The organism is Pseudoalteromonas lipolytica, assembly GCF_001306915.1.
In the GTDB taxonomy this organism is placed as follows: Bacteria; Pseudomonadota; Gammaproteobacteria; order Enterobacterales; family Alteromonadaceae; genus Pseudoalteromonas; species Pseudoalteromonas simplex.
The window spans coordinates 57,672-115,342 of the sequence record NZ_LJTC01000005.1 but is presented as its reverse complement, the minus strand read 5'-3'; the positions used below and the strand labels follow the sequence as shown (position 1 = coordinate 115,342).

General features: G+C 41.6%; 50 protein-coding genes and 1 tRNA gene (2 of these 51 cut by a window edge). 31 read left to right on the top strand and 20 right to left on the bottom strand.

Features of this window, described 5'->3' with window-relative positions; all coding sequences use genetic code 11:
* From AOG27_RS08775 to AOG27_RS08740, 8 genes are all read left to right on the top strand, one after another.
* A protein-coding gene (locus tag AOG27_RS08775) for a metallophosphoesterase (RefSeq protein ID WP_054552650.1) crosses the window boundary here: on the top strand, positions 1 to 696 show its 3' portion. The gene continues 87 nt to the left of window position 1, outside the view; the window shows 696 of its 783 coding nt (coding positions 88-783); its start codon lies off the left edge, out of view; the stop codon is at positions 694 to 696.
* On the top strand, positions 681 to 1,241 hold the full coding sequence (locus AOG27_RS08770) for a YqiA/YcfP family alpha/beta fold hydrolase (protein WP_054552649.1): 561 nt from the start codon (positions 681 to 683) through the stop codon (positions 1,239 to 1,241). Before AOG27_RS08775 ends, AOG27_RS08770 begins: the two co-directional genes overlap by 16 nt.
* 33 nt (positions 1,242 to 1,274) lie before the next feature.
* On the top strand, positions 1,275 to 3,164 hold the full coding sequence (gene parE, locus AOG27_RS08765; protein ID WP_054552648.1) for a DNA topoisomerase IV subunit B: 1,890 nt from the start codon (positions 1,275 to 1,277) through the stop codon (positions 3,162 to 3,164).
* Positions 3,165 to 3,215: 51 nt separating this feature from the next.
* Positions 3,216 to 4,316 carry a PQQ-dependent sugar dehydrogenase gene (locus AOG27_RS08760; protein WP_054552647.1) on the top strand — a complete coding sequence of 367 codons (1,101 nt, stop codon included), beginning with the start codon at positions 3,216 to 3,218 and terminating at the stop codon, positions 4,314 to 4,316.
* A 10-nt stretch (positions 4,317 to 4,326) separates the two neighbouring features.
* On the top strand, positions 4,327 to 6,624 hold the full coding sequence (parC, locus tag AOG27_RS08755) for a DNA topoisomerase IV subunit A (protein ID WP_054552646.1): 2,298 nt from the start codon (positions 4,327 to 4,329) through the stop codon (positions 6,622 to 6,624).
* A gap of 165 nt (positions 6,625 to 6,789) precedes the next feature.
* Positions 6,790 to 7,476 carry a 1-acylglycerol-3-phosphate O-acyltransferase gene (locus AOG27_RS08750; RefSeq protein WP_082389235.1) on the top strand — a complete coding sequence of 229 codons (687 nt, stop codon included), beginning with the start codon at positions 6,790 to 6,792 and terminating at the stop codon, positions 7,474 to 7,476.
* The gene (gene rraB / locus AOG27_RS08745) at positions 7,476 to 7,811 is read left to right on the top strand and encodes a ribonuclease E inhibitor RraB (protein WP_054552644.1); all 336 of its coding nucleotides are present in this window, start codon (positions 7,476 to 7,478) and stop codon (positions 7,809 to 7,811) included. Before AOG27_RS08750 ends, rraB begins: the two co-directional genes overlap by 1 nt.
* Positions 7,812 to 8,000: 189 nt before the next feature.
* Complete coding sequence (locus AOG27_RS08740; RefSeq protein ID WP_054552643.1) at positions 8,001 to 9,218, top strand: HD-GYP domain-containing protein; 1,218 nt, start codon at positions 8,001 to 8,003, stop codon at positions 9,216 to 9,218.
* Here the strand turns inward: AOG27_RS08740 and AOG27_RS21715 are convergent.
* Complete coding sequence (locus tag AOG27_RS21715; protein ID WP_054552642.1) at positions 9,178 to 9,501, bottom strand: hypothetical protein; 324 nt, start codon at positions 9,499 to 9,501, stop codon at positions 9,178 to 9,180. The two genes, AOG27_RS08740 and AOG27_RS21715, sit on opposite strands and share 41 nt — an antisense overlap.
* A 336-nt stretch (positions 9,502 to 9,837) precedes the next feature.
* Between AOG27_RS21715 and AOG27_RS08730 the strand changes: the two genes are divergently transcribed.
* Positions 9,838 to 11,115, top strand: coding sequence for an outer membrane protein transport protein (locus tag AOG27_RS08730; RefSeq protein WP_054552641.1), 1,278 nt, complete (start codon positions 9,838 to 9,840; stop codon positions 11,113 to 11,115).
* A 110-nt stretch (positions 11,116 to 11,225) separates the two neighbouring features.
* Here the strand turns inward: AOG27_RS08730 and AOG27_RS08725 are convergent, their stop codons facing one another.
* From AOG27_RS08725 to pepA, 3 genes are all read right to left on the bottom strand, one after another.
* On the bottom strand, positions 11,226 to 14,081 hold the full coding sequence (locus tag AOG27_RS08725; protein ID WP_054552640.1) for a valine--tRNA ligase: 2,856 nt from the start codon (positions 14,079 to 14,081) through the stop codon (positions 11,226 to 11,228).
* 23 nt (positions 14,082 to 14,104) lie between these two features.
* On the bottom strand, positions 14,105 to 14,551 hold the full coding sequence (locus AOG27_RS08720; RefSeq protein ID WP_054552639.1) for a DNA polymerase III subunit chi: 447 nt from the start codon (positions 14,549 to 14,551) through the stop codon (positions 14,105 to 14,107).
* Positions 14,552 to 14,677: 126 nt separating this feature from the next.
* On the bottom strand, positions 14,678 to 16,192 hold the full coding sequence (gene pepA / locus AOG27_RS08715; protein ID WP_054552638.1) for a leucyl aminopeptidase: 1,515 nt from the start codon (positions 16,190 to 16,192) through the stop codon (positions 14,678 to 14,680).
* Positions 16,193 to 16,514: 322 nt separating this feature from the next.
* Here pepA and lptF point away from each other — a divergent pair, with 322 nt between their 5' ends.
* Both lptF and lptG read left to right on the top strand, forming a co-directional pair.
* Entirely contained in the window at positions 16,515 to 17,627 is a 1,113-nt protein-coding gene (gene lptF, locus AOG27_RS08710) for an LPS export ABC transporter permease LptF (protein WP_054552637.1), read from the top strand.
* Complete coding sequence (gene lptG / locus AOG27_RS08705) at positions 17,624 to 18,691, top strand: LPS export ABC transporter permease LptG (RefSeq protein ID WP_054552636.1); 1,068 nt, start codon at positions 17,624 to 17,626, stop codon at positions 18,689 to 18,691. The genes lptF and lptG overlap by 4 nt, the downstream gene beginning before the upstream one ends.
* Positions 18,692 to 18,754: 63 nt before the next feature.
* On the opposite strand, the gene AOG27_RS08700 is transcribed toward lptG, so the two are convergent.
* Positions 18,755 to 19,255, bottom strand: a complete 501-nt coding sequence (locus AOG27_RS08700; protein WP_054552635.1) for an RDD family protein — start codon at positions 19,253 to 19,255, stop codon at positions 18,755 to 18,757.
* 421 nt (positions 19,256 to 19,676) lie between these two features.
* Between AOG27_RS08700 and AOG27_RS08695 the strand changes: the two genes are divergently transcribed.
* Positions 19,677 to 19,761: transfer RNA gene (locus AOG27_RS08695), tRNA-Leu, on the top strand.
* A 146-nt stretch (positions 19,762 to 19,907) separates the two neighbouring features.
* Positions 19,908 to 20,180, top strand: a complete 273-nt coding sequence (locus AOG27_RS08690) for a hypothetical protein (protein WP_054552634.1) — start codon at positions 19,908 to 19,910, stop codon at positions 20,178 to 20,180.
* A 357-nt stretch (positions 20,181 to 20,537) separates the two neighbouring features.
* Here the strand turns inward: AOG27_RS08690 and AOG27_RS08685 are convergent, their stop codons facing one another.
* The 5 genes from AOG27_RS08685 to AOG27_RS08665 form a co-directional block, all read right to left on the bottom strand.
* Complete coding sequence (locus AOG27_RS08685; RefSeq protein WP_152967131.1) at positions 20,538 to 21,143, bottom strand: hypothetical protein; 606 nt, start codon at positions 21,141 to 21,143, stop codon at positions 20,538 to 20,540.
* A 506-nt stretch (positions 21,144 to 21,649) separates the two neighbouring features.
* On the bottom strand, positions 21,650 to 22,951 hold the full coding sequence (locus tag AOG27_RS08680) for a S41 family peptidase (RefSeq protein ID WP_054552632.1): 1,302 nt from the start codon (positions 22,949 to 22,951) through the stop codon (positions 21,650 to 21,652).
* Positions 22,952 to 23,135: 184 nt separating this feature from the next.
* Positions 23,136 to 23,516, bottom strand: coding sequence for a hypothetical protein (locus AOG27_RS08675; RefSeq protein ID WP_054552631.1), 381 nt, complete (start codon positions 23,514 to 23,516; stop codon positions 23,136 to 23,138).
* An 80-nt stretch (positions 23,517 to 23,596) separates the two neighbouring features.
* Positions 23,597 to 24,436, bottom strand: coding sequence for an HNH endonuclease (locus AOG27_RS08670; RefSeq protein ID WP_054552630.1), 840 nt, complete (start codon positions 24,434 to 24,436; stop codon positions 23,597 to 23,599).
* Positions 24,433 to 25,965 (bottom strand): AAA family ATPase, encoded by a 1,533-nt coding sequence (locus AOG27_RS08665; protein WP_054552629.1) that lies wholly within the window; start codon positions 25,963 to 25,965, stop codon positions 24,433 to 24,435. The genes AOG27_RS08670 and AOG27_RS08665 overlap by 4 nt, the downstream gene beginning before the upstream one ends.
* Before the next feature lie 511 nt (positions 25,966 to 26,476).
* On the opposite strand from AOG27_RS08665, the gene AOG27_RS08660 reads away from it, so the two are divergent.
* The 4 genes from AOG27_RS08660 (at position 26,477) to AOG27_RS08645 (ending at position 31,346) form a co-directional block, all read left to right on the top strand.
* On the top strand, positions 26,477 to 26,725 hold the full coding sequence (locus AOG27_RS08660; RefSeq protein ID WP_054552628.1) for a DUF7668 domain-containing protein: 249 nt from the start codon (positions 26,477 to 26,479) through the stop codon (positions 26,723 to 26,725).
* Positions 26,726 to 27,701: 976 nt separating this feature from the next.
* A complete protein-coding gene (locus AOG27_RS08655; protein ID WP_054552627.1) occupies positions 27,702 to 29,873 on the top strand; it encodes a putative bifunctional diguanylate cyclase/phosphodiesterase in 2,172 nt (723 codons plus the stop codon).
* 47 nt (positions 29,874 to 29,920) lie between these two features.
* The gene (locus tag AOG27_RS08650; RefSeq protein ID WP_054552626.1) at positions 29,921 to 30,934 is read left to right on the top strand and encodes a fatty acid desaturase; all 1,014 of its coding nucleotides are present in this window, start codon (positions 29,921 to 29,923) and stop codon (positions 30,932 to 30,934) included.
* A 1-nt stretch (position 30,935) separates the two neighbouring features.
* Positions 30,936 to 31,346 carry a GFA family protein gene (locus tag AOG27_RS08645; RefSeq protein ID WP_054552625.1) on the top strand — a complete coding sequence of 137 codons (411 nt, stop codon included), beginning with the start codon at positions 30,936 to 30,938 and terminating at the stop codon, positions 31,344 to 31,346.
* A gap of 14 nt (positions 31,347 to 31,360) precedes the next feature.
* Here AOG27_RS08645 and AOG27_RS08640 read toward each other — a convergent pair whose 3' ends face one another.
* The 3 genes from AOG27_RS08640 to rhlP all read right to left on the bottom strand — a co-directional run bounded on the left by AOG27_RS08640 (position 31,361) and on the right by rhlP (position 35,600).
* Positions 31,361 to 32,575, bottom strand: a complete 1,215-nt coding sequence (locus AOG27_RS08640) for an MFS transporter (RefSeq protein WP_054552624.1) — start codon at positions 32,573 to 32,575, stop codon at positions 31,361 to 31,363.
* 66 nt (positions 32,576 to 32,641) lie between these two features.
* Complete coding sequence (locus tag AOG27_RS08635; RefSeq protein WP_054552623.1) at positions 32,642 to 34,699, bottom strand: TonB-dependent receptor; 2,058 nt, start codon at positions 34,697 to 34,699, stop codon at positions 32,642 to 32,644.
* Between the two features lie 88 nt (positions 34,700 to 34,787).
* The gene (gene rhlP / locus AOG27_RS08630) at positions 34,788 to 35,600 is read right to left on the bottom strand and encodes a rhombotarget lipoprotein (protein ID WP_054552622.1); all 813 of its coding nucleotides are present in this window, start codon (positions 35,598 to 35,600) and stop codon (positions 34,788 to 34,790) included.
* Positions 35,601 to 35,851: 251 nt separating this feature from the next.
* Between rhlP and AOG27_RS08625 the strand changes: the two genes are divergently transcribed.
* The 3 genes from AOG27_RS08625 (at position 35,852) to AOG27_RS08615 (ending at position 37,809) form a co-directional block, all read left to right on the top strand.
* Positions 35,852 to 36,289 (top strand): hypothetical protein, encoded by a 438-nt coding sequence (locus AOG27_RS08625; RefSeq protein WP_054552621.1) that lies wholly within the window; start codon positions 35,852 to 35,854, stop codon positions 36,287 to 36,289.
* 99 nt (positions 36,290 to 36,388) lie between these two features.
* Positions 36,389 to 36,709, top strand: a complete 321-nt coding sequence (locus tag AOG27_RS08620; protein ID WP_054552620.1) for a hypothetical protein — start codon at positions 36,389 to 36,391, stop codon at positions 36,707 to 36,709.
* 17 nt (positions 36,710 to 36,726) lie between these two features.
* On the top strand, positions 36,727 to 37,809 hold the full coding sequence (locus tag AOG27_RS08615; RefSeq protein WP_082389248.1) for an endonuclease/exonuclease/phosphatase family protein: 1,083 nt from the start codon (positions 36,727 to 36,729) through the stop codon (positions 37,807 to 37,809).
* A gap of 217 nt (positions 37,810 to 38,026) precedes the next feature.
* Here AOG27_RS08615 and AOG27_RS08610 read toward each other — a convergent pair whose 3' ends face one another.
* The gene (locus tag AOG27_RS08610; protein ID WP_054552618.1) at positions 38,027 to 39,403 is read right to left on the bottom strand and encodes an NAD-dependent succinate-semialdehyde dehydrogenase; all 1,377 of its coding nucleotides are present in this window, start codon (positions 39,401 to 39,403) and stop codon (positions 38,027 to 38,029) included.
* Between the two features lie 165 nt (positions 39,404 to 39,568).
* Here AOG27_RS08610 and AOG27_RS08605 point away from each other — a divergent pair, with 165 nt between their 5' ends.
* From AOG27_RS08605 to AOG27_RS08595, 3 genes are read left to right on the top strand one after another with little or no spacing between them, the layout of a single operon-like run.
* Complete coding sequence (locus AOG27_RS08605; RefSeq protein WP_054552617.1) at positions 39,569 to 40,606, top strand: NAD(P)H-dependent flavin oxidoreductase; 1,038 nt, start codon at positions 39,569 to 39,571, stop codon at positions 40,604 to 40,606.
* A complete protein-coding gene (locus AOG27_RS08600; RefSeq protein ID WP_054552616.1) occupies positions 40,603 to 41,169 on the top strand; it encodes a Crp/Fnr family transcriptional regulator in 567 nt (188 codons plus the stop codon). Before AOG27_RS08605 ends, AOG27_RS08600 begins: the two co-directional genes overlap by 4 nt.
* Before the next feature lie 49 nt (positions 41,170 to 41,218).
* The gene (locus AOG27_RS08595) at positions 41,219 to 41,713 is read left to right on the top strand and encodes a YgjV family protein (protein WP_054552615.1); all 495 of its coding nucleotides are present in this window, start codon (positions 41,219 to 41,221) and stop codon (positions 41,711 to 41,713) included.
* 7 nt (positions 41,714 to 41,720) lie between these two features.
* Here the strand turns inward: AOG27_RS08595 and AOG27_RS08590 are convergent, their stop codons facing one another.
* Complete coding sequence (locus tag AOG27_RS08590) at positions 41,721 to 42,254, bottom strand: cytochrome b (RefSeq protein WP_054552614.1); 534 nt, start codon at positions 42,252 to 42,254, stop codon at positions 41,721 to 41,723.
* A gap of 80 nt (positions 42,255 to 42,334) precedes the next feature.
* Complete coding sequence (locus tag AOG27_RS08585) at positions 42,335 to 42,847, bottom strand: NUDIX hydrolase (protein ID WP_054552613.1); 513 nt, start codon at positions 42,845 to 42,847, stop codon at positions 42,335 to 42,337.
* Between the two features lie 216 nt (positions 42,848 to 43,063).
* Between AOG27_RS08585 and AOG27_RS08580 the strand changes: the two genes are divergently transcribed.
* Genes AOG27_RS08580 through AOG27_RS08560 form a run of 5 tightly spaced genes read left to right on the top strand, consistent with a single transcriptional unit; the run spans position 43,064 to position 48,606 of the window.
* Positions 43,064 to 44,404, top strand: coding sequence for a sigma-54-dependent transcriptional regulator (locus tag AOG27_RS08580; RefSeq protein WP_054552612.1), 1,341 nt, complete (start codon positions 43,064 to 43,066; stop codon positions 44,402 to 44,404).
* A gap of 12 nt (positions 44,405 to 44,416) precedes the next feature.
* Entirely contained in the window at positions 44,417 to 44,626 is a 210-nt protein-coding gene (locus AOG27_RS08575) for a histidine kinase (protein ID WP_054552611.1), read from the top strand.
* Positions 44,627 to 44,648: 22 nt separating this feature from the next.
* Positions 44,649 to 46,127 (top strand): sensor histidine kinase, encoded by a 1,479-nt coding sequence (locus tag AOG27_RS08570; RefSeq protein ID WP_054552610.1) that lies wholly within the window; start codon positions 44,649 to 44,651, stop codon positions 46,125 to 46,127.
* Positions 46,127 to 46,588, top strand: a complete 462-nt coding sequence (locus AOG27_RS08565; protein WP_054552609.1) for a response regulator — start codon at positions 46,127 to 46,129, stop codon at positions 46,586 to 46,588. The genes AOG27_RS08570 and AOG27_RS08565 overlap by 1 nt, the downstream gene beginning before the upstream one ends.
* A 50-nt stretch (positions 46,589 to 46,638) precedes the next feature.
* Positions 46,639 to 48,606, top strand: a complete 1,968-nt coding sequence (locus tag AOG27_RS08560) for a response regulator (protein WP_054552608.1) — start codon at positions 46,639 to 46,641, stop codon at positions 48,604 to 48,606.
* Here the strand turns inward: AOG27_RS08560 and AOG27_RS08555 are convergent.
* From AOG27_RS08555 to AOG27_RS08545, 3 genes are read right to left on the bottom strand one after another with little or no spacing between them, the layout of a single operon-like run.
* Positions 48,593 to 49,591 carry a LacI family DNA-binding transcriptional regulator gene (locus AOG27_RS08555; RefSeq protein WP_054552607.1) on the bottom strand — a complete coding sequence of 333 codons (999 nt, stop codon included), beginning with the start codon at positions 49,589 to 49,591 and terminating at the stop codon, positions 48,593 to 48,595. The genes AOG27_RS08560 and AOG27_RS08555 overlap by 14 nt on opposite strands.
* 21 nt (positions 49,592 to 49,612) lie before the next feature.
* Positions 49,613 to 50,944, bottom strand: coding sequence for a glycoside-pentoside-hexuronide (GPH):cation symporter (locus AOG27_RS08550; RefSeq protein WP_054552606.1), 1,332 nt, complete (start codon positions 50,942 to 50,944; stop codon positions 49,613 to 49,615).
* A 24-nt stretch (positions 50,945 to 50,968) separates the two neighbouring features.
* The gene (locus AOG27_RS08545) at positions 50,969 to 52,297 is read right to left on the bottom strand and encodes a GH1 family beta-glucosidase (protein WP_054552605.1); all 1,329 of its coding nucleotides are present in this window, start codon (positions 52,295 to 52,297) and stop codon (positions 50,969 to 50,971) included.
* 231 nt (positions 52,298 to 52,528) lie between these two features.
* Here AOG27_RS08545 and AOG27_RS08540 point away from each other — a divergent pair, with 231 nt between their 5' ends.
* From AOG27_RS08540 to AOG27_RS08530, 3 genes are read left to right on the top strand one after another with little or no spacing between them, the layout of a single operon-like run.
* The gene (locus AOG27_RS08540) at positions 52,529 to 53,788 is read left to right on the top strand and encodes a sugar MFS transporter (RefSeq protein WP_054552604.1); all 1,260 of its coding nucleotides are present in this window, start codon (positions 52,529 to 52,531) and stop codon (positions 53,786 to 53,788) included.
* A 48-nt stretch (positions 53,789 to 53,836) separates the two neighbouring features.
* Positions 53,837 to 56,314: a glycoside hydrolase family 3 protein gene (locus AOG27_RS08535; protein WP_419177729.1), complete on the top strand. Its 2,478-nt coding sequence runs from the start codon at positions 53,837 to 53,839 to the stop codon at positions 56,312 to 56,314.
* Positions 56,305 to 57,342: a glycoside hydrolase family 16 protein gene (locus AOG27_RS08530; RefSeq protein ID WP_054552602.1), complete on the top strand. Its 1,038-nt coding sequence runs from the start codon at positions 56,305 to 56,307 to the stop codon at positions 57,340 to 57,342. Before AOG27_RS08535 ends, AOG27_RS08530 begins: the two co-directional genes overlap by 10 nt.
* Positions 57,343 to 57,436: 94 nt before the next feature.
* On the opposite strand, the gene AOG27_RS08525 is transcribed toward AOG27_RS08530, so the two are convergent.
* On the bottom strand, positions 57,437 to 57,671 hold the 3' end of the coding sequence (locus AOG27_RS08525) for a cupin-like domain-containing protein (protein WP_161804346.1). 776 nt of this gene lie beyond the right edge of the window; 235 of the gene's 1,011 nt are visible here — the last part of the coding sequence; its start codon lies beyond the right edge, outside the window; it ends in the stop codon at positions 57,437 to 57,439.

Here is a 57,671-nt window from a genome sequence, read left to right as displayed (position 1 = left end):
CATGGTGAATACTTTAGCGTGAATACGGCAGCGTATTTTTCACGCTGTTTAGAAGCGATTGCTGAATTAGATGTGGATTGTGTGGTATTTGGTGGAGATTTAACACAAGATCACAGCAACGATTCTTATCAGCTTTTTGCTAAATTAATAGCAGACTCAGCGCTCAGTTGTCCGGTGTTTTGGCTGCCGGGTAATCATGATGAACTTGCTGAATATGAAAAGCTTATAAGCCCGCAAATTTTAAACAATAAACGCATTACCTTTTTAGGTGGGCAGTTGCTGTTAGCTAACTCAAAAGGCCCGACGCCGGCCGGCTGGGTAACACAAACGCATTTAGATGAATTAAGCCAAGCGGTAGGGCAGGTTCAAAGTGTGGTGTTTTGTCATCATAACCCGCTGCCTATTCAAGCCTATCTAGATAAACATATGCTAGAAAATGGCCCGCAATTTTTAAATACCTGCGTCAATACTGAGCAGTGTGTGGGCGTGTTCCATGGTCATGTGCATCATGAGTACACGCAAAATTACCGTAACCTTAGTGTGTATGCGACACCGGCCTGCTCAATACAATTTAGCAAACACACGATGGCGTGGCAGCAAGAAGATTTGGGCCCCGCATTTCGACTCATCGACTTAATAATTGATGAGCAACAAAGCTTACTGCTAACCACGGATGTAGTATGGCTAAACGAGTAATTTATATTCATGGCTTTAATAGCTCTGAGCAATCTTACAAAGCTGTTCGTTTTGGTGAGCACATGGCGCAATTTGATGTCGATTATCAGGTGCCGCGATTAACTCATGAGCCATTACATGCAATTTTACAATTAGAACAACTGCTAAATGATGATACTGTATTACTAGGTAGTTCATTAGGTGGTTTTTATGCGACCTATTTGTCGCAACGTTATTCAATACCCGCGGTAGTCATTAACCCTGCGGTTCGCCCATTTGAGTTACTCGGTAACTATTTAGGGGAAAATTATAACCCGTATCAAGATAGTCATTATGAACTTGGTACTCGTCACATGGATGCATTGCGCAGTTTATATTTGCCGCAATTAGACACCCCTTCATTGATTTATTTGCTACAGCAAACGGGCGATGAAGTACTGCCATTTCAGCAGGCGGTTAAATATTATTCTCAGTGTAAGCAACACGTTGAATTTGGAGGCGATCATAGTTTTATCGGCTTCGAACAAACTTTTGCAAGTATTGTAGATTTTCTTAAAATCACGTAAAACATAGCTAAGCGCATAAAAGATATAAAAACTATGAGTCAGCAAAATTATAACGCCGAAGCAATTGAAGTCTTAAACGGATTAGAGCCCGTAAAACGCCGCCCAGGTATGTATACCGACACGGTTCGACCTAATCATTTAGGTCAAGAAGTTATCGATAACAGTGTCGATGAAGCAATGGCAGGCCATGCCACTAAAATAGATGTCATCCTTCATGAAGATAACTCCCTTGAGGTTATCGATGATGGCCGCGGTATGCCGATTGATATTCACCCTGAAGAAGGTATCCCGGGTGTGGAACTTATTTTTACCAAGCTGCACGCCGGTGGTAAGTTCTCTAATAAAAACTATCAGTTCTCAGGTGGTTTACACGGGGTAGGTATTTCGGTTGTAAATGCGCTATCGACTCGTGTTGAAGTCACTGTGCGCCGTGATGCGCAGCAATTTCGTATGGCCTTTGAAAACGGTGACAAGGTTGAAGACCTAAATGTCATTGGCACTGTAGGTAAACGTAACACAGGGACAACCGTGCGCTTTTGGCCTGATGCCAGCTATTTTGACTCAGCTAACTTTTCTATCACTAAGCTTAATCACTTATTAAAAGCCAAAGCGGTATTATGCCCAGGCCTGCGCATTAAGTTTACCAACAAGCAAACTAAAGAAAGCCAAGAATGGTATTACGAAACAGGTTTAAAAGATTACCTAGTTGAAGCAGTTAAAGGTTTTGAAGTATTACCAAAAGAGCCGTTTATTGGTGACTTTTCAAGTTCAACAGAAGGCGCTGACTGGGCGGTTGTTTGGCTACCTGAAGGCGGTGAATCAATCGCTGAAAGTTATGTAAACTTAATTCCTACTGCACAAGGCGGTACACACGTTAATGGTTTACGCCAAGGCTTGCTTGAAGCAATGCGTGAATTTTGTGAATTTAGAAACCTATTACCACGTGGTGTAAAGCTAACACCAGATGATATTTGGGAGCGTTGTAGCTACGTATTGTCGGTTAAAATGCAAGACCCACAGTTTGCTGGCCAAACAAAAGAAAAGCTGTCTTCTCGCTCATGCGCTGCGTTTGTATCAGGTGTGGTAAAAGACTCATTTAGTTTATGGTTAAACGAGCATACAGAAACGGCAGAATTATTAGCTGAGTTATGTATCTCAAATGCGCAGCGCCGTTTACGTGCTGCTAAAAAAGTTGTGCGTAAGCGTGTTACCTCAGGCCCTGCATTACCGGGTAAATTAACGGATTGCAGTGCCCAAGATAATGACCGTACTGAACTGTTTTTAGTAGAGGGTGACTCAGCGGGAGGCTCAGCAAAACAAGCGCGCGACCGTGAATTCCAAGCAATCATGCCGCTGCGCGGTAAGATTTTAAATACCTGGGAAGTTGAATCTGGGCAGATTTTAGCATCGCAAGAGGTGCATGATATTTCTGTCGCTTTGGGTATTGACCCTGATTCAAGTGATTTATCTGGTCTGCGTTATAACAAAATATGTATCTTGGCCGATGCTGACTCTGATGGATTACACATTGCTACCTTGCTTTGTGCGCTGTTTGTTCGTCACTTTCCATCGCTTATCAAACAAGGCCATGTGTATGTAGCTATGCCGCCGCTATTTCGTATCGACATTGGTAAAGAGGTTTACTACGCCCTTGATGAAGACGAAAAGAACGGTATTTTAGCGCGCATTGAAGCTGAGAAAAAACGCGGTAAGGTTAATGTTCAACGCTTTAAAGGGTTAGGTGAAATGAACCCGTTACAATTACGCGAAACCACGATGGATCCTAATACGCGTCGTTTAGTGCAATTAACCTTAGATGAAGAAGAGCAAACCATGGAAATGATGGATATGCTTCTTGCAAAGAAACGTTCGTCAGATCGTCGTCAGTGGTTAGAAGATCACGGAAACCGCGCAGAAGTTTAGTTAAAGGTGTAGCAACCTAGTTGCTAGCAACGAATTAAAGGGCAAGAAAAAATGAAAAAACTACTGACCTCATTATTGTCGCTGAGCTTGTTATCAGCGCCTGCAATGGCAAAAGATATTCTTGATAAGTTAACAGTTGCTGATGGGTTTTCTATTAGCCTGTTTGCTGATGATGTAGAAAATGCACGTCAAATTGCGGTATCAAAAAGAGGTATTGTTTACGCAGGCTCACGTAAAGCAGGCAATGTTTATGCGTTGATTGACCATAACAGTGATGGTGTGGCTGACAGAAAAATGGTTATTGCCACAGGTCTTGAAATGCCATCAGGTTTAGCGATTAAAGATGGTGATCTATATGTGGCTGAAGTGTCACGTATCATCCGTTTTAAAGACGTTGATAAAAATTTAAAAGATCCTAAATACGACGTGGTATACGATAAGTTTCCAACTGATCGTCACCATGGCTGGAAATTTATTAGTTTTGCGCCAACTGGTGAGTTAATTGTGCCAGTGGGTGTACCATGTAACATTTGTGCTGAAGACGAAAAATACGGCCGCATCTTCTCGTTAGATGTTGACACAAAAGAAATTAAAACAATTGCCAAAGGCGTTCGTAATTCAGTTGGTTTTGATTATCACCCTACAACGAATGCATTTTGGTTTAGTGATAACGGCCGTGACATGATGGGCGATGACATGCCACCTTGTGAAATTAACCGTGTTGGTGAAGGTGAAGAGGGTGCGCATTATGGTTTCCCTTATGTTCACGCTGGGGCGATTTTAGACCCTGAGTTTGGCAAAGGTAAAAGTATTGCTGATTACAAATCGCCAGCCCTTGCACTTGGTGCTCATGTTGCTCCTTTAGGTATTCATTTTTATAACGGTAAGCAGTTTCCAGCTAAATATAAAGAGCAGCTTTTTGTTGCTGAGCATGGTTCGTGGAACCGCAGTAAAAAGTCAGGCTACAAAGTGATGCTAGCGAATGTTGAACAAGGTCGTATTACTAAGTACACCCCGTTCATCACAGGCTTTATGCAAAACGAAGAAACATTTGGTCGCCCAGTTGCATTTGCAGAGCTTGCAGATGGCAGCTTATTGATCTCAGACGACTTTGCTAATGTGATCTATCGCGTTAGTGCTAAGAAAAAATAGGTAAGCGTTAATGAGTGATACAGATACCTTGCTGATGCAAGGCATAGAACAACAAACAATGGGGCGCTTTACTGAAGACGCCTACTTAAACTACTCAATGTACGTCATTATGGACCGTGCCTTACCTCATGTAGGTGACGGTCTAAAGCCTGTACAGCGTCGTATCATCTATGCAATGAGCGAACTGGGGTTATCGGCGCAAGCAAAATATAAAAAATCAGCCCGTACCGTGGGTGATGTACTGGGTAAATATCACCCTCATGGTGATAGTGCTTGTTACGAAGCCATGGTGTTAATGGCGCAGCCGTTTTCTTACCGCTACCCGCTGGTGGACGGTCAAGGTAACTGGGGTGCTGCCGATGATCCTAAGTCATTTGCTGCAATGCGTTACACCGAAGCGCGTTTATCTAAGTTCTCAGAAGTTTTACTAAAAGAGCTGGGTCAAGGCACTGTCGATTGGACCGCAAACTTTGACGGCACACTTGATGAGCCAATGGTGTTACCTGCGCGTTTACCGCACATCTTACTCAATGGTGTAACGGGTATTGCTGTAGGTATGGCAACCGATATTCCACCACACAATGTGCGTGAAGTTGCCAGTGCCTGTTGTTTATTACTTGATAAGCCAAAAACTGAAATCGAAGAGTTGCTTGAGTTAGTGCATGCGCCTGACTACCCAACAGAAGCTGAGATCATCACACCGAAAGACGATATTCGTAAGATTTATCAAACTGGACGTGGTTCTATCAAGATGCGTGCAATTTACACTGAAGAGCAAGGTGACATAGTGATCACCGCGCTGCCTCATCAGTGTTCAGGTGCTAAAGTGCTTGAACAAATTGCAGCGCAGATGAATGCTAAAAAGTTGCCGATGGTTGCTGATTTACGTGACGAATCTGATCACGAAAATCCAACCCGCATCGTGATTGTTCCGCGCTCTAACCGCATCAAGGCTGAGCCATTAATGGCGCACCTATTTGCAACCACAGATTTAGAAAAGAACTACCGCGTAAACTTAAACATGCTTGGCCTTGATGGTCGTCCGCAAGTGAAAGATTTACGTAGTATCTTAACTGAGTGGTTAACGTTTCGCCGTGAAACCGTTCGCCGTCGCTTACAGCACCGTTTAGACAAGGTATTAGCACGCTTACATATTTTAGAAGGTTTATTAACGGCCTTTTTAAATATTGATGAAGTCATCGAAATCATCCGTACTGAAGATAAACCAAAGCCTGTTTTAATGGAGCGTTTTGGTTTAACAGATATTCAAGCGGAGGCGATTTTAGAGTTAAAACTACGTCATTTAGCAAAACTTGAAGAGTTCAAGATTAAAGGTGAGCAAGATGAGCTTGCCCTTGAGCGTGACAAGTTAGAGCAAACGCTTGGTTCAGAGCGTCGTATGTCGACGTTGATGAAAAAAGAAATCCAAGAAGCGGCTGAAATGTATGGTGATGATCGTCGCTCACCAGTTGTTGAACGTTTAGAAGCAAAAGCACTAAGCGAAAAAGACCTTATTCCTTCAGAATCAGTGACCGTTGTGTTATCCGAAAAAGGTTGGGCACGTGTTGGTAAAGGTCATGATTTAGATGTTGAAGGGCTGAGTTATAAGTCAGGCGACAGCTATAAAGCCTCAGCGCGAGGTAAGAGTAACCAGCCTGCAGTGTTCTTAGACTCAAGTGGTCGTGCTTTTGCTACTGATGCACATAGTTTACCTTCAGCTCGAAGCCAAGGCGAACCAATGACAGGGCGCTTTAACTTAAGCTCTGGCGCCAACTTTGAGCATGTGGTGATGGCAGAAGACAACCAAGTGTTGTTAATGGCTTCCGATGCAGGCTATGGCTTTATAAGTGACTTTAAAGATCTGGTGAGTAAGAACAAAAACGGTAAAGCGCTGGTCAGTGTTCCTAAAGGCGGTGAATTACTCGCGCCAATTAGAGTAACTGACGTAGCAACAGATTACTGTATGGCAATTTCTAACGAAGGCCGCATGTTGTTATTCCCACTGCGAGATTTACCTAAGCTTAGTAAAGGTAAAGGAAATAAGATTATTTCTATCCCAAGTGCGAAAGTGCAAGCCCGTGAAGAGTTTGTAAAAGTGCTGGCTGTGGTGCCTGCGGGCAGTAGCGTAACCCTGCATGCAGGTAAACGAAAACTGACACTGAAACCGGCTGATCTTGAGCACTACCATGGTGAACGCGGTAGACGAGGTAATAAGTTACCACGTGGTCTGCAGCGAGTTGATGAAGCTGTAGTCGAAGTGACTCAAACTGATGATAGTGATGAGTCGCCAAGCGAAGTAACAGAGTAAAAACCAGAGGCCTGCAATTGCAGGCCTTTTTATTGTTAAAACGTTATGAAATTTTAAGCGTACACATGTGCGCTTAAAGCTATGGAAATGGTATTTTTCACGTTATAATGCGCGCTGATTAGTACGAGGAGAATTCGTTTGTTAGCTATTTTTCGCATAATTTTCATGGCGTTATTTATTGTTTTAAGCTGTGTTTTTGGGCTGCTTTTATGCATTGTGAAGCCGTTTCATACTAATAACGTGCATATTATTGCGGGTTGGTTTTGCAAGGTAGCTAAAATTTTAGGTGTCAAACTAGAGCTTAAATATCACGAGACTCCAAAAAATATTGGCCCTGCTGTCTATGTAGCAAATCATCAAAATAACTATGACCTATTCACTTTACCTGCCATGGTGCCGGAGAACTGCGTAAGCCTAGGTAAAAAAAGCCTTAAATGGATCCCGTTTTTTGGTCAGTTGTATTGGTTATCGGGAAATATCTTAATTGACCGCGCTAACCGTTCAAAAGCAGCAGGCACAATTTCTAAATCAGCTGAGAAAATAAAACAAAAAGGTTTATCGGTTTGGATGTTTCCTGAGGGGACGCGAAGCTATGGTCGTGGTTTATTACCCTTTAAAACTGGGGCATTTCACACAGCAATGAGTGCTGATGTGCCAGTAGTGCCAGTTTGTATGAGTACAACGCACAAAACTATTAAGCTAAATCGCTGGGATAATGGTACAATTTACCTCGAAATGTTAGCGCCGATTTATCTTGATAAAGACGTATCTGCTCGTGACCATGCTTCACATGTTCATCAGATTATGGCTGCTAAAATAACTGAATTAGATGCTCAAGTGAGAAACAAATAATGGAAAATTGGCGCGAAATTACTGAAGACATCGTTACTTCATTACTTGAAGATGGCTCAGATCCTGAAGTACTTTATGAAGTGGAACACCACTTTGTTAGCGAAAATTTTGAAAAGTTAGAGCAAGCCGCTTTAGCCGCTTTTAAACTAGGTTACGATGTTGAAGAACCTGCAGAACTTGAGCTAGAAGACGGCGAGAAAGTGTGGAGCTTTGACGTGGTTGTTGAGTGTGAGCTTGACGTAGAAGCGATTATGGAAGACGTAGACAAGTTAGAAGCACTTGCTCAGCAAACCGACGTTGAATACGACGGCTGGGGTACTTACTTTCAGGAATAAACAGCTAGAGAGCTGTCAGCTATCTGCCGTCAGCTCTTAGACTGAACTACCACAATCTAGCGAGTTGCTTGACTCGTTAGTTTACCCTTCTGACTAATACCTATTTCGTATTCGTTATTCAATCTATAGACATTTGTAATCAATTAGCGATAATAAAAAACTCGATGTTTATATGCGCTAAGCTTACCTATGCTTATTACTTTACCCATTGCCGAACTTGTTCCAGGGATGTTTGTTGACAGTGTCAGTAAGCAACAAGAGCATGTAAATAGTATTAAGATCAAAACACGTGGTTTAGTGCGTGATAAAACAATTATTCAGCGCCTGATCTCTGAGGGGGTTGAAGAGCTACTCATCGACTTTACACAAAGCGATGTTGCACTCCCTAAAAAATACCAACCAAAGCCTGAACCGGCTAAACCGAAGGTTGAACAAAAACCTGCTGCTAATGAAGAGCCGCAAGGGATCACGGTTCAACAAGAGTTTCTAAAAGCTAGTGTTCACTATGAGCAGCATAGTCGTAAGCTACAAAGTTTATATTCCGATATTACAGCTGGACTAAAAATGAATATGGCAGTGCTTGACGACATTGCTGTTGATATAGTCGGCTCCGTTTTTCGAAATCACAATGCATTAACTATTTTAACTCGTCTCAAAGATAAACATATTTATAACTGGCGTCACATGATCAACACTGCGATTTTGGTGAGTGTGTTTGCTAAGTATTTAGGCTATAAAGAAAAGACGATCAAAGAACTGGCGATGGGAGCTTTGCTGCATGATATTGGCCAAGCTAAAATGCCGCAAGGTGTTTTATCTAAGCCAAGCGCATTGAATGATAACGAAATGCAAGTCGTTAAAAAACATGTGGCGCAGAGTTTAGGTTTAGTGAAAGGCGAGAAGGGCATTACTCCACTAATGCTTGATATGATAGTAAATCATCATGAACGTTTAGATGGTACAGGTTATCCACGCGGTATTACTGCTGAAAAGCTTAGCCGCCCCGCAAGAATGATGGCAATTGTTGATGTTTATGATGCTATGACGGCAGATAGGCCTCATCAAATGGGAGAAGAACCTATTTCGGCTTTGCGTTATTTACTTGCGAACAAACAAATGTTTGATTCTGAATTAGTGCAGCGCTTTATTAAATGTCTAGGTGTACACCCTGTCGGTACTATTGTTAAGTTAAATAATGATCGTTTAGCGTTAGTAATGGAAGGGAATCACGAGAATCCAATCAAACCAAAAGTGAAAGTATTTTATAATGCTAAACATAAGCACCACGTGACGGCGAAAGATGTCGATTTGAACGTGGAAAAAGAACTAAAAATTATTGCCAGTATTAAACCCTTAGATTATCAGCTTAATTTGGCTCGTTTGTTAAAAGAGCATCTGCTTGTTTAGACTTAACACAGCGTTTTTTGGCGCTGCGTTTAGCTGAAATAAATGCCCCACTAAAACAACTTATCATTAAAACTAACCACAATAGCGTCCCTTTTTCGACATGTAAGGCTACGCAACACAATAAAAGAGACAAAACTGAGCTAAACATAGCGCCTAACCAATAGTGATTGACTGGGTTGTCGCAATCACCTGCTTTAGTACATGCACAATAATTTGCTTTACAAAAATAATGAACGCTCACACCGCATAACATTAGTGCCACAATAATAAAGGCGATTTCCATACTCAAACTCAACTGAGAAACTTTTATTTTTAGTCTAAAGCTACAAAGGCGATAAGTCAATGCAAATGATAATTAATATCGTTTGTTTGGTTTGTAATCAGAGATCTGATGAGTTTTAATAAGTTGTTATCTTGTTGTTAAAATGCGGGTTTTTTACCTATTTCTAACGAAAAATTACAGTTTTTTGATCTTAATTAAGGTAATGTTCGAAAGTTTATAATCATTAGAATAAAACATCTAATGCCAACATACAGCGCTAATCTTTTATGCTTAACTAATAGGTTGCCCTCATTGTTGGATTAGTTTTCGCACAAGTTTGCAAGAGGACACAGATTTATGAAGTTCACAAAAACACTAATTGCAGCATCACTTGCTGTTGTTTCTGCTGACAGCTTTGCTGCAGCTTTCCAATTAGCAGAGCAAAACGTTTCAGGTTTAGGCCGTGCATACGCTGGTGAAGCAGCCGTTGCTGACGATGCCTCAGTTGTTGCTCGTAACCCTGCACTTATGTCTTTATTTAAAGATAAGCAAATCTCAGTGGCAGGTATTGCTGTAATTCCAGATGTTAGCTTAGAAGGTGAAAGTGCTGCATACGGCTTAGATGAAAGCTCTATCGATGACGATAGCATCGCGCCATCAGCATTTATTCCTGCTGGTTACTTCACTATGCCATTAAACGACAAAGTATCTTTAGGCTTTGGTGCTTTTTCAAACTTTGGTCTTTCAACTGAATTTAAAGACGATTACGCAGCAGGCTCTATCGCAGGCGAAACTGAAATCGTGACTGTTAACATGAATGCAAGTGCTTCATACAAAATCAACGAACAGTTCAGCCTAGGCCTTGGTTTAAACTATGTTTATGCTGATGCGAAAGTGGTGCGTAATGCAGGTGCAAACCCATTAGGTTTACCAGCGAGCACGCAAATCGCTCACCTTGAAGGTGACGACTACGGCTTTGGTTGGAACATTGGTGCTATGTATCAGTTAGACGAAAACAACCGTTTTGGTTTTAACTACCGTAGTGAAACTGATATTGATTTTGAAGGTGAGTACTCAAACCAACTACCAGCTGCTGTTGGCGGTTTAGCGGGTACTAAAGTTCCGGGTGAGTTAAAATTAACCTTACCAGCCATTGCTGAGTTCTCTGGTTCACACCAAATCGATAAGAAGCTTGGCGTGCACTACAGCATTTTATGGACTGGCTGGGATAGCTTCCAAAAATTAGAAGCTTATACGCCTAGTCAAGAAGCACCTGTATTCTCTAAAGAAGAGAACTTCTCTGATTCAATGCGTTACTCTATCGGTACTGACTACCAGTACAGCGACGCTCTTTTACTTCGTGCAGGTATTGCATACGATGAGTCGCCAGCAGACCAATCTCACCTTTCAATCTCTATCCCTGATACAGATCGTTTCTGGTTCTCATTTGGTGGTAACTACGCATTCAGCGAAAACTCAAATATTGACCTAGGTGTAAGTATTCTTCGTGGTAAAACACAAAACTTCTCTGAAAAAGACAGCCTAGCTGCATCAGTTGGCCAAGATGTTTCATGGGACTATGAATCAAAAGGTCACGCAGTTCTAGTAGGTGCTCAGTACAACTACAAATTTTAATTGTAACGCGACGTAAAGTCGCTGCTACAGAGCATTAAAAAGCCGCGCTATAACATTGTTATAGCGTGGCTTTTTTGTAAGCGCGAATAAATCGCGCTTGATATATGCTGTTATAGACTTTCGATTTTCGCTTTTTGCGCTAATAGTTTGTCTTTCGCATCGGTAAACTCAGCCAGCTTAGCATGCTCTTTAGCAAGTACAGCCTCTGGCGCATTATTTACGAACTTCTCGTTAGCTAACTTGTTTTGAACCTGTGCTAAGCCTTTTTCTGCTTTTTCAAGCTGCTTCGCAATACGAGCTAATTCAGCTTCAACATCGATTAGGCCAGCCATTGGGATCATGATCTCAAGGTTACCAACATACGATGTTGCACACGCTGGTGCATCGTCTTTGTTATCAAGAAGCGTGAACTCTTCAAGCTTAGCAAGCGACGCTAAGAATGCTTCGTTATCCGTTAAGCGGCGCTTGTCTTCGTCAGACGCATTCGCAAGCAATACCGATAATGGTTTGCTTGGGCTGATATCCATTTCACCACGGATGTTACGAATAGCAAGAATGAATTGTTTAACCCACTCTAGGTCGTCCATCGCTTGGCTATCAACATTTGCTTCATTGTATACAGGGAACCCTTGAACCATGATGCTAGTGCCCGCAGTTTCGATACCTGCAAGTGGTGCAACACGTTGCCAAATCGTTTCTGTGATGTATGGCATTAACGGGTGCATTAAGCGAAGTAGGCTTTCTAATACCGTGATTAGGGTATGACGAGTACCACGTTGCTGTGCTTCGTTACCTTTAAACAATACTGGTTTAGTCAGTTCTAGGTACCAGTCACAGAATTGGTTCCAAGTGAACTCATAAATGGTGTTTGCTGCTAGGTCAAAACGATAGTTTTCTAGATGCTCAGTATAGGTTTTAACCGTTGCTTCAAATTGACCTAAAATCCAACGATCAGCAAGTGAGTACTGTTTCTCAGCATCTGTAGCGAAACCACAGTCTTGCTCTTCAGTGTTCATTAATACGTAACGGCTCGCATTCCATAGTTTGTTACAGAAGTTACGGTAACCTTCAAGGCGGTTCATATCCCAGTTGATGTCACGGCCCGTTGAAGCCATTGCCGCAAGGGTGAAACGCAGTGCGTCTGTACCGTGTGCTTCGATACCGTTTTCGAATGTTTTACGAGTGTTTTTCTCAATCTTCTTCGCTAGTTGTGGCTGCATCATGTTACCAGTGCGCTTTTCAACTAGGCTTTCAAGGTCGATACCGTCAATCATGTCGATAGGATCAAGTACGTTACCTTTCGACTTAGACATCTTATCGCCGTTTTCATCACGGATAAGGCCTGTTACGTAAACGGTTTTAAATGGTACTTGTGGCTTGCCGTCTTCATCTTTGATGAAGTGCATGGTCATCATGATCATACGCGCAACCCAGAAGAAGATGATGTCGAAACCTGTTACCAATACGTCAGACGGGTGGAACGTTTTTAAATCATCAGTGTTTGCAGGCCAGCCTTGCGTTGAGAAAGTCCAAAGCGCAGATGAGAACCAGGTATCTAAAACGTCTTCGTCTTGCTTAAGTGCAACATCATCAGCAAGGTTGTTGTCGCGGCGTACTTCAGCTTCGTCACGACCAACGTATACGTTGCCTTCGTTGTCGTACCAAGCAGGGATGCGGTGACCCCACCAAAGCTGACGTGAAATACACCAATCTTGTACGTCGTTCATCCACGAGAAGTACATGTTCTCGTATTGTTGAGGTACGAACTTAATATCGCCATTTTTAACTGCTTCTTTTGCAGGCTCTGCTAGAGGTGCTACGCGCACGTACCACTGATCAGTAAGAAGAGGCTCAATCACTACGCCAGAACGGTCACCGTAAGGTACAGTTAAGCTGTGATCTTCGATTTTTTCTAGTAGGCCAAGTTCTTCAAATTCGCTCACAATCGCTTTACGTGCATCAAAGCGGTCAAGGCCATGTAGGCGCTCAGGAATTGGCGCATCTAATTCAAGCTCTTTACCGTCGAATGTGTAGCTTTCGCCTTCGCTTAATACCGCTGCATCTTTATTGAAGATGTTGATCATTGGTAGTTGGTGACGTTTACCTACTTCGTTATCGTTAAAGTCGTGGGCAGGCGTGATTTTCACACAACCTGTGCCTTTTTCCATGTCTGCATGTTCATCGGCAACAATTGGAATACGGCGGTTTACGATAGGCAGTAAAATGTCTTTACCGATCAGATCTTGGTAGCGCTCATCATCAGGGTTAACAGCAACACCTGAATCACCTAGCATTGTTTCAGGACGTGTTGTCGCAACAATGATGTAGTCCTTACCATCTTTGGTTTTTACGCCATCAGCAAGAGGGTAACGTAGGTTCCACATGTGACCTTGTTTGTCTTTGTTTTCAACTTCAAGATCAGAAATAGCCGTGTGTAGTTTTGGATCCCAGTTAACTAGGCGCTTACCACGGTAAATTAAGTCTTCTTTGTGAAGACGTACAAATACTTCTTTAACCGCTTCAGAAAGGCCTTCGTCCATAGTGAAACGCTCACGGTCCCAATCTACAGACGCGCCTAAACGACGTAATTGTTTAGTGATCGTGCCGCCAGAGTGGTTTTTCCACTCCCAGATTTTATCGATAAATGCTTCACGGCCTAGGTCGTGACGTGTTTTACCTTCTTCAGCAGCAAGCTTACGCTCAACAAGCATTTGTGTTGCGATACCCGCGTGGTCAGTACCTACTTGCCATAATGTGTTGTTGCCTTGCATACGCTTTAAACGCGTTAGCGTATCCATGATGGTATCTTGGAACGCGTGGCCCATGTGTAAGCTACCCGTGACGTTTGGTGGCGGGATCATAATTGAGTATGCGTCACCTTGGCCAGACGGTTTAAAGTAGCCATTTTCTTCCCAGCCTTGGTATAAAGACTGTTCAATATCTTGCGGATTATAGGTTTTATCCATTACACAGAACCTTAAATAAATGCTTAAATGTCAATTTCTTGCGTTGCAATATGGGCGCCCAGTTGGCGAAGCTTTTTAAACCGCTCACGGGCGGCTTGCTTAGCATTTGGCTCAACGGGTACGAAATCATAAACCTGCTGAAAACGGCGAATAAAATCCGGTAGGTGCTCAGCTAGGTTGATTAATATTTTTCTGTTGCCGACAGGTGGAGTCATACCAATTTCAACCGGAGCGCCACCTTTAGGGCCTTCACCTTGTAAGTTGTGTGGTACAAAACTATCTGGTTCAAATGACCAAATGATGTCGTCGATTGTGTGGGCCGTGTCGGTGTTATCAGCGTAAATAAATACGCGATGACCTAGACGATACTGATCCGCAGCAATTTTAGCTGCCAGATCGAAAACAGCGCCAGCCGCTTGGTGGGCACTATCATCTTGTTTTAGAACGTAAAATTGTGCGTTCATATTCATAGTGACTTTCGTCCCCACAGATACACAGATCAAAGCAGGGATTTTGACATAGAACGCGAATTGCTTCAATTAATAAGGCGCCATTTGGCGCCTTATTTAGGGTTAGTTTTAAGCTTGCGGTAAGGCTTAATCGTGACTTGCTTCGCTCACGCCTGCGCGGTTTAGCAAATACTGAGTCAACATAGGTACCGGACGACCGGTTGCGCCTTTGTTTTTACCGCCGCTGCGCCATGCTGTACCTGCAATATCTAAATGCGCCCAGTTATATTTTTTGGTGAATTTAGATAAGAAGCATGCCGCTGTAATCGTACCTGCGGCACGGCCACCTAAGTTGGTGAAATCAGCGAATGGGCTTTCAAGTTGCTCTTGATAGTCATCCCATAAAGGTAACTGCCATGCGCGGTCGCCACTTTGCTCAGATGCTTTTAGTAGGTCATGGGCCAGTGGGTTGTGGTTTGATAGTAAACCTGTGGCATGCGAACCTAGCGCGATAATACACGCACCTGTCAGTGTTGCTACATCGACAACGGTATCAGGTTCAAAACGCTCAACATAAGTGAGTGCATCACACAGTACTAAACGGCCTTCAGCATCTGTGTTTAACACTTCAACTGTTTGACCCGACATGGTTGTTAAGATATCACCTGGGCGATAAGCGTTTGAGCCAGGCATGTTTTCACAACCCGCTAAAACACCGACAACGTTAATTGGTAATTGCATTTGCACAAGTGCGCGCATAGTACCAATAACACCTGCGGCGCCACCCATGTCGTATTTCATTTCATCCATGGCTTCGCCAGGCTTGATTGAAATACCGCCAGAGTCGAAAGTTAAGCCTTTACCGACTAACACGATTGGCGCTTGGTCTTTGTCGCCACCTTGATAGTTGATCACTGACATAACCGATTCATTAGCACTACCACGGCCAACCGCTAGGTATGAATTCATGCCCAGCTCTGCCATTTTTTCTTCGCCAATAATATCAACGCTTACATTATCGAAGTTATCAGCGATTTCTTGTGCTTGCTCACCTAAATAAGCAGGGTTACAGATATTTGGCGGCATGTTGGCAACGTCTTTACATAACTTGCTACCTGCAGCGATGGCTAAGCCATGCTCAATTGCACTTTCGCCAATAGTTAACTCGCGACGCGTTGGTACGTTGAAAACAATTTTACGTAGTGGGCGACGCGGGTCGCTCTTTTTGCTTTTCAGTTGATTGAAGGTATACAAGCAGTCTTGAGTTGTTTCAACTGCTTGGCGTACTTTCCAATAGGTGTCGCGGCTTTTAACGTGTTGCTCAGTTAAAAAGCATACCGCTTCCATCGAACCGGTTTCGTTTAGCGTGTTAATCGTTTTTGAGATGATTTGTTTATATTGTTTGTCATCAAGCTCACGCTCTTTACCACAACCTACTAGTAGTACACGCTCGCTCAGTACATTAGGTACATGATGCAATAGCAATACTTGGCCAGGTTTACCTTCAAGGTCACCACGGCGTAGTAAGTTTGAGATATAACCGTCACTGATTTTATCTAATTGTTCACCAATGGGGGATAAACGACGTGGCTCATAAACGCCTACTACAATACATGCGCTACGTTGCTTTTCTGGACTACCACTTTTTACGCTAAATTCCATTGTTACTCCTGATATTGAGTCGTATAACCTTAGTTTATAAGGGTAAGAAATTCTTTTTCGAGTCCTTTCTTACATTTTTTAGTTTAATAGCACTAATCTTAGTACATAAACTATGACTCTATTTATGTGTTTTTGAACTTTATCTTAATGTGAATATCAATATCACATAATAGACGCCATCTGCACCATTTATGCAAGATTATATGTTCTTGCTAGGTATGATATTTAACTTTGATGGCATATAATAAAGTGAGTAAAATAACTAGTTTACTCAAAATTCCTTACTATTCCAGTGAAACTCGATGTTTAACAGGGGCGAGCATTGCTAATTTTTCGTTATTTGACCACTGAAGTCTTCAAGTCGCAGGTCGCCGTATTTTTAACTTTGATGACTATTTTTGTGTCTCAAAAGTTTGTTGTTATTTTGGGAGACGCCTCTGAAGGGGGTCTTCCAGCTAAACTTGTGCTTTCGATGATTGCGCTAAAACTTCCTCAACTTGCTTCACTTATCCTGCCTTTGAGTATCTTCTTGGGTATTATTTTGGCGTACAGTCGCATTTATGCTGACAGCGAAATGACAGTTTTCAGAGCCTGCGGTGTCAGTGAGTGGTACGTAGTTCGGGTAACGCTTATCTCAAGTACTGCCATGGCTATTTTAGCTGGTGCCCTAACTCTTTATGTCGCACCATGGGCCAGTGAGCAAGAATATCAATTAAAAGAACAAGCAAAAGCCGATGCTGGCTTATCGGCATTACGTGCTGGGCGTTTCCAGCAAACAGGTAACGAAAAAGCGGTCGTTTTTATTCACAACATTGAAAACAGTGGTAAAGAGCTACACAAGGTATTTGTTGCGCAGTTACCTGATCGTGAAAAAGGTGACTTAGCCCGTTTAGTGTATGCAGAGCGTGGTGTGGTGATTGAACAAGATAACGGTGAACAGCAACTTGTTCTTAATGATGGTAAGCGTTACGAAACAGACGGCGAGTCTGCTGCTTTGAACTTAACTGAGTTCGATGGTTACAGTGTACAAATTCAAGATCAAGAAATAGAGCACCAGCGCCGTAAGTTAGAAGCAATTCCAACCCTTGATTTATTGAAAATGAAAACCTCTGAAGCCATTGCACAGTGGCAGTGGCGTTTAGCTATTCCACTTTCAATTCCATTATTAACTTTACTCGCGGTGCCTCTGAGTGTGGTGAATCCGCGCCAAGGTAAATTCGCTAAATTAGTGCCCGCAATTAGCTTGTATTTAGGGTATTTCATTTTGTTGAATGCCGCTAAGTTTGCTGTTGAAGATGGAAAAATACCGCCTTCAATTGGCTTATGGTGGATCCATTTATCAGCCTTGTTTATTGGTGGTTTCTTGATTATTAAAGGTCGTCCGCTCGGCGCATGGTTAAAGGCAGTTGTGACTAAGCGGGAGTTAAGCGCATGATGAAAACACTCGACTGGTATTTAGGTCGCAGCATAATTCAAACAACCGGTTTTGCTTTAATGGTGCTGGTAGGTATTAGTACCCTCATTAAGTTTATTGAGCAGTTAAAATCAGTTGGCCGTGGTAGCTACGATATTGCAACAGCGTTGATTTACACCCTGTATAGCATGCCAGGTGATTTAGTTATCTTCTTCCCAATGGCAGCATTGATTGGTGGCTTAACAGGTCTAGGCGCATTGGCATCAAATAGTGAGTTGGTTGTTATGCAAGCGGCGGGTATGTCACGTTTGCAAATTATTGTATCAGTCATGAAAACCGCGATGTTTATGGCTATTTGTATGATGGCGCTAGGTGAATGGGGCGCCCCAGAAGCACAGCTCAAAGCAAAAGAAATACGTAACCAAGCGATTTATGGTGGTGATGTATTTAATGCTAAGCAAGGTGTGTGGGCGAAAGATGGTAGTAACTTTATTAATATTGAAGATGTCGATCAGCAAGGTACTTTACGTGGCGTGCATATGTATCACTTTGATAAATCGTTGCAACTTACGCAAATTACCAAGGCAGAAGAAGCATTAAATCGTAAAGATGGCTGGTTACTTCGTGATGTAAATAAAGTCATGATCACGCCAGAGCAGATCACGACTGAGCAGTACAAAGAAGAGTTCTACGACTCGCAACTGACTGCTGAAAAATTAGGTGTTGTATCAGTTAAGCCCGAATCGTTGTCGTTTACTGGGCTTTGGTCTTATTTAGGTTATTTACAGCAAAATGAACAAGATACTAGCACCTATGAGTTGGCGCTATGGCGCAAAATCATGCAGCCAGTATCTATCGCCGTTATGCTATTAGTTGCTCTGTCGTTTATATTCGGACCACTTCGCACAGTAACCATGGGCGCACGTATCATCATGGGTGTTATAACCGGTATTACTTTCCACTTAACCAATGAGATATTTGGTCCTGTGGTAATGGTTTACCAAATTCCAGCTGTGGTTGGTGCTGTATTACCAAGTCTGTTGTTTATTGGGTTTGCAACATACCTGTTGAATAAACGGGTGTAAAATTCGTTTTAAATCATAAAAAAGCGTGGTTTGAACCACGCTTTTTTTATACTTGATTTGCCTTTAATCAAGTGAGCGATAAATACGTTTGTTTTCTTCTTTAGTTAAAGTGATCACTTCAGTTTTTGCGATGTAATCTTGTAAGGCACGCTTATTTTTAAAATCGACCAACACCACTAAGTTACCTAAACCTAATAGTGCAGTAATGGCTCTAAGTGCACCTTGATGCCAGCTAATTAAATGGCCATCGAGGGTTTGCACCTTCAAACGCCACGCGCGCATACCAATTGTTTGACCGCTTTTAGCCCAAAAGTAACTAAAGAAACTGATACTCACTATTACTAATAATGCGCTACGGATACCGTATAGTAAGGGTGAATTTTGAATGAAAGCAGAGACATCTTCGGCGTCACCAATGCTAAGTAACTCTAAAGAAATAAGCCCTTGAATAGCTAATAAATAGAGTACTGTTGTCAGCATCGCAAAGGCAATGATAACCAAGGTATCGTAAATTAAAGAGGCAAAGCGGCGCCAGAAACCGGCACGTGGAAACTCAGCTGACATAAACAATCTCATCCAATTAAATTGCGCAGTAGTTTAGCAAAGTCCTTCGCAAACAAGAAATACTTAACGGCTGTTTAGTATGCTGGGAACTGAACTGGCTTTGCTAACCTTAATTACATAATCAAAATGAGTATGCAAACATCACTATTTATTAAAGCGAAACCCACCATATCTTTAATCATCCAAGCTTTAAAAATTTCAATACCTATAAAACTAGTAGGGTAGTGGGCACTGACAAACTCTAAAGTTAACAACTTGTTTAATTATTGTGCGGTTGATCAGTGACGCCGCACAAAACGCTTGCTGCCTTACCCATTCTTTGTATAATGCTTGGCATAGAGACAAAAGCAGTAAAAAAAGCTTTCGCTCTAAAGTGGTTTTTCTTTATCTTCTCGTGTTTAGAAGGTTAAAGAAAAATGAAGCCAGTATGATGGAATTGGTAGACATGACGGATTCAAAATCCGTTGCCTTCGGGCGTGGCGGTTCAAGTCCGCCTACTGGTACCACTTTTTAACCCGTTGATTTTCAACGGGTTTTTTCTTTTCTGCAATATAGTTTTTCTTAGTCACATCCATTTTTTTATAAAATTAACCCAAACTGTGACGATTTTTTGCCACAGTTTTGTTTCTGCTTTTTACTTGTCACAATGGTCATGAGTTGTTTTTGTCACAGCTCACTTCTATTAGCTTGGATTCTTGTAAGCGATATTTCAGAGCCTCTCACAGAGCCTGTATCGTTAATAGATATTAATGACAACTTAGCTTTGTCAGATTCAATATCGAGCACTGATGAGTGTCATGTAAACCACACAGACCATAGCTTTATGTTATCATATGAAGATGGGATCATAACGTTTGATGACGACCACGGTGCGTCAGACTGGGGATTTGATGATGCAGGTATCAGTGATAATACAGATTTTTAGATTAAGCAAAGCTTAGTTTACGTAAGCAAAGAATTAAAAATTTTGTCCTAGTAGTTAGTCCTACCAAAGCCTACATTAGTGGGCTTTTATAGTTTTCAAACCCTATTATTGGTTCAGTATGTTTTGTTTAATATGTATTTACGACTTCGCCTGGTTTCAATCATAAGTGCTTACTCATTTTTTCTAAAAGTAGGGTAATGTAAAAGCGTTAAAGGTCTGTTTTTAACAAGGAAAAGGTGGTTGGACAAACTCATATTTGGACAAAAGCACGTTAGAGTATTTATTCGGTAACTCCTGAGTATGGTGCGCGACGAAATCGCGTAACAGTTGAGCTTGCTCAACGGCATAATTCTTTTGTTAGTTTTTATCATACCGCTCTTTCCAGCTAGAGTTATAATTCTGGTTTTTCATTTCGATCCACATTTCCGCATCACTGCCCATAAACATATATGCAATGTGATCTGGACTAAAAGTCAGCGTAGTTTGGTATGTAATCCCAGATTTCTCAATTTGTGAATATGGTGTGTTGTTTAAGCCTATCTTTTTTACGCTGCGCAAATTTTCAATTAGTAACTCTTTATCGTGCCATGATAATAAGAAACCCTCCCAAGCATTTAACGATGACTTTGCTAAAACGATAGAGTCAGAATTATTTTTACCATCATTAAACATAACAACCAGTTCAGCGCTTTTATCATCTTCATTTGCTTTAATGCCAACCGAAAATGATTTTGTCCCACCTTCGCTTCGCACCAATAAAAAAGCACCTGACTCTACATCTTCACTAAAATGCAGTTTGTTGACATTGATATACCCAGTAAAGCTACATTTGTTTCCGCAGGTTTTCTTGAATGTATTTAATTCAGCCATCCCCACAGGTACAGAATGTTCGCTTTTCACAAGTACATTGGAAAGGCTTTCGACGGAGAATAAAAGCAACAAAATAAGTAAATATAATCGCATAAATTCCCTTGCTAACTAACATTTTAGTATTTATGCAACACGCAGTTTGTGTTGCATAATCGGTTGTTGGACTGAGCTGTTACCTGCTCGGAGTGTCAGAGTTGGTATTGTCTATGCTATGGCTTTACTTATAAAAAGTAGGCTTTTTTGAGGCTCTCACTTTCCTAGCTAGTTTAATCAGCTTAGTTAGTGTTATGTAAGCTCGGCCTGCATTGCTCAGCGTTTATTATACTTTCATTACACCTAAGTTTGGCTAAATAAGCAACTATATATTTGCACGCGCAAAGCAGCCATTAGAGCATTTAACCTAACTTATTTTGGGGCAAAGGCGAGTTATATTTGTAACTCGATGATGGACAGAAACAATTTAGCGCCGAAGGATGACTCTGTGCCAAAAGCGGATCTTCACGCCGTTGTAACCAGCTAAAAATAGTTGGCTAGAATTTTGTTAGGTACAATCAAAGCCAACTATTTTTTGTCCGTGTTAACAGCCTTGTTAGCAATTTTTACATCGTTCTCTGAAACACTCTTTCATCCTCACCCAAAGAGAGCATTTTCAATGCAATGACTTGCTTATTTTTATATATTGCTTGCAGTCTTGCTTCAGTAAACGCTTTAAAAACAATGGTCTTTTTATCAAGTAACTCAATTTCAAACGCCGGATCATTTGAATATTGATAAAAGAGTTTACCACTTTTTTGGAATATCTTGCGCTCTCCAAACGTACCTACTATCTGATTGAAATCACTCTGACTTGGCTGGTATTGGCTCGATTTTGCTTTAACCAATGGATAGACCCATTGATGCAAACCAAGGTTTTTACTATTACTTTTGATTAAGGAATTAAGCACCTCTGCATAAGCAACATAAAATGCATTATCACTACTTGTTTCAATATTTGGTTTCACCCCCTTTCTTTCCCAGTTGTCATTTGTTCTTGGATCTACAGGTCGTGTGGATGGTAAAGTGAGAATATAATCATTATTTACTATTTCAGTACTTCTACCATGAGCGGCGCCAGCAGTTACCTCTCCAACAATGGTTGCTCTATTCAAACTTTGCATTGAATAGCTAAAGCCTTCTGCAGCGGATGCAGAATTACTGCTGGTGAGGATATAAAGTGGAGTCTCTTTAAACCTAGGACCAGGTACATATGGCGAAGTCCAATCTTGCGTTTGAGTTAACACACCGTTTTCACGGCTTTCAAAAGTTGATAAATGGACTGTATCTAGGTCAAAGAAGTAACTTGCTAAGGAAGTCACCATAAATGGACTACCGCCATAATTGTTCCTTAAATCAATAATGATACCATCGGCATGCTGTAAAAATTTCATCGCATTTTCAAGCGTCTCACCTCCTAAGTGACTGTCAGAGAAAGTTCTTATATCGAGGTAACCAATATTGCCATCAAGCAATTCAACCTTTTTAAAACCATAGTTGTCTATAGGAGTCTCCATGACACGACTATCAGCAAACGCCTCAGTTTGTGCTGACGAACGATAGTATTTCAATTCACTAACCCAATTTGGATCATAAACAACAGAAAGATGTTTATCATTTGCAATCTTGTTTAATTCCAAGGTCATAAATTCAGCAATATCTTCAGATGACTTTTGACGTTCACAACCAGATAAAAATACTTGCGAACGTATTAACTGAGCTAACCTTGTTGCTGTATTTTCAATGACGTAGTTATCTTCAAGTTGTTTGGCAATATTTTGTGACACATCATGACAATCTGCAGCGCTGACATAATTGCATAGAACGAGTGAGCTAACGATGAGGGGTTTAAATACTTTATTGTTCATATTTTCCTGAAATTTTAATTATTGTTTTTTAATAACGTTCGAACACACCAAAAGGGGTTAAAAGATTTTCTAAATGCTAAATTAAATTGCTAACACCCCGCTTAGGGGCTATAATATCGAGCGAAGCGAGGACAGCCCACGTGTTTTTGTCCCAGCACGCTCCACGTGCGTCTACAGCGGTTTGTTAGGTGTTTCTATAGTGCCATTCCATTGATAGTAGTTCCTTTTCACCTTCTAACTCTCCTATTTTCACGTAAACCCTTACCCCGTTGTGTGAGACTCTCTCATCTTTAACAACTGCTTTGAATGGCTCTTGCCAGAATTTTTCCTGATTTAGGCAAACATACATGTAGCCAGAAAACACAACTCTATTTGAATTTTCGACATTAGCGACCATGTTTGATACACCATCGTACCAAATCCCTTCTATGAGCTGTTCCGTTAATATTTCTGCAGCAATGTATTCAAATGATGAAGATACACTTTCACCGTAGAGATCTATTTGTTCTCCATTTAGCAGACGTTCAATACATCCAACGAATTGATTTATCGCCTCGACTCTCACGAAACACCTAACGCCTTGCTCACCGGAAAATTAGGAGCGCAGCGAGTAATTTTTCCGTGTGCAGCAACTTGTTAGCCTTTTTATTGAAATCTGTTTTGGCAAAACCAATCACTTTCATGCAAACAAGTATAAAAAGCCGACTGCCAAGAATTTAAACTCACCTGCTTTCTACTACTTGCCATATCTCCTAAATACGCCTTTAGTTCAATACTGCCGGAATCTTCGAAGATTTTTCTAGCTATAAACTCTATATTTGCAAGCTCTTCAGCTGCATGCGAAGAATAAAGGGCGGCTAAATCAAACGTCACAAAATGGTGCTTTAGCCTTTCAATTAATACATCATCACATTCAGCAGGAGGTTCTACATAAAATTCCACAACAACAGGGATGGATTCTGTTAATTTTGCTTTAACCCATGAAAACCCTTCCACATCATCGTAGTAAGGGTGTAGTGTTTCTTGTTCTGAATTTAACGGTATATCTTCACTTTTAATTTTATTGCAATCTTGACAAGCAGGAACAAGATTTAATGGGGATACGGCTAAAGACGGATAATGAGCTTTGGGCAAATGATGATCTAAAGTAGAAACAACACGTTGAGAACATAGGGGACATCTTCCATGCTCTGGCAATGACATTAATTTATCATAGTAAACTCTACCAGGAGCTAATTTTTTAGCCATTCGCCCTGTGTAGACCTTTTTCATCTCATCAACTGAAACCACATCCGCTACAATTTCTTTGGCTTCAATGGTATGTAATTCTGCCAAAGCAGCTTTCTCGTCAAATTCAACTGATGCTTCACCAATTTCTAATGAGCAAGATTGTAATCGGCGCTTGAGATCAGCATTACGAATACGATCTATACATGCCTCAAAGACAACTACTGCGTCATCATCTGGTCGGGTTAATTTTCTCATGTCTTGGATCTCTTCACACCATATAAAGCACGCAATATACCTTTTGCTTCTAAACCCAACTGGCTGTTAAAGCTATTTATTGCAGCCTCATAGCTTTCAAATTTATCAACAGCATCGTTTAGTAAATTGTGGAACCCTGAATCCGTATGCTCTAATCCAAAAACCTCTCTAGTCAATATTCCTACATTTTCTCCAAATGATTCAGTCTCAAGCCTTTCAACTTTTGACAAATGACCGCTTCTCCAAAGCTTCCACGTACAACTTCTAGGCACCTCCTGAAGAACCACTGGTGAATGCGTTGCTATTATTGAAACAGCATTCCTATTTATTAAAAGATCTGAAAGAGAACGAATAAAAGCAGATAAAAGGGGTGGGTGGAGATGAGCCTCCGGCTCATCTAGGAAAACTAAACTCCTTTCTTCGATTGTTTCTACAAGCCTTGTTATTGTAAGAAGTACAATTTTGTGACCAGAGCTTAAGTTTTTGAATATCCTTCCTGCAATATCCTTGAAATCATCTTCATTCTCATTATTAAGAATAGATGCTACATTAATATCGCCAAATACTGGATCAGTCTCTAGCTTTTCTATTGCTCTTTTCCAACGCTCTATCTTGTTTCCTGCCTTGCAGGCCAAAATACTTTTCACAAATTCATTTTTAAGAATTACAGGACTTTTTGGGGGAAGGTTTTTCTCACTTCCTTTTTTTACCCTTTTAAGACCAACATAAGAAAATTGAATTCCTGATGATTTATCCTTTTTCTCAGCTAATGGCTCAGTTTCATCAAATGCACTAAACGTAACTGATACAACATTAGAAAAGAGTTCTCCTTCAAACTCATCCGAAGATGAAAACTCACCCACTTTAGAGGCGGGTGATTCATCATCAATAAGAGAGCTGATCATATTATTAATTAAATGAGTTTTTCCGACACCATTTCGACCGATAAGGACATGTATATTTGTTGGGGGATTACTCTCCGGAGTCACTTCAAAAGCCAAGTTGAGTCTTGTACCTTCAGTGCCTCTCATTTTCGGCGATTTATATGAGAAAGAGTATTCAGATAATCGAGCCCCCCCTTTGGCAAGCCTTCTATATTGTCCTTTGATTGAAGTATGACTTACTGATCTTAGTAATGATGTACCTGTAACCCGCTCTTTAATTGCTTTCTCATAGAGGTTTTCGTCTAAAGCAATGTCATTAAGGGCGGAAAGTATTTGAGACCTTATTTCTTCGCCTAGCTTATTTAATTCGTCGTAAAAACTATCATCTTGACCGACCGAGAAAAAATCATTGCTTAATTCATTGAAGCTATCAGGTATTTTTGGCCTTCTTTGTTCTTTCTCCATATTAAATTGGCCGATTTTAGTCGAACCAATTCTATTTCTATTTAGATCGCCATCAACATAAATCAAAGTATACATCGTTGAAAATTCAAACCAATCATCCCAATTATCCGTCACTAAATAAGCACGATTGGGCTTGTCAATTGGACAGCTTTTTCCAGCAGCTAAAACTTTAAATTTCATGAATATTCCATTCGATTAATACATCTTTGCTCACACAAGAGGCTAACATGTTTATAACGAGCGAATTGCGCGTTTTTCTACCACAGCGTCGCTCGTTTTTCTGAATGACTCATTTGTAGCAAACTTCTTAACTAATTGCCATTACAACTAAAATGCAGTAGTTCTAGCTTTTGTGTCAGGACAAAAACGAGCGATTGGGTCGCTTTCCTGACTATGCAAGCAATATACTTTGACGAAATAGAAAAGCAATTTTGAATGACCGAAGTTCGCTCTTTTGAGTAATTCGCTCTATTGAGACCGTATCACTTACTCATTTTGGGTCATAAAGGAGTTATAGTTGAAGGTTCGCTATTGGCAATAAAGAGAAAATAAAAATAGATATAAGGAAACTTATGGTTACCAAGGACGAAGATAAAGAGCTACCAATACCTGTTGAGTGGCGACAAACATTACACGCCGCTGTAGAGTGCCTCGTTAAAAATACCACTACTCAATTGGCAAAATTCCATTAGTGTCGAAATTACCTGAGGCTACCTCAATCCAAATCAATTCCTACATTGAAGATTACGGTGAGGAGTTGATTAGCTTACCTGAAGACGCATGGGGTTTATCTGTCTATGTTTGGCAAAGAGTTTATTGGGATGTTTTAGTTGATTTATGGACGAGAAACGAAGGTCATAGCGACTTGGTTTTAAGTGTTAGGGTTTATGAAGAGCAAGAAAATTATCGGTTTGAGGTGCAGATGGTTTGTGTTTTTTAAACTTAACAGTAACGCCTAAAATGGCACAAAGGCCGTGATCTCAAGTGTTTATCTTCAAGTAAATAATATAAAAAACTGTGACGATTTTTTGCCATTGTGACAACATTTTGTCACAGTTATAAAAAATTAAATTTTTAATTATCAATGGGTTAGATTTTTCACGATGCTCTTACACAAATTCAAAATCCGTTGCCTTCGGGCGTGGCGGTTCAAGTCCGCCTACTGGTACCACTTTTGAACCCTAGCCAATTGGTTAGGGTTTTTTTATGCCTGAAAAAAGTAGTTAGCGGACTTGAGCGCCACGCGAGGCATGGCACTGAAGCAAGTAAAAGTCCGCCTACTGGTACCACTTTTTAACCCTAGCCAAATGGTTAGGGTTTTTTTATGTCTGAAAAAGTAGTCACCGGACTTGAGCGCCATGCGGGACGTGGCACTGAAGCAAGTAAAAGTCCGCCTACTGGTACCACTTTTGAACCCTAGCCAAATGGTTAGGTTTTTTTTATGCCTGAAAAAAGTAGTTAGCGGACTTGATCGCCACGCGAGGCATGGCACTAAAGCAAGTAATAGTCCGCCTACTGGTACCACTTTTGAACCCTAGCCAAATTTTTTTATGTCTGAAAAAGCTACCAGCCATCAGCTGTCAGTTTTTAGCCGAGCGGTGCGGTTGTTGGGTTTTGAAACCACCCTCAGCCCCAAGGGGGTATTTTGCCTAGCACCCAGAGCCTAACACCTATAACTCAAATCTAAGTACTAATTCACCCCAGATTAAAATAACTTTTGTTCTATTTATAACCTGTAAACTTCAAACTATGCTTACTTTTGAAATAACCATGAAAAATGTATGCTTATTTGTTTGAAAGTTAACCGCTTTCGACTAGAGTACCATGGTGTTTAAGTGCTTAATATAATAGAATTTACCGTCTTTAGTTCAGGTTAAGTCAGACTCTTAGCGGAAAAAACGGTTGGGTGGCATAACATGGGTACATACGATTTAAAGCGTATTGTTGAAAGTATTTCAAATCTTAAAAGTGAGAACTTTTATAATGCAATATGCCTATCTTTATCAGAAGTGCTGGGTGCTTCGCATGTTTTTTTGGCTCAAGTCGATGAGTCAACTTTATATGCGACAACCATTGCTTTAGTTGCGCATGACGAAATAGTTGAAAACATCAGCTACGATATTCGCTGTACACCATGCAATGATGTCAGCTGTGGCAGTGTTTCAAGTTACAATTCAGGTGTTCAGCAGCTATTCCCTAATGATCAATTGCTTGTTGATATGGATATTGAAGCTTATGTGGGTGTGCCATTACAAAGCATTTCTGGCAAGACAAATACCATTCTGGTAGCGCTTTTTCAGCATGAAATAAGTGATGCGTTATCAATCGAATCTTTCTTTTCGTTATTTACAGGTTTAATCCAGCGTGAAATTGAAAAAGACCGTTTCATTGCTAAGCTAGATTTTTCTAATCAGTTAATAGAACAAAGCCACGAAGCTATTTTTATCTGCGACCACAATGTAGAAATTACCTATGCAAATACTGCCTTCACTAAAATGACGGGCTATTCGCTGGACGAAGTCTTAGGGGAAAACCCTAAAATTTTAAGTTCAAACCAGTATGATCCACATTTTTATAAAGCTATGTGGCACCAGATTAATACTGAGGGCAAATGGTCTGGTGAAATTACCAATAAAACTAAGCAAGGTAAGTTATATACGCAATTTTTATCAATAACCAAAATGCAAAATAATGCTGAGGATTGCTATGTGGCGTTTATTTTAGATATTACCGAGAAAAAAGAAGCTGAGCGAAAAATTTATTTTCACGCTAACCACGACCAACTTACAGGGTTAACTAATCGTTTTTACTTTAAAGAGTACTTGTGTACTTTAATTTCGTCTCTTGCATATCAAGATGAAGTAGATACAAACTTGGCAGTAATTTATTTTGATGTTGATAAATTTCAGAATATTAATACGGTATATGGCCTAACATTTGGTGACAAAGTCTTATGTAAACTAGCTGAGCGACTTGAAAGCTGTTTTAAAGAATCAGCCTTTTCACGAATAGATGGTGATAGCTTTGCTATTTTACAAACCTATCAACATATTAGTGAGCTAGAACATGTTTGTAAGCAAATTACAGCATTGTTGGTTGAGCCTTTTTCAATTGGTGGTATTAGCCAGCAAGTATATGTAACTCTTGGGATCAGCTGTTTTGAGCAACGTTATATTTCTTCCTCTGAACATAAAATCGAAAAAATAGCACGCCGCTTGATAAGACAAGCTGAGCTTGCAACTCTCAATGCAAAGCAAGCTGGTACAGAGTATTTATTTTTCTGCACTGAAATGGATAACAAAATAAAAACACAAAACTTGCTTATAGATCAGCTAACTTTGGCAGTGAAAAACGACGAAATTGAAGTTTATTTTCAACCTATTATCGATATAGAAAATAACACGGTTGCTAAATTCGAAAGTTTAGTGCGTTGGAATAATCAAGGGCAATGGGTATCACCTGCGGAGTTTATTCCGTTAGCAGAAGAGTCTCGAGTGATTATTCCACTTGGAGAGCTGGTGTTGGTTAAAACTTGTCAGCAAATAAAAGCATTAGAGCTGCAAGGTTATAACGATGTTGTTTTTAACGTAAATCGGTCTTTATTTGAGTTTACTGAGTTTAATCCTGAGCGTAATGCATGGCTTGAAATTATCAACAACCAAGGGGTTAAGCCGTCACAAATCTCTTTTGAATTAACTGAAAGTGTTTTAGCTCCAGAAAATACTAACCATCTCGATGTGCTTACTCAATTAAAAGAGGCGGGTTGCTTAATTTCATTGGATGATTTTGGTACCGGTTATTCATCTCTTAGTTATTTACGCCGTTTCCCTGTTGATGTACTCAAGCTTGATAAGTCTTTCATAGATGAAGTTCATGTTGATTTAGGTGACGAAGCACTGGTTAAATCGATTATCCAAATGAGTCGAGTATTGGGTATTAAGGTCGTTGCTGAAGGGGTTGAAGAGCGCGAGCAATTGGCGGTGCTTACCGAAGCAGGCTGCGATTATATCCAAGGCTATTACTTTTCTAAGCCATTACCAGCAAATGATGTAATACCATTTTTAACGCAATTTTCTCGAGAGCAGTAGATAATTACGGTATGATTTTGGTATCAAGCAGTTAGCAAAAGCTTACTATGTCAAAATTAACCGCAAAGCAAAACATCAAGGCGATTGTTACAGCCATTAAGGCCGAAGAGCAGTCGTTAAGAGCGCGTTACCCTATACTTAACCAACAAAATAAAATTGCGATGGTAATTCTGCTGGTGTCGTTGTGTTCACTATTCGGTGTTGCGACACTTTATTACTTAGCGGTTATTCCCTCGTGGCTTTGCATCATTCTGGCTGCCTTTATTACCTCAATATCGCATGAGCTTGAGCATGACCTTATCCATAAGCAGTATTTTAGTAATCGTCCTTTTATACATAACTTTATGATGTTAACCGTGTGGCTTATGCGGCCTAATACGGTGAACCCTTGGTATCGCAGAAAGATTCATTTACATCACCATAAAGTATCCGGCACCTCACAAGATTTAGAAGAGCGTTTAGTAGGCAATGGTATTAAGTCGCCCTTGTTGAGAGCTTTGGTCATTACTGATGGCTTGCTAGGTTTGTTAATCAATACCAAGCGATTTAATAAAGAAATTAGTGGTTTTAAGTTCTTCCGTGTATTTAATGCGGGCTTTCCGATTGCTACTGCGTATTTTGCGATTCTTTACGGGGTAATTGCTTATTATGCAGTGCAGTTCGTACAGCCATTTACATTGCCGCCGTGGGGAGCTGAGTTATTGGCGATGGCAGATTTTTTAATGGTGGTACTTATCGTGCCTAATATTATTCGTTCGAGTTCTCTTAACTTAGTGACATCTTCAATGCATTATTATGGCGGTGTAAATAATTTACTTGAGCAAACGCATGTGATCACCAGCCGTTGGTTTTTACCGTTTCAGCTATTCTGTTTTGATTTTGGCCGCACCCACACAATCCATCATTTTGTGCCGAATCAACCCTTTTATATCAGACAATTGATCAGCAAAAAAATACATCCTATTATGGCTCAGCATGGGGTACGTTTTAATGATTTACAAAGCTTGAAACACGCTAATCATTACCCTGTAAAAGAGCTGTCATCTCAACAAGGAGTTTAATATGAAGGTTACCGGTCGTTGTCATTGTGGTGAGGTAACTTACCATGCAAACGTTGATGAAAATAAAGTGATAAACTGTCACTGCACTGATTGCCAAATTATCTCAGGTGCGCCTTTTCGTACGGTTGTGGTGTCTGTGCCAGATGGAGTTACCTTTACAGGTGCTAAGCCAAAAGAATATATAAAAATAGCTGAAAGTGGCAACCAGCGTGCGCAAGGGTTTTGTGGTAATTGTGGTACAGCTTTGTACGCGACTTCTGTCGGTGCAGGTGAGCGTATTTATGGCTTACGTATTGGCGCCGTAGAGCAAGCTGATGAGCTCATCCCTAAAGCGCATATTTGGTATCGCTCACATAAACCTTGGCTCGATAACCTTAGTAATATGAGTGCCTTTGAAACCGCCCCTAAATAGCTGTGGTTTCATATTTATTGCTGGCCGATGGTGATATTTCGGCCACTTAAGTAACCAAATAAAGCACACAATAGGCTAGATGCCATACACAGCCAAAGTGCTCCCGCCCAGTTGTTGAAATAACTATGTAAGGCGCCCGCAATAATAGGGCCTGTGGCAGCCAATAAATACCCGATACATTGCGCCATACCCGATAACGCAGCGGCTTGCATTGAGTCATGAGTGCGCAGGCTTACAAATGATAAGCCCAAGATGAAACAGGCACCTGAGCAAAACCCTAAAGTGACTGACCAAAGCATCGCAAAACTAGGTGCAACTAATAATCCAACAGAACAAAGCGCGCCAAGTAACGCCAAGCTTAGCGTTAAGATGCGTTGATCTTTTAATTTGGCAAGTAGTGGAATAAGCACAATTCCTGGCAGCGCAGAGGCAACTTGAAAGGCGCCTTGCAAAGCACCCGCATGCTGCGCACTATGGCCACCTTCTATTAAAATACTGGGTAGCCAACCAAGCATGATATAAGTGAAAAAGGAGTTAAAGCCGAGCAATAAGGTGATTTGCCAAGCCAGTGCAGAGTGCCAAATTTTGTTTTGTGTATTGTTTGACACATATGCCTGTTTTGGCATGGTATGTTGCTTAAGTTGTGGTAACCACACCATAATAGCCAGCACAACCAGTAAAGCATAACTGGCAAGCGCCAATTGCCAGCCAAGTTCTTTGTATTCAGCGAGCGGAATGATGAGTGCTGAATAGCTGCCACCAAATATGCCCATCGCCAAAACATAACTCGACGTCATTACTGCCACTTTGTGTGGAAAGTCACGCTTTATTAGGCTTGGTAATAACACATTACCAATCGCGATACCGACACCAATTACTGCGGTACCAATAAAAAGCACGGTGGCAGAATCAATAACCCGAGAGACAACCCCTATACCTATGAGTACAAGGGCAATAAACAGTGATATTTCAAGGCCACACTTTTTAGCAAGACTTGCCGCCATAGGTGAGGCAATGGCAAACGCGATTAAAGGTAAAGTCGTCAACATGCCGGCTTGCGATGCATTTAACTGAAACTGTTCAATGATCTGTTCAAGTACCGGTGCAATGCCAGTGATCGGGGCTCGTAAGCTGGCTGCAATAAGAAAAATGCCCAGCACTAAAAGAAGGTTACGAATTAGATTTTGAGAAGATGTCACGCTGTTTAGGAGTAATAGCAAGAGGTACATTTATCATACCAAAACACGAAACAGCGTGGGTGAACTATGAGATAGCTCACCAAAAAATGCGGTTATTTAAAACTGATAACTTGCTGATAACATGGCATTGCGCGGTCTACCCGGAAAGTATCGGTCGCCACTAAATGTAGTGTAGTCAGCACGCTCTGCGTAACGCTCGTCGGTTAAATTGTTTATTCGTGCCGTCACACTAAGGTTAGCTGTTAGCTGCCACGCCGCTCGTAAATTTACTAATGAGTGGCCTTGGTAACTATGCTGGTTTTCAGGATCAGTAAAGTAGCTGCTGGTGGTATGTAGCTCAAGACCAACACGTGTCATGTCGTTTGCTTGCCAAAGTAGCTGCAAGTTTGCGATGTTACGAGGAGCAGTATCAATAAGATTATCATTGATGTTAATCCCGCTGAGTACTTGGTCATAACTGTATGTATGTTTGGCGTGGCTCGCGGCTAACTGCATCGATAAGCTAGGCGTTATGGCATAGGCTAACTCAAGCTCAACACCACGATGCTGAGTTTGGCCATCATTGACGTAATAAAAATCACTGTCGCGGAAAATGGTGTTCTTTTTATTCATTGCATAAATGCTAACTACATAATGCAGCTGTGCTTGTTGACCTTTTATACCAAGCTCTAGGTTTTTAGCTGTTTCAGATTTAAGATCTGCGATATTTTGTTCGCGTTGCAACTGATAAAGCTCTGCCGCTTGCGGTGCTCGATAACCTTCTGAAGCATTGGCGTAGATAAACTGGTTTTCAGCATATTGATAGCTTAAACCAAGCTTAGGTGAAAAGTTAGTAAAGCGATTTTCGCCGCTTTCTGGTCGAGAATAGCGACACCCACCCATGGCGCATGCTGTGCCATCTTCTTTTGTGCGGCCAGCCAACATATGGTTGTCGTAGTCATAACGCATACGCTCGTATCGACCACCCAGGCTGATAAGTAACTCATCAAGTTGCCAATCAAGGTTCACAAACGGTGCTAATAGGGTGCTTGTTACTTGATAATCATAATGTTTGCCTTGAGGCACGGTGGCGACTAAAAATGCTGAGCCTTGAGTGGGACTGTCTTGATATTGTAAAAAGTCAGCATCTGTAAGTTCACCATCAAAACCAACAGTTAACAGGCTAGAGCCGGTTAACTTGTGCTGCCAGCTTGATTGTATACCAACACCTTGCTGAGCATTTTCTTCAAGGGGAGTACCCGGTAAAAAATGCTTAAAGAAGGTCATGTCTTGGTCGCGGATATAAGGCGTAAGGGTAAAGCTGTTAGCCTCATCTTGTGTCCAATTTAGCTTTGACCAAACACGCAAAGAGCGGGCTTTACGAAATGCATCAGGATCAAAATTAGACTGAGCTATTTGCTTATCCTTGTAGCTTTCAAAGCCCTCTATGTAGCCAGCTGTTTGTTGATCTAAATGGGTGTAAGTCAGGCCTGTACTTACACTTAGTTTTTCGCCATCAAAACGGTGACGTAGCGAGAGCTTTTCTTGGTCAACACTTTCGTCATCACGATAACCCGTATCTCGAGTAATAGTGGCATTAATACCTAAACCTTGTTGACCAAAATCACGACCCGCACCTAGTTTGTAGCGGGTGTAGCCAAACGAGCCGTAATCAAAACCAAGTTGGTTGTGGTTATAGGTTGTATCTGGAGTGATCACGTTGACTACACCATGTACAGCGTTTGAACCATAAAGTGCAGAACCCGGGCCTTTCAGTACTTCGATGCGTTCAGCCATTTCAGTGTGGGCTTCGAATAATTCATTGATGTTGCAAAAACCAGCTGCGCGAAGTGGAATACCATCTTCGGCGGTAAGTAAGCCACCGCAGGCACCTGCGCCAGAAAGTACAGGCGAACGTAAAGCGGGTAAATACTCTTGGCCGTTACCGTGTTGAAGATTAGCACCAGCAACCTGTTTAAGGGCTTGTTCAATGTGAGTTGGAGCGATAAGCGCCAGTTGCTTCTGTGAAATACTGCTGACCACTACAGGCAATGGATCTGCCAACACTTCGTTGCGCGAGGCGGTCGTTGTAATATGTTCTAGTTCATTATTTGCAATGGCTTGTTGGTTAAAAAATGAGGTGCCCACAAGCACTGAGAGTATCGACAACTTCATGAAAACCCTTTGGTTAGGTACAACAAAAACCAAAGGGTAACTGCTTTTTAGGATGGGTAAAAGCTTTCGCGCTTAATAACTTTGTCTGTTATGCAATACGGCGATGTACGGCAAAACCTGCCAGTACTGCAACTAACCAAAATAAGCTACTGCCGCTACTGCCATTTCTGTGCGTGACATTAGCTACTTTTTCTTCTTTTACGCGGGTTTTAAATTGCGCTAATTCAGCATCGAGATTCGTGATCATGTCATCAACAGCTCCATTAAAGCTTGCCAGCGACTGCTCTTTAGCGACTTCATCGATGCCAATTGCTGTACTGCGTTGCTCTGCTTTATGAATACCTGGCGCGCGAAACAGCATTTTTCGGCTTTTCACGTCAAATACGGCAGTATCTACAAAGGTTTGTACTGAGTTCTCATTGCCCGGAATCACATATAAACCAACAATCGTGAGATATAAAAATGCAGCGTTATTTTCTAAGCTTTGCGACACTTGGTCGTATGAAACAAGCGCCATAATATCCACATCATATAATCGAGATACTTGTTCTAATGCGGTAAATCCCTCGCTGCCTTTTAAATAAGTACTTGGGATCACTTCAATACGGTCTATGTAGTCATATTGCATAAACTGCTTTTTAACTTTATTTAGCAGTGCGATTTCATCACCATGATGCAAGCCATCATTGTACTTGTTAGGAATAAAGGCAATCCCTACCGTGGCTGGTAAGTTCAAAGTTGGAATCGTTGCTTGGTGTGCAGCTCTATCTTGTTGGTCTGGGTAAAGGTACTCAACCAATGAACTTGATTGCGTTTTTTGATTGCCATATTGGCTCATCATGGCACTACAGCCCGTTAGTGCAGTAATACTAATGACCAAACACCATTTTAGAACATTCATAAATTATCCTTATTATGTTGTGAGGAAGCCTTTGTTTATGTTGCAAATATAACGACAAACGCCTCAAACGGAACTGTAACTCAGACTCGATTTTTCGTAAATAGTGCCAAAGAAGTTTAAAGAAATGTAAAGGTTAGCTTTCTAATGTGTTGATATGTAAACAGTTACGTTTTTAAATTGTAACCCTTCATCTATGATTCAGGCTAAAACGTTAGGCTTTTTATCAAGAGCAAACGTTGAGGGTCTCTTTTATGAATAAATTAATTACTATCTCAGTTGCTGTTTTAGGTTTGAGTTTGATACCTATGGAAGCAAACGCGAAACATGATCGTGACCACGATAGATACGAACATAAGCACGAACGTAAAAAGCATAAAAAACATAAAAAACACCACAAACATCACCATCATCATGACAGACATGATCGTTACGATAGATACGACCATTACAGCTACCGTGACTTACCACCCGGTTTATACAAAAAAGTAGGGTATGGTGGTGGCTTACCACCTGGTTGGTATAAGCGTTATCACCATGGTGATATTCTTGACCGTGATATATATCGTCATGGGCGAGTGATTAAACGTCGCGACCGAAATGGCATTATTGCCATCGAAATCGATGACCGCCTTATTCATCTAGTACACGATACGCGAGAGATTTTATCAATCGTTACTCGCCATCGTTAATCCTGTCAAAAGCCGCTTAGCGGCTTTTTTTAGCTGGTTTCATACCCAGTTCAGAAAAACTTGCTACGCTTAATTGGGACTCATAGAAGGAGCACTCGCATGAAAGCATTGTTAACAGTTGCAGTGATAGGTTTAAGCCTAGTGACGGCTGGCGCACTTGCAAAAGATAAAGACAAGGATAAGGGCAAAGATAAAAGTCTACCACCTGGCCTTGAAAAGAAACTTGATAATGGTGGCGATTTACCACCCGGTTGGCAGAAGAAATTACGTAAAGGCGATATTCTTGACCGTGATATTTACCGCCGCGGTAAAGTGATTAAATCTCGAGACAGAGATGGTCTAATCTCAATTCAAGTTGACGATACTGTCGTGCGTTTAGTGGAAGACACCCGAGAAATTATTTCTATTCTGAGCCGCTAGTTTTGCTTGAATCGATCATGACTTATGGATTGGGTTCACTATTGGCCATGCTGCTAGTAGTCTCAATCTTGCCATTTTCATATTCCCAACATTATTTAATTCGCAGTTGTGACTTTGTACGCTTGCAAGTGGTTTACCTTGCTTGTGCGAGTTTAATTGCTGCAAGCTATTTAATCAGTCGCACGGGCTCCGCGCCTTATATTGGTTGTGCTCTGGCGAGTATCGTCGTGTTGCTTTTACAAGTTGGCTGGATTTACCCTTACACAAGGCTCGCTAATAAAGAAGTTGCTTCAAGCAATAAAACTGATAAGCACAGTATTCGCATTATGTCGGCAAATGTACTGATGTCGAACAGCGAATATGACAAACTCATTGCTTTAGTTAACACGCACCAACCAGACTTACTCATTACGTTAGAGTCTGATCAAACTTGGCAGAACGAACTGAGCAGTTTAGAGCAAGAATACCCGTATCGAGTGTACTGCCCAAAAGATAATCGTTATGGCATGCACTTGTACAGCAAGTTTAAAATTAAACAACAGCAAGTTTGTGAGCTTATAGAAAGCGATATCCCCTCAATCCATATTTTGTTTGAAGATGCAGATAGCGTAGAAGTTCAAGGGCATTTTATTCATCCTGCACCTCCGAGCCCCACGGAAGAAGACAGCTCACGGCCGCGTGATACTGAACTAATTATCTTAGCAAAAGCACTTAAAAACAGACTGCGACCTTGTATTGTTGCAGGAGATCTAAATGATGTTGCTTGGTCGCGTAGTACCCGTTTGTTTATGCGTATTAGTGGCTTGTTAGACCCACGTAAAGGCCGCGGCTTTTTTAATACCTTTCATGCCAGTTATTTCTTTATGCGCTGGCCACTTGATCATCTTTTTCATAGTAATGAGTTTAGCGTTAAGCGTATTGAGCGTTTGGCAAAGTATGGCTCAGACCATTTTGCACTTCTTACAGAGCTTGTTTATAACCCCGATTCTGACAACCAAAAACAACAAGAGCAGATTGATAAAGAAAAAGCAGTGGATGAGTTAAAAATGCCAGCAGCCTCGAAGCAACAAGTGCCAATGTTTAATACCAACCCGCAATAATACTTAATCATTTTGAGGGATAAAACCTGTCGCTAACTGCGTTAAAAATTTCTCATTTAGAACAACTAAATAACGAAATTTTTGCCTTGTTATCAACGAGGTTTTATTGCCTCAAAATAGACTACTTAATTAAGCGGATTGGTATGAAAAGTGATAACCTTATTAAGGACGGCACAATCAGATATGAAAAAGGGCTCTAATGAGCCCTTAATAGTGATTAGTCGTTGACCATAATGGTTTTGATATTAACAAATTCTCGTAGTCCAAAACCGCCATGTTCACGGCCATAGCCACTGTCTTTTACACCACCAAATGGTAAGTTCGGTTGCGCAAGACCATAACCATTGATATTTACCATACCGGTGTCAAAGTGAAGCTTTGCAAGCTCAATGGCTGCTTGTTCATCTTTTGAGAAAATACCGCCGCCAAGACCATAGCGTGAATCATTAGCAATTTGCATTGCCTCTACGTTATCTTTGGCTCTAATAAGTGATGCCACAGGGCCAAATAATTCATCGTCATAAGCGGGCATGCCCGGTTTGATATTTTCAAGCAAGGTCGGGGTGTAATAAAAGCCGGTGTGTTCAGCAACTTTACCGCCCGTGATAATAGTAGCACCTGCATTTACAGAGTCAGTGACTTGCTGATGAAGCTGATCGCGCAGATCTTTACGAGCCATTGGCCCAAGCGTGGTTTTTTCATCGTTCGGATCGCCAAGAACAACTTGCTCAAATTGCTCTTTGATTAGAGCTTTAAAATCATCATATAAAGCATCAACCACAATAAAGCGTTTTGCCGCAACACAGGTTTGTCCGTTGTTTATCAAACGACCTTGCGTACATGCGGTAATCGCCGTATTTAAATCAGCGTCATCAAGTACGATGTATGCATCGTTACTGCCTAATTCGAGCACGGTTTTCTTAACCTGTTTAGCTGCTCGCTCTGCGACTTTTTTGCCTGTGCCATCGCTGCCAGTAAAGGTTACACCACGAATCGCTGAGTGATCTATTAGTTCGCTTGCGGTTTTACCGTCAATAAGTAAGTTCTTAAAGCAATAATCGTCAAAACCAGCCAGTTTAAATAACTGTTCAATCTTTTCGGCCATGCCAAATACATTACCAGCATGTTTTAGCACTGTGGTGTTACCTGCCATAACATTCGCGCAAGCATAGCGAATGACTTGATATAGCGGGAAGTTCCATGGTTGGATACCAAGTATTACACCAATTGGTTGGTAACTAATAATTGCATGTCCGTCTTGCATATCTCGCTTTTCATCGCCAAGCACTTTTGGTCCCTGCTCAGCGGTATAACGACAAATTGCTGCACAAAGCTCAACCTCCTGAAGGCCCTGTTGGTAAATCTTACCCATTTCATCGGTCATTAGTTGTGCTAATTCTTGTTGATTAGAATCAATTACTTGTGCAAGTTTATTAAGTAATTTTGCGCGGTGCTCATGGGATGTAGTGCGCCATTTTAAAAATGCTTGATGACATTGGTCAACTTCACTCTGTGCTTGTTGCAGTGACAATAAGTTATAAGTCTTGATCGTTTGTTCATTAGTTGGATTGATTGTAGTAACAGTATCAGTCATCATTATCTCCTTACAAAGTTGTAGGAGCTAGTCTGCAAAGCTAATACCTATTTTTTGCGTTTTATAGCTTATTGTTTTAGAAGATTTTTATTTTTCAGTTAGCTTTTGAGAAACTTAAACTTTGTAAAAACTGCATTAGGTTGAAAAACTTACAAGGAATATGTAATGACAAATTCTGTGTTAAAAACTGAACTTGCGATTATTCAAGCGCCGATGGCGGGTGTGCAAAATGCCAAACTGGCAGTCGCTGTGTGTGAAGCTGGAGGGCTTGGCTCTTTACCTTGCGCTATGCTCTCAGCAGAGCTGCTAAAATCAGAACTTGATTATCTTAGCCAGCATACTGATAAGCCTTACAATCTTAACTTTTTTTGTCATCAAACACCCGACTATACCCTGGCTCAGCAAACGGCTTGGCATAATCTGCTTACACCTTATTTTGATGAGTTTGCTGTCGATGTCTCACAATTTACCCGTAATGCTTCGCGCCAGCCAATTAATCAACAAATAATAGATATTATCGCACCTTACGCGCCTGCCGTTGTAAGCTTTCATTTTGGTCTACCAAGTAGAGAGATTGTTTCTCAAATAAAAGCGTGGGGCGGAACGGTTCTTTCATCAGCAACAACGTTAGATGAAGCGCGTTGGTTACAAACAAATGGAGCCGATGCGGTTATTGCACAAGGGATTGAAGCTGGCGGCCACCGCGGCCATTTTTTATCAATGGATTTATCGCTGCAACCAACCACTGCGCAATTAGTGCGAGAATGTGTAGAGCTTGATATACCTGTTATTGCAGCAGGTGGAATTTGCACGGCAGAAGATGTCGCCCAATACCAAGCATTAGGTGTCGCAGCAGTGCAGGTGGGGAGCGCTTACTTACTTTGTGAAGAAGCGACAACAAGTGCTTTACATCGTGAAGTATTAAAAACAGTTGCGCCAGACTCAACTGAATTGACGACCTTATTCTCTGGTCGTCCAGCACGAGGTATTAGCAATCGAGTCATGCAAGAGTTAGGAGCTATGCCAGAGCAAGCGCCGCCTTTTCCGTATGCGTCGATTGCGATGACCGCATTACGTGCAAAAGCTGAAGTCAAAGGCGATAGTGGTTTTTCACCACTTTGGTGTGGTGAACGCTTTATTGTTAGAGAAGGGATTAACGCCCAGCAAATAACTAGATTATTGATGCAAGGTTGGCAATCTTGAACGATGCTCAGTTACTTCCTCTTGGTGATAGCTACCATCAGTTAGCTTGTAAATTTCGTAATAAACTTGCTGGGCAATGCACAATTAAGCGATACGCCAAGGGAGATATTTTATTACAGCAAGGCGATGAGCAAGATGCGGGTTACTTAATTATATCAGGGGTGCTTGGTGCATTACATGCATCATCGCAAGGCACACAAAAGTGTAAAGAGTTTTACTTTCAAGATGAGTTTGCACTGCTTTATGGGAACTGGTTGACTAAAACCCCTGCGCTCTATCAACTCAAAGTAATACGTGATGCTGAGCTTATTAAGGTGCCTTTGGTTTTATTTGATAGTACTGACTGGCAAGCAATTAAATATCAATTAATTAGTCAGCAATTATTGTTTAAAGAAGCAAAAGAAGCGTTTTTATTACTCAATACGCCAGAGCAACGTTATCAATATTTATTAGATCAAAAACCGCACTGGCTTGAGCAATTAAGCTTAAACGATGTTGCTATGTATTTAGGGATTTCAGCGATTTCTTTATCGCGAATTAGACGGCGTCTTAACTTAAGTTAAGGCGCAGCAAAACAGTGAACATTACACTGCTGATTTTTCAGGAGTCGTTATGTTTATTTTATCTCAGTGCTTAGTTGCCATTGCCACATTACTCGATTTGGCTTCTTTTCAGTTTAAACAAAGACAAGCTATTTTAGCTTGTTTATTTAGCTCAGTATTACTGACATCAGTGCATTTTATGCTGCTTGATAATTTCAGTGCTGCAAGCTTAATGTTGATTGCAGCACTACGTTATGGCTATTGTATTTTTGCGCGCAAAACTTGGGTGATGATAGCGTTTATGCTTTTGAGTATTAGCGCAGTACTATTAACATTGCATAGCTGGGTTAGCTTTATCGCACTGGCAGCAACGTTAATGCAAACCTATGCTTCATTCCAAGGCAAAGATTTTACCTTACGCCTGTTGATGATTGTCGGCACTGTGTGCTGGATAGTTCACAATTTATTAGCGTTTTCACCACTAGCAGTGGTTATGGAAACAGTGTTTTTAATAAGTAATTTAGTGGGCTTATGGCGCTTTTATGCTAACCCTAAGCCCGCTTAAATTTTATTTAAGACTTACCTAGCATGCGGCTCAGCATGCCATCTTTGTCAACAAACTGGTGTTTAAGTGCAGCAGCAACGTGTAAGGCTAAAATCACCACGATAATGAGCACAGAACTGTGGTGCACAAAGCTGCCTGCATCTGCAAGCCAAGGTGTTTTTTCTGGTGCGCTCAATAGCTCAAACTCAAAGAAGCTAATTGCACGACCGCCCGCATAGCTCATGATAAATCCAGATAACGGCATAGCTAGGGTCGCAAGTAATAATAAGCCATGAGTGAGGTGAGCAATTACGGTTTGCCATTTAGGCATGTCAGATGTTGCAGGTAATGCGCCTTCTTTTATGCGCCAAATAAGCCTTGCGATGGCAAAAACTAATACTACTAAGCCCATTGATTTATGCCATCCCATATAAGTAAATTTAGCGGGTGGCTCGGCAAAATCAGCAACATAAATGCCCATCGCAAATACGCCGATAAACAAAATGGCAACGGTCCAATGTAACAGGATGGTTGGCTTAGAAAGGGCAGCTACTTTACTCATGGTTGACTCTCATAATTGGCTTTAATTATAAGTATAGACTGCCCCAATAGCTGAGGGTTGCGTAAAGTAATGTAAAAAACTTAAAGAGTGTCAGCAATCAGCTTTAATAAAAAGGTCTCGCGCTGAATCGATAAGCCCTGTTTTTCACTCATTGCCATGGTGGTTTCGTTGTGTGCGATGGCATCAAATATATTCACCCACTTAGGTTGCATGCCATTTTGCACTTCGTAGTGCTCCATTTTTGGGTCAGCAAATTCATCGCTTATTTCACAAAAGTAGCAATAAGATTTGATATGAACACAGTCAAAGTCGTCTTTGTACCAAGGTCTGATTTCTTCGTATAAGCCTAGTGAATGCTTTATTTGAATTTGTTGTGCGCCTGTTTCTTCATGAAGTTCTCGCAGGAGCCCTTGCTCAATACTTTCGCCTTTATCAACCCCGCCACCCGGTAAACTGTAGTCATCATAACGAGCGGTGTATAAAAGTAGTATTTGTTCACCTTTTAAAACAATGGCGCGGGCAGTGTTACGAATAAATACAGTGCCGTAGTCGTTTCCTAAACTTGGGTGAATAACTTTTCTTAATAACTTCATATGATTACAACTTAATAACTTAAAATAAGTACAGCTCAGCTTAATTTTGAGTAGGCAATAATAACCCGTTTCTAGTATTTTTCTCACTTTTTACCCTAAAGTGGAACTAAATGCAGTAATATGGTCGTAATTTGAATTCAATTAGTATCTAACGCGCTTTATTTTATTTTTATTGGAACTAAGCGTAGAATGATTAAAAAAGCTTATGGAATAAATATGTTAAACGTACTTTTAGTTGATGATGACAGTGAGTTTAGTGATGTAGTTTGTCACATTGTTGAGTTCCTCGGGCACAATATAAATACCGCAGCGAACCTTGCTGAAGCTGAGCAATGGTTTGAAAACAACACGTTTGACCATGTTTTTTTAGATTTTATGTTGCCAGATGGCAGCGGTCTACATTTGCTTGAGCACTTAAAAGCAATCGGTCAATCGCCTCGTGTTACGTTAATTTCAGGGCACCCTTCAGTAAAGGGTAAGTTGGCTGAAATGTGTGAGCCTAATGTTGGTCACCTAGTCAAACCACTACAACGAGAAGATATAGAACGGGTACTCAACCCGAAAAAAGCAAGCCCTAAGAAAAAAGCAACGCCAGCTATAAAGCGCCACTTTGGCACCTTAATTGGTGAATCAGAGGTGATGCAAAAGCTTTATACTATGATTGAGCGTGTTGCAGCAACTTCTGCCAATGTAATGTTGATGGGTGAAAGTGGTGCTGGTAAAGAAGTGGTTGCTCAGGCAATTCACAACGCCACTGAGTGTGATGGCCCTTTAGTAGCAACTAACTGTGGTGCATTTTCTAAAGAGCTGATTGGTAGCGAACTTTTCGGCCATGAAAAGGGCGCATTTACAGGCGCTATTGCACGTAAAGAGGGGGTGTTTGAGCAAGCTGCTGGTGGTACTTTGTTTTTAGATGAAGTGACAGAAATGCCCATTGATATGCAGCCAAACTTACTACGTGTACTCGAAAGTAAAAAAGTAACTCGAGTGGGTGGAACCAAAGAGCAAGCGGTAAATTGCCGCGTTATTTCTGCAACCAACCGCACCTTGACCGACCTTGCGCAAAATAATGTTATTCGTGAAGACATTTACTTTCGTTTAGCGGTATTCCCTATTGATATTCCACCGCTTCGTGAGCGCAAAGAAGATATTCCATTGCTTGCCAATGCTTTTTTAGAGCAGCTTAATGATGAAAACGGCACCGACTTTAAATGGCAAGCAGCGCAAATCAAAGAACTTGAGGCCCATGATTGGCCTGGTAACGTGCGTGAACTTCGCCATGCTATACACCGTGCCTTTATTATGAGTGACCCTAAAGGCTCCGTTATTACTTTACCTGATTCGTTAGAATCACCGTTTTCTAAAGTGAATAAAGAGAGCCAAGCAAACCAAGTTGTTGCAGGGCAAACCATTGAAGAAGTTGAAAAAGAATTGATCCACGCGACTTTAGATAAAGTACAAGGTAATAAGACGATTGCTGCGCAAATGCTGGGGATCAGTACGAAAACACTTTATAACCGTTTAAATGCTTATGGGGGCATTGGCGAATACAAATAACTAAGGATAGCTATGAGTAACAACGAGTCTTTACGAAAAATGGTGCACGATGCTCGTGCACCGCTAAACCGTATTTCGATGAATGCAGAGTTAGTTAAGCTCGTATTAGAAAATGATATGCCTAAGCAAAAAGCGCTCGAGGCATTAGATAAAATAATTACAAACTGTCAGCAGTGCAGTGAACACTTACAAGAAATAAGTGACACTCACGCAGCAGATTGAGCACTCATTGATTGGGAAGCAAATGCAAAAACAAAAAGGAAAAATAGCGGTCAGTTGGGCTGGCTTTATTGCCGTGGTGCTGTGTATCGTGGTGGCGAATGCTTTTTTAGCCCTCAATAGCATTCGCTCTCTAACAGAAACACAAAGTAGTCTTGATAATACTAACTCACTTAATACTGCAATAGAGCGGCTACATTTATCTGTAGTACAGGCTGAGTCAGGTCAGCGAGGTTATCTTCTTAGTGACCGAGAAGATTATTTACTGCCTTACAATGATGCTATCGCTTCAATGCAAGCGCAGATCATGCTTGTGAAAAGCTTGCATTCAGAAATACCCGGTCAAGCAGACCGCATTGCTCGTTTAATTCATTTAGTAAACGATAAAGTCGCAGTGATGACTAAAACCACCGATCTGGCTCTTGCAAATAAAGACGTGAAAGCTCGCCGCTTGTTATTAACAGACCAAGGTCGTGATTTATATAAAGATATTCGCGCTGGAGTTGATGAAATTCAAATGCGTGAGCTTAATTTTAAAATAGAGCAGTTTGCAAAGCTCTCACAAATTAAAAACGAAGCGAAGTTAACATTTGCGATTACTGCAGTGACAAGTGCTTTACTGCTTATTGGTATGTTTGTGTTAACCCGTATCAACATACGCAATCAAACTAAGTACCGAGCTGACCTTGAAAAACAAAACGAAAACTTGGCTGCAAAGGTTGCAGAACGTACGCAAGAGTTAACCATCTATTCAGATGAGCTAAGCCGCTCAAATAGAGAGCTTGAAGACTTTGCCTTTGTTGCAAGTCATGATTTACAAGAACCACTGCGTAAGATTCAAGCCTTCAGTGACCGCCTTGAAAAGATGTTTAAAGATGAGCTCGGCGAAAAAGGGGTTGATTACATTAATCGTATGAAAAATGCCGCTCAGCGTATGTCTAATTTAATCAATGACCTACTTGAATTCTCACGCGTAACCACTCGTGGTAAGGACTTTGTTGATACAGATTTGAATGAAGTCGTTGCAGAGGTACTTGATGATCTTGAAATCGCAATAAAAGAATCTGAGACCACGGTTAACCTCGATACCTTACCGCATATCCAAGCAGACCCGAGTCAAATGCTACAGTTGTTCTTAAACATTCTGTCGAATGCAGTAAAGTTTAGACGTGAGAATGTTGCGCCTGTGATTGATATTGCATATCAGCGAATTTCAGAATTTAGCGAAGTTCATCACACTGATGTAGAGTGGGAAGTTATTACAATTTCAGATAACGGAATTGGCTTTTCAGAAGAATACCTAGAAAAAATATTTGTTCCGTTCCAGCGGTTACATGGCCGTTCGCAATACAAAGGCACAGGCATAGGACTATCGGTTTGTCGCCGTATTGTGGAGCGTCATGGCGGAGAAATAACAGCAAGTAGTCGCGTTGGTGAGGGTGCAAGCTTCACTCTTAAATTACCCGTGGAAACATCGCTTTTCACACTACAAGGAGAGGCGTAATGCCACTTAATAAAGTTAAACCAATAACCATTTTAATGGCTGATGACGACGAAGATGATCGTTTATTAACCCAAGATGCATTGGCCGAAAGCCGTGTATTAAACGAGTTGTTTTTTGTTGAAGACGGTGTAGAACTGCTTGAATACCTTGAGCGTAAAGGCAAATTTAGTGAAAAAGAAAGCTCACCGCGCCCGGGCTTGATTTTACTCGATTTGAATATGCCGCGTATGGACGGCCGTGAAGCTCTACAAGCAATCAAAGCTAACCCTAACTTGAAGGGTATTCCGGTGGTGATTTTAACTACATCAAAACAAGAAGAAGATATGGTTAAAGGCTACGACTTAGGGGCTGCATCATACATTACTAAGCCAGTTACTTTTGAAGGTTTAGTCGAGTTAATGCAAACATTAGGGAAATACTGGGTAGAGTTTGTAGAGCTGCCAACACCACAGAACGATTAATTCCAATTTGCGATAATATTTTATTAAGCAAATTGCTATAAGGAATAAGAATGTTAGATAAGGTAACCCGATTACTCTTAGTAGAAGACGACGAAGACGATTATATTCTTACTTGCGACTACCTAGAGCAATTAGGTTCCCATACATTCGATGTTGAGTGGTTAAGTTGCCCTGAACAGGCCATCAGTGTGCTGAGCGAAAACAAGCATGATATTTGTTTGTTAGATTATCGTTTAGGTGCCTCTGATGGCCTCGAAGTGCTAAAACGGGCCGTTGATAATGGTTTTCGCGGTCCGATTATCATGCTTACCGGACAATCAGATGAAGCACTCGATTCTGCAGCGCTTGATGCCGGTGCGGTTGATTACCTTGTTAAAAACGAGATGAACTCTAGCCGCTTTGCCCGCGCTATTCGTTATGCGTTAGCACGACGAGATGTTGAAGATGAGCGTGTTGAACGCTTAAAAGCCGAAGCAGAAAACCGTTCTAAAGACCGTTTTTTGGCGCATTTAAGCCATGAGTTACGTACGCCTCTGTCATCTATCTTGGGTTATACCGAGTTACTAATGCAAAGTGGTAAGAACCAGCATGCTCAAAACGAGCTGGGTGTGATTTACCGAAATGGTAAGCATCTACTGAGCTTACTTAATGACGTGCTCGACCTATCAAAAATTGCTGCTGATAAACTTGAGCTCAATTGCAGTGATGTCAATTTAGATAGCCTAATGGCGGACGTATATACCTTAATGCGCGTCTCAGCGGTCGATAAAGGCTTAACACTTAAATTTGAATCTCAGCAAGCCTTACCTTTAGTTGTCAACACAGACGCGACGCGGTTACGCCAAATCCTAATTAACATCATCAACAATGCAATTAAGTTTACTAACCAAGGCGAGATCACAGTGCGTGCTTGGACTGCTTGGGTTAATGAGCGCGAAATGCTGTTTTTTAGTATTAAAGACACAGGTCTTGGAATCCCAGCCGAAAAACAAGCTTTGATCTTTAAACCATTTGAACAAATTGCCGATGTAGAATCCCGAGATGTGGGTGGAGCAGGGCTTGGCCTCGCCATTTGTTCTGAGCTACTTAGTCGAATGCAAGGCTCTATTGAGCTTGAGTCTACGCAAGGCGTGGGCTCAGAATTTACCCTTTCTATCTACCCGGGCAACATTCGTGATGTTGAGCGCCAAGTACTGCGTTTTGATTCAAACCCAGATTGCCAACAAAAATTAGCCACCCTTGAAACCAGTGGTCGGGTATTAGTGGTCGACGACTTAAAAGATTTACGTAACCTAGTAGGTCATATGATCACTATGACCGGTGCTGAAGTGGAATACGCAGAACACGGTAAACAAGCTATTGAGAAAGTCGCTAGTGCAGAACAAGCGGGTGAGCCTTTTGATATTGTTTTTATTGATTTGCATATGCCGGTTATGGGCGGTAAAGAAGCCACTATTGAACTTCGTAAAATGGGTTATCAAGGGCCAATTATCGCGCTTACTGCAGCCACCATGAAAGGGGTGAAAACTGAGTTAAGCGCACTTGGTTTTAACGATATGATTGCCAAGCCGGTTGATTCTGGGTTGCTTTACCAAGTGCTTAATCATTACATTTGCGAAGGCAATACTGCACCTGTGGTTGAGCAAGACGACAGCCCTGAAATGACCAACCAAAGCACGCGTTATTTATTGGTTGAAGACGATAGTGATGCAGCACAGATTACCCAATTATTGCTTGAAAGCTTAGGTGTTGAAACTGTCATAGCGCCAAGTTGTGCTGCGTGTCTTGAGACACTTAGTGACGACCAAAATTTTGCTAAAGTATTACTGGATATGCATTTGCCTGATGGTGGAGGGCTAGATTTAGCAAAAGAAATTAAACAGCGCCACCCCGACTTAAAATTAGTCATTGTAAGTGGCGCCGAACCAGAGCCAGAAAGAATTAAACAACTTGATATAGAACAAGTGCTGTTAAAACCGATTAATCTTGGCTTGTTATCCGAGCTTATTGCTGACTAATTGAATGCCTGACTATAAGTTCAGGTTCAAATAGCGTTTGTAACGGCGGTGTTTGTTTTTGATAAACTTGGTTTAACACCCAGTCAGCAGCCATGCGGCCCATTTCATTTATGGGGTAATTAATGGTGGTTAATTGTGGGTAAACGTGACGGGTGAAAAACACGTTATCGTAGCCCATAATCGACAATTGCTTAGGTAACGTTAGCCCTAAATCACGTGCGCTTGCCATGGCACCCACTGCCATTTCATCATTAGCACAGATAAGCGCCGTGAATGGATGCGTTTGTTGATGAAGCGCTTTTAACCCCTCATAACCGCTCGCTTCCATGAAATCACCTTGAAATAAGAGGTTTTCATCAAACTCAAGGTTAAACTCAGCCAGCGCTTGTTTGTGGCCTTCTAGGCGGTCTTTGGCATCTTGCTTCCAAGCTGGTCCACTGATGTAGGCAATGTCTTTATGACCTTGTTCTAGAACATGTTTAGTCGCTAGATATCCGCCTTTAATATTATTAAGCAAAATGCAGCGGTCACTGAGTTCGCTGATATAGCGGTTGATTAGTACAAACGGAGTACGGCCTTTGCTAAGTTTAATTAGGTAGTCGTCGCTGACTGCTTCAACATGCAAAATAAGCGCATCGCAGTTACGGCTAATTAAAAATTCAATCCCTTGTTTTTCTCGTTCTTCATCACTGTGACCTGCAGCAATAATCAGGTGTTTGCCTTGATTACGAAAGGTATTTTCAATGCCGCTCATCATAGGCCCGTAAAATGGGCCTTGTAATTCAGAGACCAGTAGACCAACACTGTTCGAGCAATTTGATGCCAGTGACTGAGCAATTGAGTTAGGTCTATAGCCAAGCTCATCCATTGCGGCAGTGACCTTTTTACGTGTTGCATCACTGACATTTGCATTGTTGTTCATTACTCGCGAAACGGTTGCAAGAGAAACGCCTGCAAGTTTCGACACCTCGTAAATGGTGGCCATGTTATTCCTTTTTAAACAAAGTTATGGATGCTTTTTTAACGATAAATCGGCACTGATCCGCTCAACCGTTTGATTATCAAGAATATACCTTTTCATGATAAATGCGACAAGCATACTACCTATTGCTGGGTAAAGGGTAAATGAAATTAAGATACCCGAGAGCGTGTGTTCACTGAGTTCGGTATTGGCTTCATAGCCATAAAATGCCAATAACCAACCTGCAATGGCACCGCCAAGAGCAAGGCCAAGCTTAATAAAAAAGACCACGCTTGCGTAGACTAGGCCTGTTAGCCTTTCACCGGTTTTCCATTGCCCATAATCTATGGTGTCGGCCATTTTTGCCCACAGTAACGGAGTTGCCATTTGCGTGAAAAAACACCACAAAAAGTACACCGCAAAGGCAAGTGCAAGTTGTTCGCCTGGCAACCAAAATGCCACGCAACTAATTGCCGCAGAGATGTATTGCAAACGAATATAGGCGGTTTTTTTATCAACGCGTTTACTAAGAGGGTTTGCACAGGCACAGCCCAGAATATTACCTATCATGCCGATGGTAACAAAGTAGGTGACCAGCTCGGCTTCACCAAGTACATATTTTACATAGTAAATGGCAAGGGTGGTGCGCAGTACCATACTGGATAACAGCATAAATGCAGCAAAGCACAATACTTTAAATGGGCCATTTTGCCATAGCGTGTTCATGCGGGTTTTCCAGCTCAACGATGAGCTGTTATGCGCCGCTACGCGCTCTTTGGTAAAGCGAAAACAAATCAAAAATAAGATCACACCTAAGCCGCTCATCAGGGCCATCGTGAGTTGGTAGCCCGTAGCGTTATCACCTTTGCCAAGCCAGTTTACCAAAGGCAAAGTACAGGCACTGACAATTAAGCCGCCCAGCATACCAAACACAAAGCGATAAGATTGAATGGATACTCGCTCTTTCGGGTCGCCACTTAATACCCCACCTAACGCTGAGTAAGGAATGTTAATCGCGGTGTACACCAGCATCAGCAAAGTGTAAGTGACAAAGGCGTAAATGACTTTGCCTGACTCAGGTAGATCTGGTGTGGTGAAGGTGATCATGCTGATCACCCCAAATGGTAAAGCGAGCCAGAGTAAGTAGGGGCGATAGCTTCCCCACCTAGTGCGAGTTGAATCGGTTAAGGCTCCCATTAATGGGTCGGTGATGGCATCAACGACTCTCACCACCAAAAACAAGGTGCCAACAATCGCGGGTGAAATACCAAAGATATCAGTATAGAAAAAAGTTAAAAATAACATCACCGTTTGAAAGATGATATTACTTGCTGTGTCGCCTAATCCGTAGGCTATTTTTTCTCTTTTTGTCAGCATGTGTGTTCTCGATTGTTGTTATTTTTATCGCTGTTTGAGTAGCGCGCGATATTGTTTTGCGCTTTCTTTTAAAATGCGTTGTTGGCTTTGGTAGTCAATATAAACTAACCCAAAGCGCTTTTCGTAGCCATAGGCCCACTCAAAGTTGTCCATTAAGCTCCACGCAAAGTAGCCTTGAATATTGACGCCTTGGCGAATTGCATCACACACTGCATTTAAATGAGTGTGATAATAATCTACTCGCTCGATGTCGTTTACTTCACCATTTTCTAGCGTGTCGGCCATGGCTGCGCCATTTTCGGTAATGTACATTTTTGGTAAATCATATTGCTGATGCAATGATACTAAAAGCTCAGTTAAGCCTTGTGGATAAACTTCCCAGCCCATATCGGTAACACGAACATCCGTAAGGCTTGCTTCTTCAAACCAGCCATCAGCGGTATTTTTGTAGTGTATGCGGGTATAATAGTTAACGCCAATAAAGTCGACGGCTTGACGAATAATCGCCATATCGCCAGCAATAATAATTGGTTTAACTTCATCTGCTAAATCATCCAGTAAAGAGGGGTAAGCACCTTCTAAAATCGCTTTGATATACCATTGATTGTGGTATTGATCAGCAAGCTCTGCGGCTTTTTTATCATCTTCGGTTAAAGGATACGTTGGGCTGAAGTTTAATACGATACCTGCTTCTGTGCTTGGGCAGTTTTTACGTAATACTTGCATAGCAAGGCCGTGGGCGAGTAGTAAGTGGTGCGCTGCTTGTCGGCCAGCTTGTTGTGATTTTATGCCAGGTGCATGTACACCCACTTCATAGCCTAAATAAGCGCTACAAAATGGTTCGTTCAAGGTGGCGAATGAATCAACCAAATGGCCTAAATGTTGAGTAACAAGTTCGGCATAGTCTTTAAATTTATAGGCTGTTTCGCGATTTAACCAGCCGCCATTATCTTCAAGGTATTGAGGTAAATCCCAGTGATATAAGGTGACATAGGTTTTTATGTTACGCGCTTTTAAAGCCGTTAATAACTGAACATAAAACGCCATACCTTGCTCGTTAACCGAGCCATCTTGCTGCATGACCCTTGGCCACGAAATAGATAAGCGGTAAGCATCGACAGCCAAATCTGCAATCATCTCGACATCTTGCTGCCAACGTGCAACATGGTCACAAGCTACATCGCCATGGCTTTGGTCAGCAATAGCGCCAGGCTTTTCGCAAAATGTATCCCAGATACAATCAAGGCGCTTATCGCGTGCCCCTTCAATCTGAAATGAAGCTGTTGCCACACCGAACGTGAACTCGGGCTTGAGTAAAGATGAATCTGGTAACAGTGAAATTGATTTATACACAGTAGATACTCGTCCTTCGGGTTAAGTGTAAGGCTTAGTAAATTAGAGCTTAGACTCAGTTGTAAGCGCTTACAATTTTTCTGCAAATAAATTGCTAAATATGATTTATATGTTATAAATGTAAGCGCTTACATTTAATGTTGCAACATATTTCGCTATTTGCTGTTAGTGATTAAGTATTAAACCTTGCTGTAACAAACTGATAAATATAATTAACTAGAGAAGAAAATTATGGCTCATGTTTCAACCCCTGTGTCGGCTGCTGCAAGCCAAGCAGATATGCCTAAGCAGCACTTTGCGCTGGCATCATTGACCACATTATTTTTTATGTGGGGATTCATAACCTGTCTGAATGACATTTTAATCCCTTATTTAAAAGGTATGTTTTCACTTAACTATACGCAGGCTATGCTCATTCAGTTTTGCTTCTTTGGTGCGTATTTTGTGATGTCGATCCCTGCTGGAAAGTTGGTCAGTCGTATTGGCTACCAGTTTGGTATCGTGGTTGGCTTAGTGGTCGCAGCCGCGGGGTGTGCGCTGTTTTACCCAGCTGCGGTTGCCCATGTGTACGAATTATTTTTACTAGCCTTGTTTGTCCTTGCCTCGGGCATCACGATTTTACAAGTATCTGCCAATCCTTATGTAAGTGTACTTGGTCCGCAAAAAACAGCATCTTCGCGTTTGACTATGACACAAGCATTTAACTCGTTAGGAACCACGGTTGCACCAATTTTTGGTGGTTGGTTAATTCTATCTGAGGTTAGTCAAGCCACCGCAGAAGAAGTGAAACTCCCTTATTTAATGTTGTCGTTAAGCTTGTTGGTACTTGCGGTTATCTTTGCATTTTTAAAACTGCCAAAACTAGGTAAAGAAAGTGATAGCGAAGCGGCACATCAAGATTTAGAAGATTTTGTTGATTTAGGCAGTGTTTGGCGTTACCGCCACCTCATTTTAGGTGCTGTAGGTATTTTTGTGTATGTGGGCGCAGAAGTGGCGATTGGTAGTTTTTTGGTGGGCTTTTTGACCCTAGATAACATTGCTGGTTTACCAGAAAATGAAGCTGCGCATTATATTAGCTACTACTTTGCAGGAGCCATGGTTGGCCGTTTTATTGGTGCAGTTGTAATGCAGAAATTTAATGCAGGCAAGGTGTTGGCATGCCATGGCTTGTTGGCGGTATTGTTAGTATTGATTGCTATGACGGGTGAGGGCAGCCTTGCTATGTGGGCAATTTTGCTTGTGGGATTATGTAACTCGATTATGTTCCCAACCATTTTTAGCCTTGCTTTACACGGCCTTGGCAAATACACCTCAAAAGGCTCAGGCATTTTATGTTTAGCGATTGTAGGGGGAGCGATTATTCCATTACTACAAGGCGTATTAGCAGATTCTATTGGCGTGCAAATGGCGTTATTCTTACCAATCGCCTGTTATTTATATATTACTTACTTTGCGCTGGTTGGCTCAAAAGTATCAACTCAGACTTCATAGGTGCAAAAAATGAAATTGAAAAAAACATTTACTCTCTGTTCGTTAATGATGGCAAGCGTCAGCATGCTAGGTTGTACTGGGCAAGATAAGGTGACCAACGTGAGCACTGAGCAAGAAATTTGGCCAAATATCGAAACGGGCATTGCAGCAAATCCAGAAATGGAAGCACAAATTGCGAAAATGTTGGCAAATATGACCCTTGAGCAAAAAATTGCGCAAATGATCCAGCCAGAAATTCGCGATATAACCGTTGAAGATATGCGTAAATACGGCTTTGGTTCTTACCTCAATGGCGGTGGCGCATTCCCTAATAATGATAAACATGCCAGCGCTGCAGATTGGATTGATCTTGCTGAAAAAATGTATCAAGCCTCAATTGATGACTCGCTCGATGGCAGCTCAATTCCGACTATGTGGGGTACCGATGCCGTGCATGGTCACAATAACGTAATTGGTGCGACATTATTTCCACATAACATTGGTTTAGGTGCAACAAACAACCCTGAGTTAATCGAAAAAATTGCCGCCGCTACCGCGCAAGAAGTGATGGTAACTGGTATCGACTGGGTATTTGCACCAACTGTGGCTGTTGTTCGTGACGACCGTTGGGGCCGAACTTATGAAGGCTATTCTGAAGACCCTGAAATTGTAAAAGCGTATTCAGCAGCCATTGTTAAGGGGTTGCAAGGTGCGGTTGATGACGACTTTTTATCTGATAAACGTGTGATCAGTACGGTTAAACACTTTTTAGGTGATGGCGGCACAGAAGGTGGTGATGACCAAGGTAATAACACGGCATCTGAGCAAGAGTTATTTGATATTCATGCGCAAGGTTATGTAGGCGGCTTAGGTGCGGGGGCGCAAACCGTAATGGCGTCATTCAACAGCTGGAATGGTGAAAAAATTCATGGCAGTAAATACCTACTTACCGACGTGCTAAAAGATAAAATGGGTTTTGATGGTTTTGTTGTTGGTGACTGGAACGGCCACGGTCAAATTCCGGGTTGTACTAATGGCAACTGTGCGCAGGCTGCAAATGCTGGTCTTGATGTGTACATGGTACCGACAGATGCATGGAAACCACTTTACGAAAACCTTATTAAGCAAGTTAAAAGTGGCGAAATTGCACAAAGCCGTATCGATGATGCAGTAACACGTATCTTACGTGTAAAAATGCGCGCTGGTTTGTTTGATAAGCCAAGCCCTGCCAAGCGTCCGCTTTCAGGTAAAACAGAAATCATTGGTAGTGCAGAACATCGCGCAGTTGCAAAACAAGCAGTCCGTGAATCACTGGTACTACTGAAAAATAAACAACAGTTGTTACCGCTATCAGCAAATGCAAATGTATTAGTTGCCGGTCAGGGCGCAGATAACATCGGTATGCAGTCAGGTGGTTGGACAATCACTTGGCAGGGTACAGGTAACGAGAATAGCGACTTCCCGGGTGGTTCTTCAATTTTTGATGGGATCAAAAATACAGTTGAGCAAGCCGGTGGTCAGGTTCAATACAATGTGAATGGCGAATTTGAATCTAAGCCAGATGTCGCGATTGTGGTGTTTGGTGAACAGCCGTATGCAGAAGGTAATGGTGATTTAGATAACCTTGAATACCAACGTGGTAATAAAACTGATTTAGCCCTGCTTAAAAAGCTAAAAGATGCCGGTATTCCTGTGGTGTCGCTATTTATTAGTGGCCGCCCAATGTGGGTGAATGCAGAGCTGAATGCCAGTGATGCGTTTGTTGCAACTTGGTTACCAGGCAGTGAAGGTGATGCAATCAGCGATGTTATCTTTAAAAAGCAAGATGGTTCTATCAATCATGACTTTAAAGGTAAGTTATCGTTCTCGTGGCCAAATAACCCGGTAGGTAACCAAAACCGTGGTGATAAAGACTACTCGCCACTACTGCCATATGGCTTTGGTTTAACTTACCAAGATAAAAACACATTAGCAGATGACCTTAGCGAAAAATCACAAGTTGCCGCTAAATTAGAAGACTTAGTATTATTTGAACGTGCCGTAAAAGCACCGTGGTCACTGCAACTACAAAGTGGTTCTGAGCAACAAGCCATGACCAGTAGCCGTGCAGCCCTTAACGCTGTTAGCGTAAAAACCTTTGATAAAGACGTACAAGAAGATGCGCGCGCAATCAGCTTTAATGGTAAAGAAGCGGCTTCGGTTCGTTTAATGGCGGCTTTCCCATCGGATTTACGTTCATACGTTGAAAAAGCGGGTCAACTGCAAATGCAAATTAAGGTAGACCAAGCTGCTGATGCGCCGCTAATGCTGGGTATGCAATGTGGTGAAAACTGTGACGGCCAATTTGATATTAGCAAACAGCTTAAAGCAGCAAATGATTGGCAAACGCTAACCGTAGATTTGAGCTGCTTTGCAGAGCAAGGTGTGCAGCTTGGGCAAGTATTCTCGCCTTGGCAATTAGCCACTGAAGGTGCATGGCACGTATCAATTGCTAAACTATCAGTAACGAGCGCGCACACCGAGGACGCAACAGTCTCATGTCAGTAAAATCGTATGCTGTTATTTTGCTAACAGGTGCGCTTAGTGCCTGTCAGCAAACCCCAGCGCCTGTCAAAGCCAGCCTAGGAGAAGGCTGGCAGTTAGTTTGGCAAGACGAATTTTCGCAAAATGATCTCGACCTAACTAAGTGGCAACATGAAGTAAACTGTCGAGGTGGCGGTAATGATGAGCTGCAATGCTATACCGCGCGTAGCGAAAACAGTTTTGTTAAAGATGGCCTATTGCATATTGTTGCTCGCCAAGAGCAATACACTGGGCCGTTGCATAATAGCGATGAAGTGAGTAGCGATGCTGAGCGAGAAAAACAAGCGACTCAGCCGTTCACTTCTGCTCGTTTACGCACTAAAAACTTAGCTGATTGGCGATACGGGCGGTTTGAAATTCGCGCTAAATTGCCAGCAGGGCAAGGCGCGTGGCCAGCAATTTGGATGTTACCAACTGATTGGCGTTATGGTCGCTGGGCATCATCAGGCGAAATAGACATCATGGAAGCAGTTAATCTAAAGACTCTCACTGATGACAAAACAGCGCCAGCTGGCAGCCTTGAAACGCGCGTACACGGCACCTTGCATTACGGTGGTCCTGCACCCAAAAATGTTTACAGCGGTTCGCCGTACCGTTTTAGCGAAGCTAATAACCCGGCTGATAACTTTCATGTTTATGCCCTTGAATGGCAGCAAGATGAAATTCGTTGGTATGTTGATGATGTTCACTATGCGACATTTCGCCACGACCAGTGGTATTCAACATCACAACAACAAGACGGCTCGTTTATAGAAAATACCGGCTTTGCTCCGTTTGATCAGCGTTTTCATTTACTGCTTAACTTTGCAGTAGGCGGAAACTGGCCAGCAAATGTGAATGCTAAAGGCGTTGATTTTGCAGGTTATCCTAAGCAAATGCTGGTGGATTACGTACGTGTTTTTCAATGTAGTAAAAATAGTGAAACAGGTATCGGCTGTGCAACAAAGCAGCCATCAGCAGTACAAATAAAGGGTAAGACCAATCCGCAATAGTACTTAATTAAGCGGATTGCTATAAGTGAATTATGAACCAAGAGCCTGCAGATGCTTCGCCGAACTCGTTGCATCCGCTGGCTTTTGGTTCATTCTATCGGTTGAGTTTTTGCAGTAATAGTTGTCTTATTTTTCTGGCCGTTAGTTCGTCGATATCGGCTAATATCCCTTGCGCAGGCTCAGCAACGTGGCTTGCTAAATCCACATCATCAGCAAACACATAATGATTAAAGAGTTGCTGCCATTTTTGTTTATGCTCGTTTGGTAAGTCTTTAATTGCCAGCATACTGTGCAGCATGGCATCAAATGGGTTTGCTAAATACTCTGGG

What these genes read in the sequence shown, in the direction of transcription:
- AOG27_RS08690 (WP_054552634.1), top strand. Translation starts at nt 19,908, where the DNA reads ATGAGTTGTTTTTGTCACAGCTCACTTCTATTAGCTTGGATTCTTGTA.
- AOG27_RS08645 (WP_054552625.1), top strand. Translation starts at nt 30,936, where the DNA reads ATGAAGGTTACCGGTCGTTGTCATTGTGGTGAGGTAACTTACCATGCA.
- rraB (WP_054552644.1), top strand. Translation starts at nt 7,476, where the DNA reads ATGGAAAATTGGCGCGAAATTACTGAAGACATCGTTACTTCATTACTT.
- parC (WP_054552646.1), top strand. Translation starts at nt 4,327, where the DNA reads ATGAGTGATACAGATACCTTGCTGATGCAAGGCATAGAACAACAAACA.
- AOG27_RS08770 (WP_054552649.1), top strand. Translation starts at nt 681, where the DNA reads ATGGCTAAACGAGTAATTTATATTCATGGCTTTAATAGCTCTGAGCAA.
- AOG27_RS21715 (WP_054552642.1), bottom strand. Translation starts at nt 9,501, where the DNA reads ATGGAAATCGCCTTTATTATTGTGGCACTAATGTTATGCGGTGTGAGC.
- AOG27_RS08560 (WP_054552608.1), top strand. Translation starts at nt 46,639, where the DNA reads ATGTTAGATAAGGTAACCCGATTACTCTTAGTAGAAGACGACGAAGAC.
- AOG27_RS08595 (WP_054552615.1), top strand. Translation starts at nt 41,219, where the DNA reads ATGTTTATTTTATCTCAGTGCTTAGTTGCCATTGCCACATTACTCGAT.
- AOG27_RS08725 (WP_054552640.1), bottom strand. Translation starts at nt 14,081, where the DNA reads ATGGATAAAACCTATAATCCGCAAGATATTGAACAGTCTTTATACCAA.
- AOG27_RS08555 (WP_054552607.1), bottom strand. Translation starts at nt 49,591, where the DNA reads ATGGCCACCATTTACGAGGTGTCGAAACTTGCAGGCGTTTCTCTTGCA.
- lptG (WP_054552636.1), top strand. Translation starts at nt 17,624, where the DNA reads ATGATGAAAACACTCGACTGGTATTTAGGTCGCAGCATAATTCAAACA.
- AOG27_RS08590 (WP_054552614.1), bottom strand. Translation starts at nt 42,254, where the DNA reads ATGAGTAAAGTAGCTGCCCTTTCTAAGCCAACCATCCTGTTACATTGG.
- AOG27_RS08565 (WP_054552609.1), top strand. Translation starts at nt 46,127, where the DNA reads ATGCCACTTAATAAAGTTAAACCAATAACCATTTTAATGGCTGATGAC.
- AOG27_RS08540 (WP_054552604.1), top strand. Translation starts at nt 52,529, where the DNA reads ATGGCTCATGTTTCAACCCCTGTGTCGGCTGCTGCAAGCCAAGCAGAT.
- AOG27_RS08535 (WP_419177729.1), top strand. Translation starts at nt 53,837, where the DNA reads ATGGCAAGCGTCAGCATGCTAGGTTGTACTGGGCAAGATAAGGTGACC.
- AOG27_RS08650 (WP_054552626.1), top strand. Translation starts at nt 29,921, where the DNA reads ATGTCAAAATTAACCGCAAAGCAAAACATCAAGGCGATTGTTACAGCC.
- AOG27_RS08550 (WP_054552606.1), bottom strand. Translation starts at nt 50,944, where the DNA reads ATGCTGACAAAAAGAGAAAAAATAGCCTACGGATTAGGCGACACAGCA.
- pepA (WP_054552638.1), bottom strand. Translation starts at nt 16,192, where the DNA reads ATGGAATTTAGCGTAAAAAGTGGTAGTCCAGAAAAGCAACGTAGCGCA.
- AOG27_RS08575 (WP_054552611.1), top strand. Translation starts at nt 44,417, where the DNA reads ATGAGTAACAACGAGTCTTTACGAAAAATGGTGCACGATGCTCGTGCA.
- AOG27_RS08605 (WP_054552617.1), top strand. Translation starts at nt 39,569, where the DNA reads ATGACAAATTCTGTGTTAAAAACTGAACTTGCGATTATTCAAGCGCCG.
- AOG27_RS08665 (WP_054552629.1), bottom strand. Translation starts at nt 25,965, where the DNA reads ATGAAATTTAAAGTTTTAGCTGCTGGAAAAAGCTGTCCAATTGACAAG.
- rhlP (WP_054552622.1), bottom strand. Translation starts at nt 35,600, where the DNA reads ATGAATGTTCTAAAATGGTGTTTGGTCATTAGTATTACTGCACTAACG.
- AOG27_RS08570 (WP_054552610.1), top strand. Translation starts at nt 44,649, where the DNA reads ATGCAAAAACAAAAAGGAAAAATAGCGGTCAGTTGGGCTGGCTTTATT.
- AOG27_RS08720 (WP_054552639.1), bottom strand. Translation starts at nt 14,551, where the DNA reads ATGAATATGAACGCACAATTTTACGTTCTAAAACAAGATGATAGTGCC.
- AOG27_RS08760 (WP_054552647.1), top strand. Translation starts at nt 3,216, where the DNA reads ATGAAAAAACTACTGACCTCATTATTGTCGCTGAGCTTGTTATCAGCG.
- AOG27_RS08625 (WP_054552621.1), top strand. Translation starts at nt 35,852, where the DNA reads ATGAATAAATTAATTACTATCTCAGTTGCTGTTTTAGGTTTGAGTTTG.
- AOG27_RS08620 (WP_054552620.1), top strand. Translation starts at nt 36,389, where the DNA reads ATGAAAGCATTGTTAACAGTTGCAGTGATAGGTTTAAGCCTAGTGACG.
- AOG27_RS08730 (WP_054552641.1), top strand. Translation starts at nt 9,838, where the DNA reads ATGAAGTTCACAAAAACACTAATTGCAGCATCACTTGCTGTTGTTTCT.
- AOG27_RS08685 (WP_152967131.1), bottom strand. Translation starts at nt 21,143, where the DNA reads ATGCGATTATATTTACTTATTTTGTTGCTTTTATTCTCCGTCGAAAGC.
- AOG27_RS08640 (WP_054552624.1), bottom strand. Translation starts at nt 32,575, where the DNA reads ATGTACCTCTTGCTATTACTCCTAAACAGCGTGACATCTTCTCAAAAT.
- AOG27_RS08740 (WP_054552643.1), top strand. Translation starts at nt 8,001, where the DNA reads ATGCTTATTACTTTACCCATTGCCGAACTTGTTCCAGGGATGTTTGTT.
- AOG27_RS08530 (WP_054552602.1), top strand. Translation starts at nt 56,305, where the DNA reads ATGTCAGTAAAATCGTATGCTGTTATTTTGCTAACAGGTGCGCTTAGT.
- parE (WP_054552648.1), top strand. Translation starts at nt 1,275, where the DNA reads ATGAGTCAGCAAAATTATAACGCCGAAGCAATTGAAGTCTTAAACGGA.
- AOG27_RS08700 (WP_054552635.1), bottom strand. Translation starts at nt 19,255, where the DNA reads ATGTCAGCTGAGTTTCCACGTGCCGGTTTCTGGCGCCGCTTTGCCTCT.
- AOG27_RS08680 (WP_054552632.1), bottom strand. Translation starts at nt 22,951, where the DNA reads ATGAACAATAAAGTATTTAAACCCCTCATCGTTAGCTCACTCGTTCTA.
- AOG27_RS08750 (WP_082389235.1), top strand. Translation starts at nt 6,790, where the DNA reads ATGGCGTTATTTATTGTTTTAAGCTGTGTTTTTGGGCTGCTTTTATGC.
- AOG27_RS08580 (WP_054552612.1), top strand. Translation starts at nt 43,064, where the DNA reads ATGTTAAACGTACTTTTAGTTGATGATGACAGTGAGTTTAGTGATGTA.
- AOG27_RS08615 (WP_082389248.1), top strand. Translation starts at nt 36,727, where the DNA reads ATGACTTATGGATTGGGTTCACTATTGGCCATGCTGCTAGTAGTCTCA.
- AOG27_RS08585 (WP_054552613.1), bottom strand. Translation starts at nt 42,847, where the DNA reads ATGAAGTTATTAAGAAAAGTTATTCACCCAAGTTTAGGAAACGACTAC.
- AOG27_RS08655 (WP_054552627.1), top strand. Translation starts at nt 27,702, where the DNA reads ATGGGTACATACGATTTAAAGCGTATTGTTGAAAGTATTTCAAATCTT.
- AOG27_RS08670 (WP_054552630.1), bottom strand. Translation starts at nt 24,436, where the DNA reads ATGAGAAAATTAACCCGACCAGATGATGACGCAGTAGTTGTCTTTGAG.
- AOG27_RS08610 (WP_054552618.1), bottom strand. Translation starts at nt 39,403, where the DNA reads ATGACTGATACTGTTACTACAATCAATCCAACTAATGAACAAACGATC.
- AOG27_RS08635 (WP_054552623.1), bottom strand. Translation starts at nt 34,699, where the DNA reads ATGAAGTTGTCGATACTCTCAGTGCTTGTGGGCACCTCATTTTTTAAC.